Consider the following 57,671-nt stretch of genomic DNA (forward strand, 5'->3'; position numbering starts at 1 on the left):
ATTTGTAGCTATTTTAATAGAATTTTTTTCCAGGCAAATTAACGCGCCTCAGCTGAAAGCAGACGTAAGAATTTTAAAATCAAACGCCCAAAGCTACACGATACAAAATTTAAGAACGGATAATTAACTCGACGCAAAATTTAAAGCATTTCGTTAGGCTAGGCGGATAATTGAAAAGCCTAAGAGCCGATTTAGCGTAAATTTGCAGCATGACTCATCAGCGCCATAATCTCTGCTAAGTCGAATTTGCCGCCGAAAAAGAGATTGAAAGCAAGCGCGCCCTGATTTATCAGCATCTCTTTACCGTCTTTTGTAGGCAAATTTTTTGCGCGTGCGGCTTGCAAAAACGGAGTCTGCTTGCCATAGATCGCATCAAAAGCAAATTTTGCGCGGGATAAAATTTCATCTATTACCCCCTCGGGCGCAGGCAGCGCGTCATCTTTGAGTCCCGCGCCGGTGGCATTGACGATCAGATCGTAGTCTTTGGATCTAAAATTTTCATAAGTAAAAAATTCCTCGCAGCCGAAGTCAAAATCTTTTGCGCTGCGATTTAGGATGTCAAATTTCACGCCGTTTTTGCTTAGCGCGTAGCCGATTGCCCGCGTCGTGCCGCCCGCGCCTAAAATAAGCGCGTTGCGAATCTCGCCAAAGCCCAAGATCGCGCAGAAAAACCCCTGCGCATCGGTGTTAAAGCCGTGCAGCGCGCCGCCTTTTAGCACTAGAGTGTTAACCGAGCCGATCCTCTGCGCAGCCTCACTTAGGACATCGCATGCTTTAAATGCGTCAAGCTTAAAAGGCACGGTCACATTCGCGCCCGTAAGCTCTAAAGCTTCAAATTTAGCTCGCAGCTCCTCGCCGCGCTGCAGCAAAACTCGCCCATAGTAGGCGTCTAGGGCTAGAAATTTTATAGCGTAATTATGAAGTAGCGGCGAGAGAGAGTGGGCGATCGGGTTGCCGAAAACCGCAAATCTGTCCACTATTTCACTCGGTAGATATACGCTCCGCTATTGATGCTGCGCATATCGCTAAGCGCCTTTTGTAGCGCCTCGCCCTCAAAAGGCCCGACTAAAATTTTAGTCACGCTCTTGCTTCCGACATGAGTTTGCAAAGCGATCGGATTATAGCCTTTTTTGGTGATTTTTTTGGTATCAGACCCGTTTGGATCGTAGGCATTGGATGCGAAAACCTGCACATAACTGCCGTTTGCCACGCTGGTGCTGGTGCTCTTTGCTGCAACGCCAGCCTTTACGCTCTCACTTTTAGACTCTAGCTTACTAGCTTCTTTTTTAGGCTCAGGTTTTGCTGGCTCTTTCTTGGTCTCAGCTTTAGCATGTTCCTTTTTAGCTTCCGTTTTTGAAGGCTCTTTTTTAACTTCTGTTTTTGCTTGTTTTTCAGGTTCTTTTTTAGGCTCTACTTTCTGCTCAACTTTTCTAATTTCGGTTTTAGAAGGTTCTTTTTTTATCTCGTCTTTTGCAGACTCTTTTTTAGGCTCGGACTTTTTTACATCCGTTTTTTCAGGCTTTTTGGCTTCGTCTTTAGGCTCAATCTTTTTACTTTCTATTTTAACTTCGGATTTTTTTGGCTCTTCTTTGATTTCGGGCTTTTGGATTTCTACTTTCTGTGCTTCAGGCTGAGCGCTTGCGACGACCTTGCTTTCAGAATTAGGCTCTTGGGTTTTTATCTCTACTTTGGTTGGAGCTGCAGATGCTGTATTGGGTTCTGATTTCACTTCTACAGGCTCAGGCTGCGAAGGCTCGGGTTTTTGAACTTGTACGGCAGGCTTTTGCTCCGCTTTGGCAAGCTCTTCTTCACTAGGCATAGTAAGACCTGCGTTAGTATCAATATCGTCTTTATTAATAGCCTTCATTATGATTAAAATGATTAAGAATAAAACTACGACGCCGGCTGCGACGGTAAGACCTTTTTTTAAATTCGCGTTCTTATCGACATTGCCGCTATTGATCACTATGTCGTCTATGCTGCTCATATCGAAATTTTTGTCGTTCATACTCTCTCCTAAGATTATTATTTACTTTGTAAATTTTACCACGCAAAATTTACGAAATAAATAATTCGGGTAAGCTTACCCGAATTTATTAAATTTAATACATCGCGCGGTCGTAGATGATAAAGCGGTGCGCCAAATCCCGCACTTCCTCTTTAACCTGCGCCTGAAGCTTGGAATTTGAGATGTCGCTTAGCACGTCGGCGATTTTATTTCCGATAAACTCAAATTCTTTCTCTTTCATGCCGCGCGCGGTAAGTGCGGGGCTGCCGACGCGGATACCGCTGGTGACGAACGGACTGCGAGTCTCGCCCGGAACGGTATTTTTATTCGTCGTAATACCTGCGTTTTCAAGCGCGGCGCTAGCGTCCTTGCCGCTAAAATCTCTATTTAAAAAGCTCATTAAAATCAGATGGTTATCGGTGCCGCCGCTAACGAGATCAAAGCCGCGCGCAACCAGCGTCTCGCCCAAAACTCTAGCGTTTGCCTTGACCTGCTTGGCATAGACCTTCCACTCGGGGCTTAGATTGTGTTTAAAGCCCACCGCCTTAGCGGCAATGACGTGCATTAGCGGGCCGCCTTGGATACCCGGAAAGATCGCCGAGTTGATCTTTTTGGCGAATTCCTCGTCGTTGGTCATTATGATGCCGCCGCGCGGACCGCGAAGCGTCTTGTGCGTGGTCGAGCTTACGACGTGGCAGTGCGGAAACGGATTAGTATGTTCGCCCGCGACGACGAGCCCAGCGACATGCGCTACGTCGGCAAAAAGAAACGCGCCCACGCTATCTGCGATCTGTCTAAATTTAGCAAAATCTATCTCGCGCGTATAGGCGCTTGCGCCGCAAACGATCATCTTTGGCTTTACGATCTGAGCGATCTCAAGCACCTTGTCGTAGTTTATGCGACCGTCAAGCTCTACGCCGTATTCGAAGCTATCATACATCTTTCCGCTGCTTGAGACCTTCGCGCCGTGCGTCAAATGCCCGCCGTGGCTAAGCGACATGCCTAAAATTTTCTCGCCAGGTTTCAAAAACGCGGCATAGACGCCTTGATTGGCTTGACTGCCGCTGTTTGGCTGGACGTTTGCAAACTCACAGCCGAAGAGCTTTTTGCAGCGATCAATCGCGATCTGCTCAATCTCATCTACGAACTCGCAGCCGCCGTAGTAGCGCTTGCCTGGATAGCCCTCGGCGTATTTGTTCGTTAGCACCGAGCCCATCGCCTCCATCACCTCGGGATAGGTAAAATTTTCGCTTGCGATCATCTCCAAATAATCGCACTGGCGGGCAAGCTCTTTGTTGGTTAGACTAAAAATTTCATTATCGAATTTTTCTAAATTTGACACGTTCACTCCTTCTCTAAATTTAGCGGCCTCATCGCAGGGAATAAAATCACGTCGCGGATCGATTTTTTATTCAGCAAAATCATCGCCAAACGATCGATCCCAAGCCCCCAGCCGGTAGTCGGCGGCATCGCGTAGCTAAGCGCGCGAACGTAATCCTCATCCATCTCGTGAGCCTCGTCGTCGCCCGCATTTTTGGCGTCGATTTGAGCCTTAAATCTGGCATATTGATCGAGCGGATCGTTCAGCTCGTTAAAAGCATTGGCTAGCTCCTTGCCTGCGATGTAAAGCTCAAATCTCTCGGCTATCTGCGGATTTTCGTCGCTTCTGCGCGAAAGCGGGCTGATCGAGATCGGAAAATCCACGATGAAGGTCGGATTTATGAGCTTAGCTTCTACATAATTATCAAAAAGTTCGCTCTGTAGGTGGCCTAGATCGAGCTTTTCATTGACTTCAAACCTATCCTCTTTGAGTTTAGCGATGATCTTTTCGCGATCATTTACGATCTGCGGCTCGATACCGCCTATCTGCGTAAGCGCGTCGAGATACTTTATGCGCGCAAAAGGTTTTGAAAAATCGATCTCGCGCTCATCGTAGATTAAAATTTCGCCCAGCCCGAGCCTCTTAAATAGCGCTTTAAATAGCTCCTCGGTTAGGTTCATCGCGTCGTTATAATCATGCCACGCCCAGTAGAATTCTATGCTGGTAAACTCTGGATTGTGTGTCAGATCCATACCCTCGTTGCGGAAATTTCGATTGATCTCAAAGACCGCCTCCATTCCGCCTACGACGAGGCGCTTAAGATACAGCTCCGGCGCGATACGCAGATAGCGATCGACGTCGAGGGCGTTGTGGTGCGTGATAAATGGCTTAGCGTTCGCGCCGCCTGCGATTGGGTGCATCATCGGCGTTTCGACCTCTAAAAATCCGTGTTTTTCAAAAAAGCTGCGGATCTCGCTAACGATGATCGAGCGCTTGATAAAATCCTCGCGGATCTCCGGGTTCATTATCATATCGAGATATCTTTGGCGGTAGCGCATCTCGATATCGACAAGGCCGTGAAATTTCTCCGGAAGCGGGCAGATCGCTTTGGACGCGAGCGTTATTTTGCTAGCATGGATCGAAAACTCGCCCGTTTGGGTGACGAAAGCGTATCCGCGCACCAAAATTATATCGCCTACTTCGAGATTTTTCTTAAATTTAGCGTAATCCTCCTCGCCGATACTGTCGCGAGAGTAATAAATTTGAATATTACCGCTTTGATCTTCTATGTTTGCGAAGGTGGATTTACCCGCGACGCGCTTTAGTTTTAACCTTCCGGCAAGGCTTACCTCCTCGCTCGCTTTTTTATCCTCGGTATCTTTGATGTAGCCGAATTTCTCTTTAAACTCGGCTATGCTCATATCTTTTTTTAGAAAGTGTGGATAGGGATTAGCCCCTAAATTCCGAAGTTCCGACGCCTTGTCTATCCTTTGGATTTCTAACTGGCTATCAAACAATCTACTTCCTTTTTGCCGCGCATTCAGGGCAAATTCCATACAGCTGCATCATGTGCCCCGTAAGCGTAAATCCATGCTCTTTGGCGACGGCAAGCTGTTTTCGCTCAATAGTGGCATCTTGAAATTCTATGATCTTGTTGCAACTTTTGCAGATGAGATGGTCGTGGTGAGGCTTGTTGGCAAGCTCGAATTTCTTGCCCTGTGCGCCAAATGAGATCGACGTCGCCATGCCTGAATCTTCAAGCAAATTTAAGGTACGATACACGGTCGCTATGCCTACGTTTAGCTCCGGAAATTTCGCTTTGATCTCGTTGTGAAGCGCCTCAGGCGTGAAATGTTTGTTATTGTTATAAAGCGTGCGGAGTAAAACCTCGCGCTGCTTGGTATATTTTAGACCGCTAGCGGCAAGCGCCTTTTTAAACTCAACAATTAGAGCGTCAAACTCTAAATTTTCGATTTTTGCATTCATAATTTTGTCCTTTCTGTAGAATTTACTTCTGAACTGGCGTTAAAATCGCTAGATTCAGTGCTTTGATTTTGATCCGAGTTCATACGGGTGGTAGAATTTTGATCTTTTAAGAGCTTATCATCCATCTTAGAACCGATAAAATCCAAGCTTTGTTTGATCTTCGGATCGTCTTTGAGATTTAAAATCCAATTTCCGATTTTTAAGAAAATCGGCGCAGTTTTGCTGCTTTCAAAATACTTTTTGGTCTGTTCATTCATCGACATAGGACCGCTTGCAAGCGTAACAATAACGGCAAAAATTAAGAAAATTTTACTTACGCTAAAAACGAAACCGCCGATCTTATCGACAAATCCGAGTCCGCTCCATTTAAAGAATTTTGAAATGATTTCGCCTATAATCAGACACGAGATCCATACGCCAAAAAGCACAGCGATAAAGCCGATGAGAACCTGCGTCGTATCGCCCGAAAGCACGCCGTTTGCATTCTGTAAAGCTGGAATTTTTGCTGCAATCCACTCGCCCGCCATAGTTTTATAGCGCATCGCGGCAAAAAGACCGCCGATGAGACCCAAAATTCCAAAAATTTCTTTTACGATGCCGTTGGTGATACCACGTAATCCGAAGAGCACTACGAGTACCAAACAGCCGACGTCGAACCAATTAATACCTTCCATCAAGCACCCACCACGCCTATTAGCTCTTGCAGGTTAGTCGAGTACCTAAACGCCGTGTCTTTTGAAATTTGATTTGCACGGATCGCTTTAACCATCGCTTGAGTTTGAGTTATCATACCGGTAGATTGCTGATTTAGCTGCATTTGAGAGTAAATTTGATGCACCTTGTTTTCGCGGATTAGATTCGCTACGGCATTGTTATTGAGCAAAATTTCATGGATCGCGATACGTCCGCCGCCAAGCTTTGGCAAAAGTGATTGCGAAATGACTGCGGTAAGCGATACAGAGAGCATATTTCGCACTTGGAGCTGCTCGCCGCCATCAAAGCTATCTATAATACGGTTGATCGTTTGCATCGCGGAGTTGGTGTGTAGTGTACCAAATACCAAGTGACCGGTCTCTGCAGCGGTAATGGCGATCGAGATAGTCTCTCTATCGCGCATCTCACCAACTAGGATAATATCCGGGTCCTCACGCAAGGCAAATTTTAACGCATTAGCGTAGGAATGGGTATCAGTGCCAATATTTCTGTGAGAGAAAAGCGCTTTTTTATTGGTATGGACGAACTCGACCGGATCTTCGACGGTAATGATGTGTTTGCGCTCTTTTTCGTTGATCTCGTTTAGCATCGCGGCAAGAGTAGTTGATTTACCGCTACCAGTAGGCCCGGTAACCAAAATCATACCTTTTTCGTGCTTGACCACCTCTTTAAAAATCGTAGGGGCTTTTAAATCGTCCAGACTAGGAATATCGATAGGAATAATACGAAATGCAGCAGCCAAATCGCCGTTCATAGTGTAATAGTAATTTCCACGGAAGCGTCCGATATTAGGAAGCTCGATCGCAAAGTCGAGCTCTTTATTTTCCTCGAGTGCACTTTTTTGAGCATCGGTAATGAGCGCGTAGCAGATATACTCTATATCCGTGCCCTTAAGCGGATCCATGGCAAGCGGGCGCAATGTTCCGTCGATACGTATTTGAGGCGCCGAGCGCGAAACTAAGTGAAGGTCGCTCGCTTTGTTAAAAACGACGGTTTTTAGTAGGGTTTCGATATCTACTAAATTTCTTTGAACTTCTTCCATAAAATTCCTTTCAATCTATGATTTTCGGTACTACGAAGTAGCCGCCTTCGGACTGTGGAGCATGCTTTAAGACGCTTTCTGCGACGTCGCTTTTGCGTGGAATATCTTTGTGAAACGGAGTACCGCCTTTCAGCGTAGTGATAGCCGCCTCGCCGCTTTGCAAATCCAGCTCATTTAGAATTTCTACAAAATCTACGATATTATTTAATTGCCCTTTAAATTCTTCTCGCTTAGCATCTGGAATTTTAAGAGCAGATAGCCTTTCCAGCTTGCTTAGCAAGGTATCGTCTATTATCATAACTTTCCTTTTTCTGATAAATGCGACATTATATCATAAAAATTCTTTATCTTAGGCGGTATTTAAAATTTTTTATGCTACAATTACGCCGATTTTCTCAAATAAAGGACTAAATTTTGGCTTTAAAAGACGACATCGAAGGCGTGAAAAAAGAGATTGGCACAGAAGAGCAGTTTCTAGAAAGCGTCATAAAAAGTGAAATTTTCGTAAAAAAATACAAAAAGCCGCTGATATTTTTGGCTGCGGTTTTGATCGTAGCTTTTATCGGATATTACGCAAATGAATTTCTAAGCGATCGCCGCATAGCAAGTGCTAATGCGATCTATGACGAGCTGCTTAACAAGCGCGACGACACTAAGCTAGCCGAGCTTAAGCAAAAAGATATAAATCTATACGCTCTTTATATTTTGCAAAACGGCTCTGCAGACGAGCGAGCGGCGCTAGAAAATACCCAAGGCATCGATGTTATGCTAAAAGAGATAATAAATCTGCAAAACGGCAAGCAAGGCGGGGTGCTACTCGCCGATTACGATTCTTTGCTCAAAGGCTACGACCTGCTAAAAGAAGGCAAAATCGAGCAAGCTCACGCAGAGCTAGATAAAATTCCGCTCAACTCGCCAGTTCGTCAAATCGCACTTGCTTTGAAACACTATGGAGGCAATAAATAATGAAAAAAACGCTGATATTTACGCTTTTACTATCGTTTTTATTTTTAGGCTGCTCGACGAAGCGCCAGTATTTCGAACCTAGCGACGAAAACATCACAGGTGATATGAAATTTAACGGCTCACTGCCATCGGAAATCGTAGCGGTTAGTAAAGATGGCGCGACGCTAAAAGACGGCGAAGTCATCTCTAAAAACGGGTTGGTGAAAAATTTCAAAGTCTTAAAAAGTGAGAAATTTTTAGGCGAATATGACGGAAATTTCGTCGTAACCGATATCAATGGCACGCTTAAAGTAGTTAGTGGCACAGGCGCCGTAAAATTTGAAAAAGCCCTCGGCAGACAAGCGCTCAGTGCAAATATACACGGCGATGATTTGGCTTTAGTGATGAGTGATGATTCGATCATGCTTATCAAGCTAAGCTCGGGCGCAGTGGTACTCGATCATAAAGTCGGCGATGCATTCGCAATCGATTCGCGCGTAGCGTCACCGCTATTTATCAACCAACTTATCGCTTATCCTGCGCTAGATGGACTAGTCAGCATCGCAGAAAACGTAGGTGGGCGCTCGGCACGCGATTTCGTCGTGAGTAACCAGCCATTTTTTAACAACATTATCGCCTTAGAAAACAAGGGCGATAACCTTTATGCCGTAACTGCCACTAGGCTAATGCTAGTAAGTCCTGCGGGCAATAAAAATCATAACGTAGACATCAAAGACGTGATTTTTAGTGGCGATAGAATTTATCTTTTCTTAAAAGACGGCAGAGTCGAGCTACTCGATCGCGGACTAAATTTGATCAAATCGCGCAAATTCACCTTCGCGCAGTTTAGCGGCGCACTGCTTAGCGGCGGCTATTTGTATATCATCGAGCGCAACGGCTACGTCATCCGTGTAAATGAAAATTTAGAGGGACAAGCGATCTACGAGCTAAATGGCGAGTTCGATGATAAGTCCTTTATAGCAGGCAACTCGTTTTACTACGACGATAAAATTTTAAATTTTGATGCTAGATAAAATTTCAAAACTCTGCGTTCGCGAAGACCTTTTGCTTCAAAAATTCCAAACGCTAGATATCGCTAGCTTCACACGCTCGCGCTCATACGGCGCGTATTTCGGCGTGGATCTGAAAAGCTACAACGTCCTTTTATTTATGCGCGACGCAAAATCTCGCTTTGTAATGCGCGACGCGGAATTTCTGCTCTCGCTCGCAAACGACATTAGCGCAAGCCTAGGCAAGGTCGTGAAAAAGCGCGTGCTGTTTTACAACTCGCAAATGTGCTCTAAAAGCGCGAAATTTTTAAAAGAAAACGGATTTAGCCTCTATGCTTTTGTGTGACATAGGAAATTCCAGGGTTAAATTTTATAAAGGCGGCGTAACGCAAAGTATGCCCGTAGCGGAGTTTATGCGGTATGAGCCTAAGGAGCGAATTTTTTTCATTAACGTCAATGATAGCGTGAAAAAAAAGCTGAAAAACCCTCTGTTTGTCGATCTGGCGCCGCACTTTGAGCTAAAAACCGCCTACCGCGGGCTTGGGATCGACCGCATAGCGGCGTGCTCGGCCATAAACACCGGCGTCGTCGTCGATGCGGGCAGCGCGATCACCGTGGATTTGATGTTTAAAAGCTCGCACCTAGGCGGATTTATAATGCCGGGCATTAGCACGCTTTTAAAGTCGTTCGCGAGCATTGCACCCGTGCTGGACGTAACGCTTTCAACCAATATCGATCTGGACCCGCTACCGCAAAAGACCGTAAACGCCGTAAACTACGGGATTTTAAAGCCGATCGTGCTTGCGATCGAAAACATCGCGGGCAATAATAAAATTTACTTCACTGGCGGTGACGGAGCCTATCTGATGCGGTATTTTCGCAACTCGATCTATGAAAAGGATCTGATCTTTAAATCGATGGTGAGCTTGATCGCAAAAAAGGGGCTCGCATGATAGCCATAGCGCTTCCCAAAGGCCGTATAGCCGACGATACGCTTAAAATTTTCAAAACCATTTTCGGGCTTGATTTTGCTTTCGAGGATCGCAAACTCATAATGCAAGAGGGCGATTTTAAATTCCTCTACGTCCGCAACCAAGATATCCCTACTTACGTTATGGGAGGCGCGGCGGATATCGGCGTAGTGGGGCTTGACGTGCTTGAGGAGCATCGCCCGGACGTACTTACGCTGCTTGATCTTAAAATCGGAAAATGTCGCGTCTGCGTGGGCGTGCATGCGGGCACCCAGCTAAACTACGGCGCTCCGAGCCTAAAAATCGCTACAAAAATGCCTAACATTACTCGCGAGTACTTCGCCTCCAAGGCAGTCGCCGTAAATATCATCAAACTCTATGGCTCGATCGAGCTAGCCCCGCTCATAGGGCTTGCCGATGCTATCGTCGATGTCGTGGAGACCGGCGCTACGATGAAGCAAAACGGGCTGCAACCCGCAGAAACCATAATGCAAAGCTCCGCGCACCTCATCGCCAACAAAAACAGCTTCGTACTAAAACGCGATGAAATTTTAAACCTGCGAGATAAACTAGCCCGCACGATCGCGTAAATGCTCGCTTGCCCGCCGCACGGTGCCTGCGGCCGGCGCGGCGTATTTTACGCGAGTAATCATCGTCGCCTTGGCGCGCTGTCGTTTAAAAAACCACTGCTGCGTATAAAATTACGGCGCTAACCGCACCGCTTAAATTTAGAAATCCTGCGAATTTGATTTATAAAGAGGCGGAGATGCTTTGCCGAGCCGTGTAGCGCGAAATTTAAAATTCTATCGCTATAAATTTTAAAATTTAGCCCTAAATTTGCAGCTCGCGAAATTCTAAACCTCCACGGCGCAGAATTTCAGAATTCTAAAATCCCGCTTCACAATTTCACGCCGTAAAATTTAAAATTCTCGCGAACTCTAAATTTGAGCTCAAATTCCCGCAGTTTGGAAATGGCAAAATTTCGGAATTTCAACTCGCAAAATTTCGCCGCTAAAAATCGTGCAAAATTTAATCGGCACTACCCTTTAAGCATAGGAAGCAGCTTAGCACCAAAATTAAGATGCTAGCCGCCCACATCGCAGCTAAGTAAAGCTCCGCAAATCCTGCGCATAAGCCAATCTCTGCCATGGCGACATTTGAAAAACTGCTTCATAAGGCTTACAAAGCCCGCACAAGCAGCATTATCACCTATATTTTCGAGCAGGATAAATACACTTGGCGCGAGCAATATATACAGCGCAAAAAATTTCAAATACAGCCGTTTAACAATTTTGATAAATTTTGGATTTAAGGCAGGTTGCATCCCGGCGCCCGGCTCGAGCCCAGTCCGCGCTAGCTTGATTTTTTCGGGCATCGTTTGCTCGCTAGCTTTGTTTCAGATTTTTTCTGCGTATCTTGGGTTTATTTTTACATGCTTTACTAAATTTGCTCGGCGAAATTTTACCGCGATAAAATTTTACGTAGTAAAGCTATACCTAAAATTTCAAATCCACTAAAGTTTAAAATTTTAAAGCTGCGTGGAGATTCGCCAAAGTAAAACTTCGCAAAAATTTAGCTAGAAATTTCAAAGTGTCCGCGCCATTTATTGTACCGAAGGTAGGCTAGCGCGACAATATAATTCAACTCTGTCGAGGTATGGCGAGCTGTTATTGCGGCAACTCAAGCGGCGAGCCATGAACTTTTATCGCTACAATGAAGCAGAGGCAGTCTATATTTTTGTAAATTGAGAGCACAATAAAATTCCGCCACAATAAACGCAATAAATTTAGATATCACAGACGATCTGCATGATTACGATCCTTATGCGTAACGCTGTAAATTTTACGCACGGCAAGCTTTGAGTCGAAAATATTTGTCGTCTCTTATCACAGCCGCGCCAAAGCCTAGGCTCTCTGCGCGCTTAGATCGCTTGCGTGCGGCGCAACAAGCAAGAATAAAATTTTAACCTACCTAGCGCGCGATGAAAGAGCTTTGCGGTGCCTACGCCGCGATGATTTCGCGTACCTTTTCGGTGAAATTATCGCTCACGATGTATTCGGTCGGATAAACGAGCACTTCGCTGCCGTTGCGGATTCTAAGGATCAGCCGCTTAGTGTTTTTCAGCGCCGTGTCGCAAAATGCGAGATGGTAAATTTTATAAATTTTCTCGCGGCTAAGCTCGCCTAAGCTTAGCTCAAACTCGAAATCCCGCGCGTTTTTGCGCTGTACCTCGCGCTCTTTGCGCGCCTTAAGGGCGGGATCCTCCGCAGTAAACCCGCCCCTTCGCTCCGCGAAATTTCCTCCGCCAAAGCTGCCACCTCGTTCGCCACCAAAGTTTCTGCTGGAGCCGAAATTGCTGCCGCTAAAGCCCTCACGCTCCTTACCACCGAAGCCTCGCACCTTGCTAGGTACGTAGCCGTCGATATTCTGCGCGGCATCTAGGGTTAAAATTTCATCCAGATAAATTTGAAATTTCCCGCCGTAAGGACTCGTATTTTTGCTAAGTCGTGCCAAAAACGCCATCGGGCGCTCCAGCTGCGCATCCGTTAGCGCAGTGACCGCATCGCAAATATCACCGAACGCGCTCATCTCGAAGCTGCCCGCAAGATCAAGCACCGTAAGATTTGCCATCTGCTTGCCCGATTTAGTCGTGCGGGTGTGGACGTTTTCGATCTTACCGACGCACAAAATTTTAACGCTTGCGTCCTCGTCGCCCACCAGTTCGTCGAATTCGTTCGATTTAGTATGTGTAATCGCTCCAAGCTGCGCGGCGTAGGCTTTGAGTGGATTCTCGCTCAAAAATACTCCCGCGCGCGGACGGAAGCTCGCATCTCGAGCGTTTTGCAGGCTCATCATCGAAAGAAACGACAGCTGATACGCCGCGCCGCCGACCGCGCTTTTTGAAATTTTGATCATAAAGGCGTACGGGCGCTCCCGCTCCTGCGGGCTTAAGTTTTCGATCACCTTTAGTGCGTTATCGAACACCGCTAGCTCGAAGCTGCCGTGCAGATCAAGCACGTTTAAAATCCCCATTTTTTTGCCCGTCTTCGTCATGCGCGTGGACAGATCCTCGATCCGCCCCACGCTAAGCACCTCGGCGCTATCGCCGTCGATCTCGCTAAACGCCGAGGATAGCGTATAGTCGATGCCTTCCATCTCCTCTTTATAATCATCCAGCGGATGCCCCGAGAGATACACGCCCACGGTCTGCTGCTCAAATTTTAAAATTTCGCCCTGCGGAAATTCCTTGTCGGTATCGACGAAGCTTACGCTCATGCCGCTCGTCATATCCTCATCCTCGCCAAAAAGCGAGCTAGCGGCGTCCTTTTTAATCTCGGTGATCTTTTTCATCACGTCTAGGATATTTTCCATATTTTGAATCATCGCTAGGCGGCTCTTGCCCAGACAATCCATCGCGCCTGCGTAGATCAGCGACTCGATGACCTTTTTATTGACGCGGAAATTATCCACGCGCGAAGCAAAATCGTCGATGCTTTGAAATTTAGCCTCGCTTTGAAGCTCTAAGATATTCTCGATCGCGGCACCGCCCACGCCCTTGATCGCGCCGAGACCGTAGATGATCGAGGTGCCCGATTTGGAATTTTCGTCGTCCACGACGCTAAAGCCTCTTAAGCTTTGATTGATCGACGGCGGCAAAAGCCCGATACCTAGGCGGCTAGCCTCGTCGATATATTTTGAAATTTTATCGGTATTGCCCTCCTCCGAAGTAAGCAGCGCCGCCATAAACTCCGCTGGATAGTAGGTCTTAAGATAGGCCGTTTGAAAGGTGATCATCGAATACGCCGCGGCGTGGGATTTGTTAAAGCCGTAGGAGGCAAATTTCATAATCAGATCAAATAACTCATCCGCCTTAGCTACGTCAAAGCCCAGCTCTTTGGCGCCGCTTAGATACTGCTCGCGCATGTGAGCAAGCTTCTTCTCATCCTTTTTACCCATCGCGCGGCGCACCAGATCGGCATCGCCCAAGCTAAAGCCGCCCACCTTCTGCACGATCTGCATAACCTGCTCTTGATAGACGATGATGCCGTATGTTGGCTCTAAAATTTCTTTTATCTGCGGAAAAATATAACTAGCTTTTAGCTCGCCATGTTTGATCCTGATAAAATCAGGTATTAGATCCATCGGTCCCGGGCGGTAGAGCGAGATCATCGCGATGATATCCTCGAAGCGGTCCGGGCGCAGGTTCATCGCCAGATCCTGCATGCCCGCGCCCTCGATTTGAAAAATCCCCAGCGTGTTGCCGCTTTGAATGGTTTTGTAAGTGCGTGGATCGTTAAAGTCTATCTCCTCCCAAACTATGTCGCGATTATAGCGGCGCTTGACGAGCTTGATGGCGTTATCGATCACATCGAGGTTTTTTAGACCGAGGAAGTCAAATTTTATCAGATCGACGTCCTCAAGATAGTTTTTGGTGTATTGCGTTACTAGGCGCGCATCCTCGCCCTTATCCTGCTTAAATAGCGGCGCTTTGTTCCACAGCGGCTCGTTTGAGATCACCACTCCCGCGGCATGCATACCTGCGTTGCGATTTAGCCCTTCAAGGCCCAGCGCAAACTCCCAAACCTGCTGTGCGATCGGATCTGCGTCGATAAATTCTTTCAGCTTCGGCTCGGTGTCGTAAGCCTGCGTAAGCGTGATGCCGAGTTTATCGGGGATCAGCTTCGCCATCTTATCGGCCTGCGAAAGCGGCATATCGCAGACGCGAGCCACATCGCGGATGACGCCGCGCGCGAGTAGCTTACCGAATGTCGCAACCTGCGCGACGTTAAATTTGCCGTACTGATCGATGACGTAGTCGATCACCTCGCCTCTGCGTGCCTGGCAAAAATCCACGTCGATGTCGGGCATCGAGATACGCGATGGATTTAAAAATCGCTCGAAAAGCAGATTATACGGGATCGGATCGAGGTCGGTAATGCGAAGCGCATACGCACAGATGCTGCCCGCCGCAGAGCCGCGACCTGGGCCAACCGGGATGTCGTGATCCTTCGCCCAGTTGATGAAATCCTGCACGATGACCATATAGCCCGAAAAATGCATGTTTTTGATGATGGCAAGCTCCTTTTCCAGGCGCTCGCGATAAATTTCGTGTTTCTGTGGATCGATAAATTTAAGGCGCTCTTTAAGCCCCTCGCGGCACAGATGATCGAATAAAAAATCATCGTTTGCAAAGCTATAGCGCTCATCGGGCTGGGGCAGCGAAAGCCCGAGCCTAGCGGCGTATTCGATCGTAAATTTAAAATTCGGCGGCGTCGGCGCATAGTCCTTCTCGTCGAAGGCAAATTTCAGATTGCACTTTTGCACGATCTCGGCGGTATTTTCGATCACTTCGGGGATATCCGCAAAAAGCCGCCTCATCTCCTCATCGCTTTTTACGTAAAATTCCGAAACGACGTGTTTTAGGCGGTCGCCGTCGTTGATCGTCTTGCCCATCGAGATGCACTGATAGACGTCATGAGCCTTGGCGCGATCCTTGCGCGAGTAGTGAGCGTCGTTGGTGGCGATGATCTTGACGCCGATTTCGCGCGAGAGGCGGATGAGGTCCTTATCGACGTTTAATTGCTCGCCGATGCCGTGGCGCATGATCTCGAGATAAAAATCCTCGCCGAAAATTTCCTTATACTCAAGCGCCGCTTTTTTCGCCGCTTCGTAGCCGCCCGCGCCGCGCTTTAAATTTCGCTCGCTTCTATTTAGATGAAATTCCACCTCGCCCGCCAGGCATGCCGAGGAGCAGATGAGCCCCTCGCTGTGCTCTTTTAAAATTTTTTTGTTAATCCTCGGATAGTAGTAGAAACCGTCCAGAAATGCGCGCGAGCTAAGATACATTAAATTTTTATAGCCCGTCTCGTTTTTGGCAAGCAGTATCAAGTGGTAGCGCTGACGGTCGCTTTTATCGCCGATATCCTCGTGGTTGTGCAGATAGGTCTCGATGCCGATGATCGGCTTGATGCCGTGCTTTTTCATCGTCTGATAAAAGTCTATCGCGCCGAACATATTGCCGTGGTCGGTGATCGCGCACGCCTTGGTGCCGCGGCTCTGCAAAAGCTCGGCGAGCTCGCTTATTTTATTCGCGCCGTCTAGCAACGAATACTCGGTGTGAAGGTGCAGGTGGGTGTAGTCGCTCATTTTGATCCTTTTTTGATTTGGAGATTATAGTAAATTCGGGCTTTAGAAACGGTCAAATTTAATGGAATTTTAGCTTAAATTTCAGCGTGAAATTTTACGAGTAAATTTTGTTACGGAATTTTACTTCGGAGGTTTTACATTCTGGGTTTTGCGGATTAAATTTTAGCAAAATTTTAAGCTGAGAATGCTGTGATGAAATTTTGCTATCATATAAATTCCGCTTACATAAAATTTTGAGCCAACGCAATTCCGCAAAATTCTACGACTTAAATCATCGTAAAATTTTGCGGTTTAAAATTCTGCTTGCAAAGCCTTACAGCTCTACGATCTTGAGAATTCCACGATCGCTTTGGCAAGCTCTCTAGTAGGATCAACGAAAATTTTATCGCTTTTGATTAATGGCAAAAATAGCGGCAGCTCGGTGCAGGCAACGACATAAATATCAGCATCGATTTTGCCTAGCAAATTCTCAAAAGCCCCCACGTATTCGGCAGTCTTGCCCGCCTTAACACCTTTGTAGATGCAATCCATCAAAACCGCTTGATTTTCTTCGCCGAGATCCACGCTGATTAGCCCCGCTTCTTTGAGCGGATCGTCGTAAATTTTAGCTTTTTTTGTACCGATAGTGGCTAGCACGGCGATTTTATGAGCGTTTGGATAATTTTTACGGATCGCTTTTACAGTAACCTCGGCGATATGAATTAGCGGGATTTCCGCCGCAGATTCTACATCGTCTGCAAAAAAATGCGCCGTGTTACACGCCATCGCAAATGCCTTGCAGCCTGCATTTTTGAGCCTAACGGCACTCTCGCTTAGGCGCGGAAGCGGATTTTCACCTTTGCCTAAGATAAATGCCGTGCGATCTTCAATCTGCGGATAGCTATCAATTACAAGCGGAATATTTTCTTGATCGCTGCCCGCAGCAGTCTCTTCTATAATCTTCATATACAGATCCGCACTTGCCAAAGGTCCCATTCCGCCGATAATCCCAACTCTTTTCATAGCTCGTCCTTTCTAAATTTTATTTTGGGTTAATCCTCCCACTTACTCATATCCATTTCGTTTTCGCTCTTTGCGACGTAGATCGACGCCACAACATCGCCCGTTACGTTCATCGAGGTTCTCCCCATATCCAAAATCGCATCAATGCCTAAAATCATTCCGTAAGCGATCGCTACGTTACCGCTTACCTTGACGCCGATAGACTCGAGCACCAAAAGCAGCATCAGCGCACCAGCTCCCGGAACTCCGGCAGTTCCGATCGCCGCAAGCATCGAAGTGATAATGATCGTGAGGTAGTGGCTGCTATTTAGATCGATACCGCAAGCATTAGCGATAAAGAGTGTGCACACGCCCAAATACACGGTCGTGCCGTTCATATTCACCGTAGCGCCCACGGGTAAAACAAAGCCGTAGATTGCCTTTGGAATTCCCATATCTTCGGCGGTTTGCATCGTAATCGGAAGCGTGCCGTTGGAGCTACGGGTAACAAAAGCCGTAAGCATCGGCGGGCGCACTTTTTTAAGGAATTTAATCGGGCTAACTCCGATAAGCATACAAATAACGCAATAAACTGCAAATACTTGGATCGCAAGTCCCACGTATAGGGTAATCGTGACGTTTAGTAGCGAGCTAAAAGCCTCGATGCCGCTTTTATTAAACACTACAAACATTAGCGCAAAAACACCGATTGGTGCGTATTGCATCACCCAGTGCACGACCTTAAACATAATCTCGCTCATTCCATCAAAAAAATTATAAACCGTATCGGCAGAGCTTTTGATACGCGCGTCGCTACTGTCGCGGCAAAACGCAAGCCCCACGCCGAAAAATAAGCAAAACGCGATAATCGGCAAAATTTCGCCCTTGGCTATGGAATCAAAAGGATTCGTAGGAATTATATTAAGCAAAATTTTACTCATACTAGGCGCGTTTGCTGCCTTCTCGACGGCCTTGGACGCATCGCTTAGATCAAGCCCGCTACCTGGAGAAAATATAAACGCACACGCTAGGCCGATGATGATCGCAAAAAGCGTCGTTATAGCGTAAAATATGATCGCCTTAACGCCTACTTTGCCAAGGTGCGCGGGCGAGATGCTGCTCGTGCCTACGATGAGCGAACAGATAATGATCGGCACCATGATCATCTTTAAAAGTCTCACAAAAAGATCTCCCAAAGGCGTTAAAATCGCCACCCACGTGGTATCGCCCACCGGCATATTTTTAGGTAGCAACATACCGATCGCAGAGCCCAACACTAAAGCGATAATGATGCGCCAAAGCAAGCTTGAGTTAAAATAAAAAGCTAAAATTCCGCCTTTTTTCGTTTGTTTTTCTGACATGGACATCTCCCTGCACTAAGAATTTTAACGGAATTCTACCGCAACTTGCCATAAAATAAAATTTAATCAGTCGCCAAATGAAAGTTAAATTTGAAAATTCGATCACAAGCTTAACTGCATTTTAAAGCTGAAATTATGCGACAGGCTTTGTCTTTTGAAGTTATGAAGCAGAATTTCAAAGGAAAAACGACGCATGAAATTTATAGAATTTTGCGGATTTTGATGCTGTGAAAAGCTAAAAATTTTGTGGTGGTGGGCTCACTAGGACTTGAACCTAGGACCATCCGGTTATGAGCCGGATGCTCTAACCAACTGAGCTATGAGCCCGCCAGCGGTGAAAAAGAAATGTGATTTTACAAAAATAATCTTAAAACGGCGTTAAAATTCTAACCGCGTAATTTTATGGAACTTAGACTCACTCAAATCGTGGCTAAATTTCGGCGCCTTGCTATAAAACGCTTACCCATATAAATTTTTCCATGGTAATTCTACGTCCAGTTCCTTATTGCGACGAATGCAGATCTTATCCACAGGATTAAAGATTGTATGTAAAGATTTAGCAATCACGATAGCGCCTGGAATTCCGATGATAGTGACGAACTGGGCAATAACAGCAACAAGTCCTACGATATATAGCCAAATACCGAAAAGCAGGATATAAACGACCTTAACGATAGTCGCGTAAGCATGATAGCTCTTACGCAGAGTTCCGCCGGATGGATTATTCTTTTTACGCACCATATCGTGTGTAAAAGGCAAAAATAAGAATTTGCCGTATTCCATAAGACCTAACCCCACGGGAGCGGTCACGACTAAAACGGTCAGGATCAAACCCGACAAATAGGTCAAGATAGCAAGGATCCAACCAGCCATAAAAAACCAAATAATGTTACCTAAGATACGCATATTTTACCTCTTTATAAATTATGCAAATCAAGCGAACCACCTGCCTCGAGCGGCTCACACAGCCTCTCATCCGTTTTGCAAAGCATTTGGCGGCAACTCGCGCGAAAAGACGCGCCGAAGCGCTATGGCGCAGCAAGGCGCTAAAAACGTGTCGAAACACTAAGAGATACTAAGGCGCACCCCCCTTTAGCGCAACGCGCCCACGCCTGCGGCTATGGCGTGCAAAACGAGCCTTGTGCGTGCAAAACTCCCGTACGTAAAACGACTGCGGAACTATAGGGGGGAGTAACGATTGGCAACAAGCGCTTTTGCGCGATAAAATTTTACCCTGCAAATAGCTATGGCAAGGGGGTTTGCAAAATTTAAAATTTATTTTGACGATAGAATTTTGAAAAATTTTATAAATTTTATGAAATTTGCGAACCAAAATTTTAGAATTTTCACGGCGCGGTAAAGCGAAATTTTAAAATTCTGCCGCAGATTTTGATATGGATTTTGACGCGAGCTTTGATGCGAAGGCCTTGCCTTCAAATTTGGCGCGAAGTTTCGCAGCATAAATTTTAACGAAAACCCTACAACGAACTTTAGCGAAGGGCTTGTAGTAAATTCCAAAAAACCCTACGGCACAAAGTTTAACTAAAATCGGTGCGGCGACACCGTATTCAAAAACGGCAAAATTTCACGCTTGAAAAGCGGGATTGTATCGCTCGCTAAGTCTCAAAGCTTGGCAAATCCGTGCGCGCAAAATCTCGCAGCACATTACTAGCGGATTTTTATACTCGCGCTCTTAAAATTCTGCGATACGTTGCTTCGCAAAAATTATCACGCTGCAAAATTTCAAAAGCCTAGCGTCGCGCTACTTTGCAAACTTCTAATGCCACTCTACCGTAGACGGATACTACATTATTTTACAAAATTTTAATCTCATGCCGTCTCGAAGCCTGGCGTTATGCTACTATGCATTCTAGCTTCGTGGTGCGCAGAGCCAAGCCGATCTGAGCCGATGCTAGCCTAATCCTCCGCTTCGCCATCCGCCGCAATCGCTTCAAGGCTTAAAATTTCATCGACGTCCTCCAGCTGCGCTACGCCGCTTCCGGCGATGCTTCTGATGCTTGCGTGCATCGCGATCGCGCCGTCTCGCGCACGTGCGATCTGTTTTTCGCGCTGTTTCCAGATGCGCTCCATCGCGTTGCGCTCCTTATTTAGGCTCTCTTGCATGCCGACGAATGCCGAGACGATCGTCTTTATCTGGTTGGCAAACTCGGGCGAGGTCAGATAGTCGTAGAGCATCGCCGTTTTGCTATCTTGATTTTGACCCGATCTTTTGGCAAACGCAAGCGCCACTACATGTTCGCGCAAGACGGCGCAAAGCCCCTTAAATTCCTCAAACGAACAGATCCAGATGCTAGCATCGCTCGGCGCTTGGTGCAGCCTAGGGCTGTGAGGCGGCATCTGCTCGGTGACGATAACGCCGATCTGCGCGCCCTCGCCTATCATATCGTCTTTGAGTTTGTCGATCCATTTGGGCTCGAAGCTTTTCGTGCGCTTGCTCTCGTATAAAATTTTACCGCAGCCAGCAAACTCCCTCGTATGCACCATCTGCACGCAGTCTGCGCCGCGCGCGCCCTTTTTGACCTCATCTATCTCGTCCAAAGGAAAATTTAGCCGCAGATACTCCTGTAGCGCGAGTTCCTGCACCTCGCCCTGAAGCTGCTGCGAGCCCACCTCCGAGCGGCGCTTAAGCTCGTTTATTTGGCCGATTAGGCTTTGGATCTGCTCATCTTTTTGGCGGAATTTCAGCTCGTTTTCCTGCGAAATTTGCTTCGAAAGCCGCTCGCGCTCCTGATTCACGCGGTTGGTTAGCTCGATCTCGGATTTAGCTTTATTCTCGGCTTCAAGCTCGCTAAATTTACGCTTTTGCGCCTCCATTTCGGCCTTTATTAAATTTAACTCGGAAATTCTTTGCGATTTTTCTTGCAGCTCCTTTTGTAAAATTTCAAATTTCGCCGCGTTTTCGCTCTCGATCTGAGATTTCGCAAGCGCTAAAATTTTCTCCCGCTCGCTATTTAGCGCAGAATCGGTCGCCGCTTTTACGCGCTGCTCGAAGGCGTTTTCCTTCGCTTGCAGCTGCGCCAGATGCTTCGCGTACTCCTCGCGCTTAGCGGCGATCTCGGCTTCAAATTTAAGCGTAGCTTCGTTTTGCTGCTGTTGCCACTTTCGCTTCTGCTGCAAAATTTCATCTTCAAATTTAGCCTTGATATCGCGTTGCAGCGCCTCGTCTATATCAATCTGAGAGCCGCAGTGCGGGCACTTTACGTTAGCCATCTTTGCCCCTTAAACTTTGCTCTTTCATCTTTTCAAATTCCTGCGAAATTTGCGCGGCATTGGGCTCATCCGCCATCTTATCGAGCACGGAGTTGTAGCGATTTACGAGCAGTATCGCAAGCGCCGAAAAGCAAAAGCCCGGCAGCAGCTCGTAAACGATCGCCGAAAGCCCCGATAAGATCCAGCAAATGACCGTGATACCGCCTACGAGCATACCCACTAAAGCCGCGAGCGCGCTCATTTTTTTAGAATACAGGCTGAAAAGAAGCACCGCTCCAAAGCTCGCGCCAAATCCCGCCCAAGCGTTTCCGACGACGTTTAGCACCGTATCGTTTGAGCCGAATGCCAAGATCGTGGCAACCGCGGCGATGATTACGACGGCGATGCGGCTGCTTAGCGTCTGCGTGCGCTCGCTCACCTCTTTTTTATAAAACGCGAAGATAAAATCCTTCGTAACCGCGCTCGCGCTTACCAAAAGCTGGCTTGAAATAGTGCTCATAATCGCCGCCAGCACCGCAGATATTATCACGCCCAGGATGAATGGATGAAAGAAAATTTTACCGAGCTCAAGGAAAATTTTTTCGGGATCGTCTATGCTAAGACCTTTTTGCGAAAAATAGACAAAGCCGATCAGACCGCTAAGCATCGCGCCTACTAGCCCTAGCACCATCCACGAAATTCCGATGCGGCGCGCGCTATCAAGCTCGCGCGAGCTTCTAATCGCCATAAAGCGCACGATGATATGCGGCTGCCCGAAGTATCCGAGCCCCCAAGCAAGCAGACCCAAAACGCCTAAGAAGCTTTGATTATAAAATAGATCGAGGTGGCTCGCGCCGTATAGCCGCACCTGCGCAAAAAAGGAGCTGTCCGCAGGGATCTGCAGCGCGCGGTAAGAAAACAGAGGGATCAAAATAAGCACCGCAAACATCAGCGCCCCTTGAAACGCATCGGTGATCGCGACGGCCTTAAATCCGCCGAAAAAGGTATAAAACACTACGATTAAGATCGTAGCGATCGCGCCGTAGGTAAAGCTTAGCCCGAAAAAGCTCTCAAATGTCTTGCCGCCCGCGATGATGCCGCTGCTAACATAGAGCGTAAAAAATATGATGATCAAAAGCCCCGAGATGATGCGAAGCGTCTTGGTGCGGTCTTTAAAGCGGTTTTCTAAAAAATCCGGGATCGTGACGCTGTCGCTTGCTACCTCGGTGTAAATTCTAAGCCTTTTTGCAAGAAATTTGTAGTTGCACCACGCGCCCACGCAAAGTCCTAGGGCGATCCAAATATTACAAATTCCCGTCGCGAACATCGCACCCGGCACTCCCAAAAGCATCCAGCCGCTCATATCGCTAGCGCCCGCGCTAAGTGCCGTCACGAATGGACCCAGGCGGCGATTATCGAGCAGATACTCGCTTAAGCTCGCATTCTTGTCATAATAATACCTACCTATAAAAATAAGCGCGCCGAAATATATCGCGATTGCGCAATAGGTCCAAAAGCTCATCGTTGCCTCCTTTTAAAAAAGTTAATTTTACTCTATTTCAAATAAAATTTTACTTTCGGAATTTAGCCAGATTTTAACGAAATTTTAGTATTCTTGCCGTTTAAATTTTAAGAAAAAGGCGCCTTGGTTGAACGAGAAAATTTTAAAGGTCGTATTTGTTTTGACTGTAATCGCCGTGGGGCTTTATTTCACCTATCCCGAACTGAGCGAAGCGCAAAAAATTTCATACGCCAAAAGCTACGGCATCACTCTTATTTTGACCTCCGGCGGCATTGTGATCGGTATCGCGTTAGGATTTATGCTGGCATTTTTAAAATTTCTAAACAATAAATTTCTAAGTTTCATTATCGACGAATACGTAGATATAATCCGCGGAACTCCGATCGTTATCCAGCTGATGGTGTTTGTGTTTATTATCTTTGCTACGTGGAGCAATAATATCGCAGCTGCGATCTTTGCGCTGGGGCTTAATAGCTCAGCTTACGTCGCGGAGATCGTGCGCGGCGGCATAAATAGCGTCGATCGCGGCCAGATGGAAGCTGCGCGCGCGATGGGTCTGGGATACGGTACGGCGATGAAAGAGATCATCTTTCCGCAGGCGATAAAAAATATCCTGCCTGCGCTTGCGAATGAGTTTATTAGCCTATTTAAAGAGACCTCGGTCGTGGGCCTCGTAGCAATTACTGATCTTACGTTTTTTTCAAAAAGCATGCAGGCTGCGCTTTATACCGTCCAGCCGATACTTTTTGCCGCAGTACTTTACTATGCAAGCGTGAAATTTTTCTCGTTTTTAGTAAAAATGCTAGAAAGTAGGTTAAACCGCAATGATTGAAATATCAAATTTAACCAAATCCTACGGCAATTTATCGGTGCTAAAAGGAATTTCAAAGACCATAAATAAAGGCGATATCGTAGCGATCATCGGTCCAAGCGGCGGCGGTAAATCAACCTTTTTGCGCTGCTTAAATCTGCTTGAAATTCCAAGCGGCGGCACTATTAAAATAGACGGCGAGGATATTACCGATAAGCACACCGATATTAATAAAATTCGCCGCAAAGTTAGTATGGTCTTTCAGCATTTCAACCTCTTTGCAAATAAAAACGTGTTGGAAAATTTAACTCTAGCACCCATAAAAGCGGGCATTTATACTAAAGAACAAGCCTGTGCAAAAGCAGAGGAGCTGCTGCAAAAGGTCGGTCTTAGCGATAAGGCCTATACTTATCCGCACAAGCTTAGCGGCGGGCAAAAGCAACGCATCGCAATCGCTAGAAGTTTGGCGGTAAATCCGGACGTGATTTTATTCGACGAGCCCACTTCGGCGTTAGATCCCGAGATGATCGGCGAGGTGTTAGGCATAATGAAAGAGGTCGCCAAAGAGGGCATTACGATGCTTGTGGTAACGCACGAGATGGGCTTTGCACGCAATGTCGCAAATAGGATTTTTTTTATGGAGGGCGGTAAGATCGCTGTGGATGATACGCCTAAAAACGTATTTGAAAATCCGCAAAATCCGAGATTGAAAGAATTTTTAAATAAAATTTTAAACCACTAAAGGAGAGGGAAATGAAAAAATTTATGAGATTTCTAGTTGCGGGCGCTTTGCTTTGCGGTTCGCTAGTCGCTAAAGACATCACCAAAGATACGCTCATCGTGGGCACGAACGCCGAGTATCCGCCGTTTGAGTTTGTGGATGAAAACTCCAAAGTCACCGGCTTTGATATGGATTTGGTAGCCGAGCTTGCCAAGCGCGCGGGGGTGAAATACGAAATTTTAAATATGAGCTTTGACGGGCTAATCCCTGCGATTAAAAGCGGTAAAATCGATATGATTGCTTCGGGAATGAGCGCGACACCGGCTCGTAAAAAGGCTATCGATTTCACAGCTCCTTACTATAAAGTCGAGAATTTATATGTCAAGCGCAAGGACGATAACTCGTTAAATTCTAAGGCAGATCTGCAGGGTAAGCGCCTTGCCGCGCAGCTAGGCACCATTCAAGAGCTTGCGATCAGAGATATCAAAGGCGCCGAAGTTAGCGCTACGGAGAACGTTTTTGTAGCCGTTATGTCGCTGAAGAACAAAAAGATCGATGCGCTTTGCGTGGATTCATCCGTAGGCTACGAATACCTCAAGAAAAACGACGATCTAACCGCATTTTTTAAAGAATCCGACGGCAGCGAGGGCTTTTCGATCGCATTTGATAAGGGCAAATATCCCGAGCTACTCGCTAAATTTAACGCGGCACTTGAGGAGATGAAAAAGGACGGCAGCTACGAAAAGCTTTTGGAAAAGTATAATTTAAAATAATCCGCAAAATTTAGGCGCAAATTCCTCTCATAGAATTTGCACCGCTTAAGAGGAATCCTATGAAAAAGATATTTTTAGCGTTTGTCGTCGCGTTTTGTATTCAAGCGGTTGCAAAAGATAATTACACCATAGCTGCATTCAGCGGCCTCTCTGAAGATCAAACCCTTATCTTCCAATTCTCCAAAGCTCGCAATGCTGCGGGCAAAATATATCGCAAGGTTTATAGCCTTCCTTGTAAGCTCAAGAACTTACGTATCATTGCTATAGGAGCTTCCGAATGTTTTAAAAGCAATAAAGATTTCAAAAAATTTCAAAAAGAGTACAAGCAATCGATTGAATCGGTGATAAAACCCGGCAAGCGCTACTACGTAAATTTAATCGATCGTGGCAATGACGCCTATGTTTGCGACGCAAGCGATCCTAAAAGCAATCTGCGATTGGACCTAGTGGCGGCGGGATTTGCCGTACCGACAACCGACGATAGCGAACTTCTTTTAAAAGCTGCTGAGGAAGCCAAAGAGGCTAAACGTGGAATGTATAGCGCAAAATTTTGGGATGTTACCAACTGCATCCTAAACGGCGTGCCGATGCCTAAAAAAGATAGATGAGCGAAATTTATGCGCTTAGCGACGATAGCTTAACGCCGCCGCAGACTATCTTTTCGCAGATAGATGAAATTTTACGCTGCGGCGTAAAGCTCGTGCAGTATCGCAGCAAGCTCGCCGCGCAGGATGAAGCTTTAATCCGCTCTCTCATCGGTCTTTGCGAGGATTACGGCGCCAAACTCATCATCAACGACGATGCGGTGCTTGCCAAAAAGCTTGGCGCGCACGGCGTGCATATCGGAAAGGACGATGGAGAGACGGCGCAGGTGCGCGAGTTTTTAGGCGCGGATAAGATCGTCGGCGTTAGCTGCTACGCTGATCTTGCTCACGCGCAAAAGGCCGAGGCGCAGGGCGCTAGCTACGTAGCCTTCGGCTCGCTAAGGCGCGGCAAGACAAAGCCTAATGCGCCGCTTTGCCCCGATGCGCTCGTGCAAGAGGCGCGAAAATCTTTAAACCTCCCAATCGCCGTAATCGGCGGGATAAGCTTAGAAAATTTAAATGAAATTTTAGCCCTCAAGCCCGATTATATCGCGATGGTAGAGGCGATCTACAGACCCGCTTCGATCACGCAAAATTTAGCAAATTTAAAGGAAAAAATGGATGAATATATTTGACGCCGTGATTTTAGGCATCGTTGAGGGGCTGACGGAGTTTTTGCCCGTAAGCTCGACCGGGCACATGATCCTAGCTGCGAAACTGATGGGCTTGCAGCAAACCGACACGCTTAAATGCTTCGAGGTCGTTATCCAGCTAGGCTCGATTTTAGCGGTCGTGGCGATGTTTTACAAGCGGCTTTTAGTCGATTTTAAGCTCTGGTGCAAGCTCGTCGTGGGCTTTATCCCTACCGCCGCGATCGGATTTTTGCTCTATAAAAGCATCAAATCGCTATTCGCACCGCAGACCGTCGCTTACGCGCTGATCGGCTGGGGCATTATTTTTATCGCAGTCGAGCTCTTTCGCAAGGCGCGCCCTAGGGAGAATGAACTAGAGCATCTGGATCAAATCTCATACGTTCAGGCCTTCATCATCGGGCTTTCGCAATGTTTTGCGATGGTGCCTGGCACTTCGCGCAGCGGCGCCACCATCATCGCAGGGCTTTTGTGCGGGCTAAGCAGAAACCTAGCCACACGCTTTAGCTTCCTACTCGCGATCCCTACGATGTTTGCGGCGACTTTCTACGACACCTATAAAAATTTAGACACCTTCGCGCAAAACTCCGACAATATCACGACCTTTCTCATAGGCGGGGTAGTGGCGTTCATCGTGGCGCTTGCGGCGATTAAGCTATTTCTAAGCTTCGTTTCGAAGTTTGATTTTATCCCGTTTGGAATTTATAGAATTCTAATCGGCGTCGTATTTTTCATCTTCGTTTTTTAAACGCAATCATCAAAGGAATTTCATGAGCCTAGCAAAAAATATCGGCGCATTTTTAAAAGACAGATTCAGCCTCCTATCGGTATTTGACGGCGCGGTGCTAAACGCATACACGCTAGTTTTGGTATTAAATTTAGCGCTCGGGTTGCTTCTTATCGCGCGCGGCGGCGAGCTACTCTCTGCGCAGGCGCTGTTTTTTGCGGCGTCCGCGATCTGCGGCGTGACGATACTTTTTTTCGCGCTTTACGCGCTTAGCTTTTACAGCGCTAGGCTATATAAAATTCTCGCCTTTGCACTTCTGGCGATAAACGTGGTCTTTGCGATCGCTCAGATTTTTTTGATCTTTAGCCTGGAGCTTACCTACTCGCACGGCACGCTGGACGCGCTAGTGCAAACTACGCCCAAGGAGGCCTTTGAGTTCGCGCATGCGTTTTTAAATTTCAAGCTGATCGCGGCTTTTTTGGCGCTTTTAATTTTCGTCTTCGCTGCCCTTAGGCTTAGAGTGAGCCAGCGAGCACGGATGAAGCTATGTCGCGCGATAAAGCTAGCCTTTTTGCTTAGCTTGCTCGTTTTTATCGCGCATGCGGCATTTAAAAGCTACGTAGCCAAAAGCTCGAAAATGCGCGCCAGCATCATAATCGCGCTAAATAAAATTCCGATTTATAACTTTGCTTTCGTTACGAAGGATTATTTCGGCGCCGATTTTAAAAGCGTGCGCGAGCTGCAAGCGGGATACCAAAGCATTTACGCCTTACATTCGCATAAAACCGCGCCAAACCGCATCTCAAACGTCGTTTTCATTATCGGAGAGAGCCTGCAGCGAAATTTCATGAGCCTATACGGCTACTATCTGCCCACCACGCCGAATCTGCAAGCGCTTGAGCAAAGCGGAAATTTAATCGCCTTTAGCGACGTCGTCTCGCCGGGCGCCAAGACCAACGACGTGTTAAAATACGTGCTAAATTTTGGAAATTACGAGAGCGAAAAGCAGCGCCCGTGGAGCGCCAACCTTGACATCGTAAATCTCGCGCGGCTGGCAAACTACGAAACCTTTTGGATCAGCAACCAGGAGCGCTACGGGCAGTGGGCGGTCGCAAGCGGCGCGAGCGCGCAGATGACGGATCACTCGGACTTTACGAACCAGATCCCGGTTTACAAATACGCCTATTCGCTCGACGAAGTTATGCTGCCTAGTATAAGAAATTTCAAATCCGGCGCGAAAAGATCGCCTCTTGCGCGCAAGGACGAAAGCTCCGCCGCAGAGGTAAATGGCACGCAGAAAAAGGATAAATTTTTCATCCTTCATCTGATGGGCTCGCACCCAAGCTACGAGTTTCGCTATCCAAAAAGCTTTGCCAAATTTAGTGCCGCAGATATCTCGCGCGAGCCGCTTGATGGGGGGCAGAAAAAAGAGCTCGCGCACTACCTAAACACCGTGGCTTACAACGATTTTATCGTGAGCGAAATTTATAAAATTTTTGCAAGCGACAACACGCTGATAGTCTATTTCAGCGATCACGCCCAGAGCCTTTATCAGTACCGTGGCAAGCTAATCCACGGCAGCATCAACCGCTTCACGCTCGAAATCCCGCTGATTTTCATGGCGTCGGATAAGTTTAAAGAGCAAAACGCTGATCTTTGGGCGCGCATCGCAGCGGCCAAAGACAGGCCGTTTTTAAACGACGATCTCATCCACGCGATTGCAGAAATTTTAGAGATGACCGACCTGCCCGAGTACGATCCCGCTCGCTCGGTGATAAACGCGGATTTCAACGCCTCGCGTCCGCGCATCATCGAGGGGGTCGATTACGATAAGGTTTATAGGCTGCAGAAGGAATTCGGCGAGTAAATTCGGTGAAATTTTGCGCCTTTTAGCAGCGCAGAATTTCACCTCTTAAAATTTGTGCTCTTATCGCAACTGCTCGCGCCTTAATTTAGCTTTCGCACGGGCGCGTCAATTTCCGCCGCCACGAGCTCTGCGATAAAATTTCTCGCCGCGGAAGTCTGCCGAGTAAAATTCAGCTTTGTAAAATTTTAAAATTTACGGCACAGAATTTTCCATGCGTTTACGAAATACAAAATTTGCGAAGCTAGTTCGAATAACAAAATTTTGAAATTTCGGAATTTTAAAATTTGGCGGTGTAAAATTTATCCGCGCGGCACGGAATTCTACCGCTCAAATTTCATGGCGCAAAACTTCTCGGCACAAAATTTACCGCTAGAATTCAGCCCGCAATTTAAAATTTCAAAATCCCGCGTCGCGAAATTTTATGCCAAAGAATTTCACACCCCAATCGGCACGGAGTATCTGCTACCCGAGCCGTGCATAAAATTCTACGCTTTGAAATTCCAAGTCATGAAATTTTACGCTACGAAATTTCACCGACAAAATTTTATGTCGCAAAATCCCGCGCCGTAAAATTTAAAAGCAGCTCTTGCTATAAAATTTCGCGAGCTCAATTTACGCTGCCGCAGCGGTATTTGCCTGCTACGAAGGTGATTTTATCGCGAATTTTAGCGATCTGCCTTAGCGCCTCCGCCAAGAAATCCACGTCGCTTTCGTCATGGATGAACGAGAAGCTAGCCCGCACCCAAGCGGGTTTGCGCGACATTTCGGTATCGGGCTGTAAGCCGAGCAGATCAAAGCCGTAAGGTGCTGCACAGTCGCAGCCTGCGCGGGTTTGGATCTCAAATTTCTGCCCGAGCACCCCGGCTAGCGCGTCCGCGCCAAGCCCTTGCATATTAAAAGCAAAGATCGGCACGCGCGGCGCGGTTAAATTGCCGTAAATTTCAATCTCGGGGATTTTTGAAATTTCGCTTATGAAGTGCTTGCAAATCGCCTCTTCGCGCGACTTGATCGCCTCTAGCCCCGCGCTTTTGCGAAGCTTTAGGGCAAGATAAGCTCGCACCAGCGCGATGATGCCCGGCGTGCCTGCTTCCTCCAAGCGCTCCTTGTCGATTATAAAGCGCTGCGTTTGGGCGTCTGCGTATTTGATCGTGCCGCCTCCCGCGAATATCGGCTCCTCACCGCGCAAAAGCTCCTTTCGCGCCGCCAAAATTCCGCTAGCGCCCACGCCGCCTAAGAGCTTGTGCGCGCCGAAAAACACTCCGTCGCAAAAGCCGAGATCTACGTTTTCGTGCGCGATGAGCGCGCTAGCGTCCACAAACAGCCGCCCGCCGTGCGCTTTTAACATCAAGTAGGCGCGCTTGTAATCTAGCTTAAGCCCCGTCACGTTCGATGCCGCGGTAAGTACGCCGTAAATTTCGCGCCCTTTGTTTGCGGATAAAATTTCGCCCAGCCGTGCAAAATCCATCAGCCCGCTTGGATCCAGCGGCACGCGCACGACCTCGCAAAGCCCCTGCCTTAGGCTGATCTCCACGGAATGATGCTCAAAAGGCGAGATGATGAAAAGCGGCAGCTCTTTTATGCTCTCGCGCCGCAAGCCGAGCCTGTCTCGCGTCGCTGGCGGCAGGTAGATGCCTAAAATTTCCCAGAGCTTCTTTATCGCCGCAGTCGCGCCAAATCCGCACGAGATCAAATAGTAGCGCTCTTCGCAGCCTAGAAGCTCTTTGATTTTGGCCCTTGCGTTTTCGTAGTAATCGCTCGTAATCTCGGCGCTCTCTCCGCCTGCGGAGTGGACGTTGGCGTATGTTACAAGCACGCGCTCGATCTCCGCTTCTATAGGGCGATATGCAAGCCCAGACGCGGCAAAATCGAAGTATTTAATCCCCTCTTTTAAGATGATGTTTTCTTTGATCGTTTGAAAATCCAAAGCGCGACTCCAAAATTTTTGCAAATTATATCTAAACTCGCTAAAATTACGCCCGCAAGGAGGGCGAAATTTACGAGTTAAAAGACACTGCGCGAAATTTAGGCGATGTTGGTATCGACGCGATTTTGCAGTTTCATTTCGTATTTGACGAGATAGGTTGCATAAGCGGCTACGCGGACGTTTTCGAAGCGATCGAAAATGAAATTTTGCTCTGCTTTGAACGTCTCGGCGAGCGTTTTAAATTCGGCGGCGAGTGCGAAGAGCAGATCAAAAAAGCGCTGATGAAATTCGCTAGAAGCGACCGCAAAAAAATAGGAATTTCAAAAATCTTGCCGCGATTTACAGCGCAAAAAATCACCGCAGATCTCATAAACGCGAAGTTTCTAATCACCGAAAAATCAAGCGAGCAAAGGGCGCAAAAAGCCCGTAAAAACGACCGCCTCCCGCGCGCGCTGCGCCGCTACCATATCACGGACAAGGTCCATTTCAGCAGCAACTTTGCGAGGTTTTGGTTTAGATTTATCGAGCCGAACCTGCCCGCGCTGCGACGTGGCGAAATAGGGCGCGTGCTAAGCCTGATCAAAGCGGATTTCAACGCCTACGCGGGGCTCGGGTTTGAAATTTTAAGCAAAGAGTTGCTCGCGAAGTATTTAAATTTAGAGATTTCGCAAATTTCGAGCTTTTGGAACAAAGAGGTCGAGATCGACATCTACGCGAAATTTGAGAGCTTTTGCATCGCGGGCGAGTGCAAATACAAGGAGCGAAAAATTTCAAAAAACGTGCTAAACGAGCTAATGTTAAAATGCGAAAAAGCGTGCCTCGCGCCCGATCTACTCGCGCTGTTTTCCAAAAGCGGCTTTAGCGGCGAACTACGAAACCTAAAAAGCGATAAAATTTTACTCTTTTCGCTCGAGGATTTTAAAATTTTACTTTGAACTGCGCGCCAAAAAAGCCTAGAATATGGCGCGAGCGAGCGGTGCCGTGCGCGTATGGTATGCCGCAAGAAATGAGTGGGGTGCTATCGACGGATACGCTATCTACAGGCGGCACGGGCAGAGCATAGGTGAGCATAAGGCATGGTAGACGCGCTATCGATAGGCGGTATGAAGGTGTGTTTGAGCGGACGGGGCGCTATGGATAGGCAGACAGCACGCCATCTGCACGCAAGCTTGCACCTCTCGCAAACAAATCGCGAAAAGTTTATCTTTGCATATCAGAGCGACCCTCGTCGCAAAGGCTGCAAATTTGTATCATTCGCGCACAAACCTCACGCCCTAAATTCCTCAAATTCAGACTATTTTTTCACCTTGATCACGTATGGGACTGATTTGATCACGCCTTTGGAAAACAGCGTCTTGGTGTCCGCATATACGGCGTCAAGCTCGGCTTTTGAGACATCCGCATCGCTTACCTGCACGTCCTTGTCGTAGTATTTCTCGATCACGTCGATCGCGCCTTTTTGATCGCTCGGCGAGAGGGCCTTCAGCTGCTTTAAAATCAGTGCTGATTTGATAAACGCGCTCTTGCCATGCACCGGCGCAAAGATCAATTTTACGTTGCTGTTGCGAAGATACTTCGTGATCCTCTTCATCTCCTCGGCGCAATACGGGCACTCCGGATCACCCACGATGTAGGTCATATAGGGGTTGTTTTTATCAAACGACTCGATATAGGCAAATCTCGCGGGATCTATGCTCTTTAGCAGCTCAAGCGCGGCGGCGTCCCTGGCGTCCTTTAAAATTTGAGTTCTCATCTTAAACAGCGCCGCATCCGCCGCGTCTGCAAGCTTAGGCTCCTCAGTCACCGCCACTAGGCTTTTGGCGTCGTCGCTAGCCAAAAACGCCTCTTTTTTATCGCCCGAGCGGACGATCAGTAAATTTAGCCCGTTTAGCGAGTTTAGCTTGTCGATCGAGATGAGCTGAGCGTTTTTATCATTTAGACTTTGCTTTAGGTTTTTTACGAACTCCGCTTCGTTCGCATTCGCGCTAAGCGCAAAAGCCGCACACGCAGCCAAAACGTAGATGAGTTTTTTCATAGCTTCCCTCCCCTTAAAATTTCGCCAATTATATCAATTTAAAATAAAATTTGTTATAATCGCGCCCTATCAATTTAAGGAGAAATTTATGGCTTATTCAATGGGCGATCTAAAAAAAGGTCTAAAAATCGAGGTGGACGGAATTCCGTTTAAAATCATAGAATACCAACACGTAAAACCGGGCAAAGGGCCTGCTTTCGTACGCGTTAAAATAAAATCTTTCATCGATGGCAAGGTGCTTGAAAAGACCTTCCACGCGGGCGATAAATGCGAAGCGCCGAATCTTGAGGAAAAAGAGATGCAGTATCTCTACGACGACGGCGAGGCATGTCAGTTCATGGATACCGATAGTTACGAACAGATCGCGATCAGCGACGAGGACGTGGGCGAGGCGAAAAAATGGATGCTAGATGGCATGATGGTAAATATAATGTTTTACAACGGCAAAGCGATCGGCGTGGATGTGCCGCAGGTAGTGGAGCTTAAGATCGTAGAGACCGCGCCGAATTTCCGCGGCGATACGCAGGGCAGCAACAAAAAGCCTGCCACGCTTGAGACCGGCGCCGTGGTACAGATCCCATTTCACGTGCTCGAAGGCGAGGTCATCCGCGTTGACACCGTCCGCGGCGAGTATATCGAGCGCGCGAATAAATAATCCCCCCTATTTTTGCGAAATTTTGATTTCGCAAAAATTCCTCTTTCTTTTGAAATTTATAAACTCCGAGCGATAAATTTAAACCGCAATCTTCGCATAAATTTTAATTAAAATGGCTTTTCAAATTTGCCGAAATGCGGGATAATTTAGTCTAAGCTTTACGCAGCGCTGATTTTTGCAAAATTTAGGATGGTTTTACGATTAAATTTAGGGATATGAAATTTGAGTATAAAAAACGCCTGAAAGCAAATCTTGCGACCCGCTTTCGGGCTTTGAGCTAGGCTGCAACTTTAATTAGATTTAAAATTTCACCTTCACTTGGGAAACGAGGCTTAGCAAAATCTTTATTGAAGAAAAGCTTTCTGCCGTCAACTTCTACTAGAAAGTCTCCGCTGCCACCAGGGACCAACTCGACAACTGCATCCTTATAGACGCCTGTTATTTCATCTCTCACACGGAGAGCTTGCGGTCTATAAGATCAAGAATTACAATAAGTAATTACGACCTTCATCTTTATTCCTTTCTAAAAAAGTGCCACATTGTAGCAGATCTAGCTTAAATTTTAATATAAAGGCTCAATTTCGCGCGCCTCAGCAGTTAAAATTTACGAGCGAAATTTCAACATTTGCAAAGCTCTAAATTTCACTGCTGCGAGCCCAAGGCTAGTCTTCAAATTTTAAAATTTCATCGTAGCAGAGATAAAAATCGCAGCCGTGCGCATGGAATTTCTTATCGCCGTGAAAGTGTCCGAAATACCACCGCGCAGGCTTTACGAGCTCAAAGATCTGCTCCAGATACTCAGACGTTTTATCAGGAGTGCTTTTACCGCACCAAAGGTATTCTTTTAAAAATTTCATCGCAAACCTCGGCGCCGTGTGGCTCAGCACCGCATCGATCCGTCCGCCCGCGGCGATGAAATCGCGCGCATTTTGCACCGCGCAAGCAAACTCTTCCTCGCTTGGAATCTCGCGCGCCCCCAGCTAAGCCCCGGTATCCGATGCGCCTTATCGACGCTAAGTGCGCCGCCGAAGCACAAAAATCGTCGCCCCGCAATCTCGTAAATTTCGCCACGCCGCAGCCAAAAAATATTCTCGCCGCCCACGCTCACGGTGCCGCCAAATTTCCGCTCGCGCGGCAGCTGATCCAACATATCGAAATTTTCATGGTTGCCGTCTATGAAAAGAAGCGTGGCGGGGAAATATCTTTCTATATTTTTACGCGCCATAAACTCATCTATCCGCTCGCTCCAAAACAGCCCGAAATCTCCGAGCACAATGACGAAATCATCAGCGCTAAGCCCGCCCGCAAAGGCCTTGTTCGTTATTTTGCCGATCTCGTTTATTCCGTGCGTATCGCCGCAAAGATATATCATCTGCCTCTCCTTTAAATTTAACTCGCCGCGCTTTGTCGCAACCCATGCGAATGAAATTTTAAGCGCTAAATTTTACGCAGCGCACGCCGCACGGCCCTCTGTGCTCCGAGCCGCAACTGCACAAATTTAATCCAAATTAGAAGCATAAATTTAGGCGACGTATTTTAAAAGCACAGGCATCAAGCCTATCGACGCGTAAATTTAAAACCGCGGCTTCTAGCTTTAAATTTCGCGCCGCAGATCTAAGCGGCGAAATCCGAGGAGGTGCAGCTTTGCTTACTGCCGCTAAATTTTAAATTTAACGACGAACTTTGTAAATTTATAGCGAACCACGTAAATTTAGCGGCGGATTGCGCAATTTCCACAAAGAGCTTTGTAAATTTCAACGAACTTTAAAATTCCACGGCGAGCCGCGTAAATTTAAAGATTAAATTTAAAGCCTGCCGCGCAATTTTGTCGCCAGCGCGGCGCCGATTTTTTCGTAGCCCTCTTTTTGCAAGTGGATTTCGTCAGGGCGAATAAGCCCGCGCTCGCGCCAGCCGCGCCAGCCGCCATCCTCATCCATAAGACCGGCTATGTCGTAAAACATTGACCCTTCGTCTCGCGCTAGATGCGCTAGCACCTCCGCAGCGCGTGAGGCGTTTGGCACTTTAGGGCTTCGCGGCGGCGCTACGAGCAGGATTTTTGCACCGGGAGCTGCGGAGCGGACGGAGCGAAGCAGCCCACGGACGCTTTGGTAGAATTTTTGCTCATCAAATTTCGGATCCATCGCATCGTTTGTGCCGTAAGCGATAACTACGAGATTGTATCTAAGTCCTGAAAAATCCCTACCAAAGGCATCTGCACCCCATTTTTCGTAGAGGTTGCTAAACGCGCCGTTGCTCGCGCAAGAGTCTGCGAAGCGTGCGTTTTTGCGGTAAATTTTATATCCTCCAAGCTCTGCTCCGTCACGTAGCGATCTAATTTCGATAGGGAATCTAAGTCGCAGCTTAGAATACTCCCATTTATGCGGCACTTCTTGTGAAATATACGCGCTTAACCCACTTGCATCGCGCACGCGAAAAATCTCGCCGCTCTGATCCGATTTATGTAAAATTTCGACGTAAAAATCGCCGCTAAGCTGCTTTAGCTCCAGTCGCACGTTAGCACCTTTTTTGCCGGTAGCGATCACTCCGCATAGCGGAAAATCTGGGTCTTGCTCGGTGCGAGATGAGATTACATTAAAGCCGCTTTGCTTAAATTCTATATTTTCGCTTTTGTGATATTTAGGCATCATTGCAGGCACGAAGCCGACGCTGTTTTGTACGAAAAAGCCGTGTCTGAAAGCATCTATCAGCGCGTCGCTTCCTAAGTGCGAATCACCAAAAAATTTCACTCCAAAGCCCGCAGAGCTTTTTGTATTTGCGGAATTTATGCCGCGAACGCCTGCGTTTGCCGCGCATCCGCCTAATAATGCGGCAAATAAAATCACTATAAACTTACTCAACTTCAATCCTTGATAAAATTTCTTTCGCTACCGCTTCGCAACCTTCTTTGCTCATATGAATGCCGTCGTCTTGGCGCACACGCACGAGCTTGGAGCCGCTTTGCAGATAGGTTTTATAGGCGCCTTTTTCGCACACCAGCGGGGTTGTTTGCATAAAATACCCGCCAAGCGCCATGCTGGCGTCGGCATATATTTGATTTAGCAGCTGCGTTTTCTCCTCAAAATCCGGCTTTTGCATACACGGCATCGCTAGCCATAGCACTCCCGCGCCGTGCGAGTGCGCCGTATCGTAGATTTCGCGCACCCTTGAGGCGTAAAACTCCCGCCAGCGCGGCGTTTTAATGCCATAGGTTTTACCTCCTGCACGGTACTCCCACACATCGTTAGCTCCTAGAAGCACGACTACGAGCTTAACGCCGCCGTTCTCTCTAAGCGCGGTATCGAGCGTCTTTTGCCAGTCGAAAGATTTCTTGCTCGCAAGCCCCGTCGATTGCTTGCTAAGATCGATCACTCTTAGGCTTCGCTTCGGGAAAAATTTCTTAGCGTTCATCCCCACGTATTGCATCAGACTATCGCCCATAAAAAGTACCTCATCGCCTGCATTTAGGCGGATTTTGCCATCGTCGCTAAGCGAAATTTTAGCATCAATCTCCATAGAGCCTTGCGTCGTTAAATTCTGCTCCAAAGCCTGCGGAGCAGGGAGTTGAGAATCGGAATTTTCGCCGCTTTGTAAGGTTGCGCTTGCCGTAACGGGATTTTGCGACGCAGAGGAGCTGCGCGGCATAGAGCTTGTTGTAGCCAGGCTTTGTGACACGGAATTTTGCGAAGTAGAATTGTGAGGGATAGAATTTTGTGGGTAAGGCTCCTGCGCCGAATCGCGCGTCTTTGAATGATGCGTAGAATTATTTAAGGCAGAATTCTTTGCAGCATGAGCTTGCGGCTTGCTATCTTGCGGTTTAACGCTTTGCGAAGCATCGTGATTTTGCACCCCTTTGCTTTGCAAAGCTTGATTTTCCGCCATGCGATCTTGCGCAGGTTTTTTAAAATTTTTGCTTCCGCTATGCGGACTTGCGTCCTCATCCTTGCTAATGTCCTCGCCTTTGATACGCTGCTCTAGCCTATCTGCGCCATTTGCAATCTTTTCGTAGATCTCTCCACCTACGCGAAACGGCGAGCGGCGCAGCCATTCTTCCAGCCCAAAATCATCGTGGAATCGCTGCTCCAAATAATAAAGCAACGAGCCTTGCATAAAAAATGCCGAGAAAAGCAGCGCAAAAAGCAGAGTCGAAACAAACCTAAGCATCTAAAATCCTGCGTAGATGAAATTTGGAATTCCGCTTGGCATCAGCGCAAAAATCAGCGTGAAGATCACGCCGAGCGCGAGAGCTTTAGGTAAAAACGGCAGCTGAGCAAAAAGCGCGATCAAAGTATCTTTAAGAGCTGAAATTTTAGGATAAACAAAAATCCCCGCTAAAATCACCGCAAGCACCGCTAGCTCGCTAATATCTCCGAAAGCTCGTGCGCGGGCAAAAGCACCCAAAATCGCCGCCGCATCCGGAAGGGAATTGGCGAAAAAAATCCAAGCGAAACTTACAAAAATATAGGTACAAAATAGTGCCAAATGCGGATTTAGCGGCTTTACGCCCACTTTGGCAAGACATTTTAAAAATACAAGCGCCACTCCGTGCAAAAGCCCCCAAATCAAAAAATTTAATCCCGCGCCGTGCCAAATGCCCGAGAGCGCAAATGCGACTAGCAAATTTACGCAGGTGCGCGCAAAGCCATTGCGCGAGCCGCCGAGCGGGATATAAATATAATCGCGTATAAACGTGGATAAGCTGATATGCCAGCGATCCCAAAACTCGCCTAAATTCTTAGCCGCATAGGGCATATTAAAATTCTGCGGCAGCTTAAAGCCCATAGCAAGCCCAAGCGCACGCGCCATATCGATAAAACCGCTAAAATTCGTATAAAGCACCACGCCGTAAAGCAGCAGTGCGGCTAGAATTTGCGCCGCGGAGGACTCAGGCTCGTCGCCGTAAACGCCCGAAATCACATCGCTATAATACGCGCCCAAATAGCCGCTAATAAGCAGCAGCTTAACTAAGGCAAAAATTATAAGCACATAAATTTCATCGGCATTACCAAAGTGCTTGAAGCGATCAAACTGTGGCAGTACTGGCTCTACGCCTTTAGCGGCGCTAGCGCGTCCGATAGGGCCCATCACAACGCTGGGGAAAAACGCTAAAAAGCACGCCAAGCTCAAAAAGCCCTGCTCGCCGCATTCGCGCCTATAAACTGAAACGAAATAGGTGATCGACATAAAAACATAATATGAAATTCCAAGCGGAAACGCCACGCTATCGACGGCACCTAGGTGCAGCGCGGCAAGCGCGGCATTGAAAAACTCCCTGACGTAGCCGTAATATTTAAAAAACGCAAGAAAAAATAAGCCGCCAGCAACCGCCGCAAGCATCACCGCACGCGCCTTCGCAGTTGGTAACGGAATCTGCTTCGCTAACCCCGCTTTTTGCACCTGCTTGGCTATGCCAGCTTGTTTTGTTGCGCTCATCTGCTTGGCTGCCGCTTTACGCGATAGCTTTTTCTTGTGCGAGGACTGCTTTGCGGGCGTTATGGCTTTTGCGACTACGCGATTAGCGCGCGCGATACACACCCCTGCAAAATATACGAAAGCACTATAGGCTGCAAGCACCAGCGCAAAGCGCGGATTTACGGAGCACATAAAGCCGTAGCTTGCCAGCAGGATCAGAATTTTTTGCGCGAAAATGTGATTTTTGAGCGTCCAATAAACGATTAAAAACGCTAAAAAAACAAGGACAAACTCAGGCGAAAAAAATGTCATTCAATCTTTCCAATTTAAATTTTTAAAGCTCTTGCGGCTTTTAAACGCTTGCGGTGCGAAATTTATACGAAGCAAAAAAGCCAAAAACTTTTTTAATCGCTTGCAGCGCGAAATTTTATACGCAGGCGCGGCATTACGCCATTAAATGCGCGAATAAATTTAACGTCCAAACCCTTAAATTTCACGGGCACCTTGCATGCGAGCCCTTGCCGCGTGAGCGAAATTCCGCCACAATGGTAAAATTTGAAACGCAAATGAGGGCTCGACGCATGAATAAAATTTTTAAATGCGCTGAGCGGTTTGCATCAAATTCTTACAAAACCTCGTAAACGCAGTCTCGCAGGTTCTACCCGCAGGATTTCAAAATAAGCGCCTTTTGAAATCATGTTATATAAATTAGACGCGCGCGATGCCGCTAAAATCCTACGAAATGAGATGAGCCACACTTCATCACAACCATGAGGGCTGAAATTCTACAAAGCAAAATTTTAAAAGCCAAAAATTTTGCAGCGATAATAGAATTCCGCCCGTTAAATCTGCCGCGTGAAATTACTAAGTAAAATCTCACTTTAAGGCGTGATAGAAACCATCTAAAAGCTGCGCCTTATGAGCCAAAATCATAGCTTTTAATTTTTACCGCAAATTGCAGACCTGCGCCGCCATAAAGCCCCTTTTAAAATTTTGTATCAACGCAAACGCACCTTACGCTAGCCTCGCTCTTTCTTGCAAAAAACACAAGTTAAAATCAATGAGCTTCGCGTCGTAAAATTTTGGATCTAGGCTTAGTTTTAGTGCGGCGTAAATTCGGGCTCGCTAGGCAAAATTAGTCGTAAATTTAATGCGGCTACATAGATTTCAGTTTGAGCTGAAATTAACCTAGCAGAGCCGAATCTCGCTTCGTAATCTAGCCATTCTAACGAGATAATGTAAATTTTAATTTGCGATTTAAAATTTTCTGGCATAACGATGCAAATTTAGCTCACGTTTTAAAATTCCAATTTTCGCGGCGCGAGCGGCTCATAAAACGCCGCGTAAAATTGCAAATTTCAGCGTTTTTTATTCGGCTGGCGAGGTTTGTGCGCACAAGAACTGATTTGCGAAAATTTTAAAATTTTATCGCTTGCCCCAGCCCGCCTTCAGGGCAATCGCGATAAAATTTACGCTCTGCGTCTCAAGCAAGCGAACAGTTGCGATGAAATTCTAAGCTATCAGTCGAGATGAAATTTTACGCCGCATTTTCAAGAAATCCCGCGCCCGCCTAACTGTAAAATCCGTAAACCTCGCGCAAAATTTCACATCGCCGTATTACTTAGCAGCTATCAAATATGCTTGCCAAGCGGACGCGGTGAAATTTCGCACTACCCTTTGATACTTGTTCGAAGTAAAATTTCGCCCAGATGTTTTAACGGTCCATGCTCGAAATAAACGTTCCACATAATTTTATCGTAAAACGGCTGCCGGGTGGAATTTTGCCCGACAGCAAAGTCCGTGCCATCTGGAATTTACGCCTCTGCGCGGATTATCCTTACCGCTTCGACCATATTTTTTAGGCTCGGCTCTACTTCTTCCCATTTGCGGGTTTTTAGGCCGCAGTCCGGGTTGATCCACAACTGCTCTTTCGGAAGCACCTCAAGCAGCGCACGAATCTGGCTTACGAGCTCCTGTACGCTAGGAATTCGCGGACTGTGGATATCGTAAACGCCGGGACCGACCTCCTGCTTGTAGCCGACCGATCTAAAAATTTTAAGCAGCTCGTTGCCGCTGCGAGCGGTCTCAATGCTGATGACATCGGCATCCATCGCCTCAATCGTTTTGATGATGTCGTTGAACTCCGAATAGCACATATGCGTGTGAATCTGCGTTTGCGCTTTGGCTGCACTAACGGCGAGCTTAAAGGCGTCTACGGCAAATTTTTCGTACGCAGGGATATTTTCGGATCTAAGCGGATAGCCCTCTTTAAACGCCGCCTCGTCCACCTGAATGATCTTGATGCCCGCGTCTTGCAGATCCGAAATTTCATCAAAAATCGCGAGCGCAAGCTGTTTTACGATCTGATCGCGAGGCTTATCGTCGCGCACGAAGCTCCAGTTCATCATCGTCACCGGACCCGTTAGCATGCCCTTCATAATCTTTTTAGTACGGCTTTGAGCGTATTTGATCCACTCCACGGTCATTGGTTTTGGGCGGCTAACGTCGCCGAAAAGTAGCGGCGGCTTCACGCAGCGGCTGCCGTAGCTCTGCACCCAGCCGTTGGCGCTAAACGCGTATCCGCTCATCTGCTCACCGAAATACTCGACCATATCGTTGCGCTCAGGCTCGCCGTGAACCAGCACGTCCAGACCAATCTCATCTTGAAATTTAACGCAGTCGTCGATGTAAGCTTTGATGTCACGCTCGTAGGCTTCGCGGTTGATTAAACCCTTTTTATAGGCGTTGCGAACCTGGCGAAGCTCGGCAGTCTGAGGGAAGGAGCCGATCGTAGTAGTAGGTAAAATTCCATAGCCTAGCTCCTTTTTCTGCACCTTGATGCGATCCTCGTAGCGATCGGCGCGCTCGAATTTATTTAAATTTGCGGCGCGGCTTTGCACTCGCTCGTCATGAATAAGTGGCGAGCTAGCACGGGTTTTAGCGGATTTTTGATTTTCTTCGTAAGCTTTCATGCCGTGTTCGCACATCGGAATTTCAAAGAAAAGATGGGTTAAAATCGAAATTTCGCTTAGCTTTTCGACCGCGAAACTTAGCCAGGATCTGATCTCGGCGCTTAGCTTGTCCTCGTACTTTAGCGTGAAAGGCACGTGCAAAAGAGAACAGGAGGTGCCCACATAGATGCGCTCCTTAGGCACGTAGGCCTCGATAGCCTTGAGCTGAGCGAGCTTTTTGTCGATGTCGCTCTTCCAGATATTGCGCCCGTCGATCACGCCTGCGAAAAGCACGGTCTTAGCGTCTTTTAAAGCTTGAAGCTCTTTTTTGATATTCTCTTCGCTTGCGTAAACGAAATCGAGTCCGATCGCCCAAACATCGGTCTTTACTATCTCGCGTACGGCCTCGGTCGCATGCTCGAAATAGGTCATAAAGATGATTTTTACGTTGCTTGCAGCCTTGCTTAGGCGCTGATAAATAGGCTCAATCTTTGGCGCTAGCTCAGTCGCGCGATCCGTTACGAAAATCGGCTCATCGATCTGAACTACGACTTCGTTATCAAGCTCGCTAAGAAGCTTTAGCAGTTCCTCGTATTTCGCGGCAAGGGCATCTAAATGCGCGAGCGGATCGCTTTTGTCGCTTGATTTGCTAAGCGCAAGATAGGTGATAGGTCCGATTAAATTTATCTTTAGCGCGCAGGAATCCTTAAAATCATTATTCTTCGCGGCCTTGTACTCGCTTAAAATTTTACTAGGATTTAGGCTAAATTCCGTATACGCAGAGATCTCGGGCACGATATAGTGGTAGTTTGTGTTAAACCACTTCGTCATCTCCATCGCGACTGCGTCTTTACTGCCGCGCGCCATCGCAAAATACTGCTCATGCGCCGAAAGAGCCGCAAAGCGCTGCGGGATCACGCCAAAAAGCACGCTGGTATCGAGCATCAGATCGTAGTATGAAAAGTCGTTTACGCTAATTAGGCCGCTCCAAGCATCCAGCTGATATTTGATGTGGCGATCTTTTAACTCTGCGGCGACCCGCTCTAGCGCGTCATAATCGCACTTACCCGCCCAATAGCTCTCCAAAGCCTTCTTTAACTCGCGCTGCTCTCCGATACGCGGAAAGCCCGTAACGTAACTCTTCATCTCTATCCTTTAAGTAAAATTTTGGTATGAAAGTGTTGATTTTATCTAAAATTTCTTTTGCCGTCATTAAAATTTTAACCTAATCTCGAAAATGAACGAAATTTTATCCAAAAGCGCAGGAGTGGAATTTCGCCGATAAAACTCGAGATGGAATTTTATCGACGAAATTCTGTAAGTTAAAATTTGATGATGGAACTTAAAGGCGTTAAATTCATCATAATTTAAACCTCATCGCAAGATTCTACTAAAACTTAGTAAAGCCTTGCGACGAAGCTAGCCTTATCCGACATACCGCAAAGCCACTGAGCATCAAGGCTCTATGAAAGCAACGCAATGCCTTAAATATGAAAATTCTTAAAATTTATAATTATATCCTGCGTAAACGCCGTATTTTTTACCGTCGTTATCTTCAATATAATCGCCGTCTTTGTACCACGCCTTGCTTGCTTTAAAGCCCATTTCAATCTCGCTATTGGAGCCAAACTCATACGCGGTACCTATCTTGCCGCCCAAAATGAAGCCACCCAGCGTATCGTCCGCTCTAACCCAGCCGCCATTACTATAGTCTATTTTAACTTCAGTATCTAGCACCGAAAGCCCAGCGTAAGCGCCTAGGACGAGCTTAAATCTACCGAAAAGCTCCGGCGTAAAATCCGCACCGGCTATAAAATCGTGCGTGCTCCATTTAACCTTTCTTTTCGAATTGGCATTCGAGCTGGAATCCTCGCCCTTAAATCCATAAAAATATCCGCCGTAAGCTCTAAACGTGCCGAAGTCATATCCGGCTTTAACGCCGATTTGCGGCTGTCCGTCATCAAAACCTGCGGCTTGGTTTTTGAAATTGTATCCGCCTTCGCCACCTATGAAAAGTCCCTCCGCCATCGCGCTTACTGCAGCTAAAGAGCCAAGAAGCGCCACTTTTGCAACTAAATTTCTCATTTTTACTCCTTTCGGTGAAATTTCATCTCAATGATAGCGGCACACTTCGAAACCTAGGCTAAATTTAAAGTAAATATATAACATTTACGATTTTTAGTGACAAAATTTTAAAGTATTTTTGTAATTTATTTATAGCCAGTATAAATTCTAAATCTCAGCATATAATTTACATTATAAATTTTATCGCTTAGTAACATACGCTTTGTAAAAGCACAATGCAATAAGAATTTACGCAATATTCCTCTAGATATAAATTTATCTTAATAACTTGTAAATCCGCGCAGAATTACTTAAATAAACGGGCTCAAATAGATCTTTATCATAGTTTTCCAGCACAAAAAGTTGGATAAAGGCTGATTCAAATACTTTTTTATCTAAGATTAAAATTCTTTGGTAATCCGGTAAAAATATCACGTAAAGATTAGAATTTTTATCTATCTGCTTAAATAATTTGACGAGTTTGCCGTTTACTTCGCCCACTTGATAATATGAATTAATAGGCATTCTTTTACCGTCATAGATTAGGTATTCAGGATCGACGCTAGGCAGCGTGCATTCATCATTTATTATGATGCTCTCTCCATCTTTACCCATTCTAATATCATAACCCACATGAATAAATGGTGTCCAAGACTCTTTACCTGTTTCTATATCTACAGTAGAAAATTTTAAAATATTAGGCAATATATCTATCATGTGCGGTACGAAATAATAATATATATCCCTAGTTTTCCGTGGAAGCTTGAAATTCTTATCGCTTAAATAACTTAGGAATTTATTGATATCGGCTTCACCATAATTTTTTTGAATTTGATATATATTTAGTTTAAATTTATCTTCCAGTTTAGGATCAAAGTTTTTACCTTGCGACTTTTGTATATATTCGACATTAAGCCTTGCCATATTAGCAGAGCTTACCTCATCTTTATTAAAGGAAAACGCACTCATAAAAGTGTATTCTCCCGCCTGTCTACCTCCGGGATCAGCTACTACTTTTACATCGGAGTAATATCTGATTAAATATCCATAATCCCACCACGATAGCACATAATCCTCCCTGCTAGCTTTATTTTTTAGCTCTGCAAGAGGATTTATAGAGTCTTTCGTAAGCGTAGGTGCAACTCGGAATTTATCAATAAATCCATGCTAGGCATTAGTGCTAAACAGGTTAAAATAGCCAACAAAGTACTTCTAAGCCAGGTGCGTATTTCAAAGTAATTCAGCGTAAAATATATAAAATAAGCAAATCCAAGCGCTATCATCGGTGTAGCGTACATTGTAAAGCGAGTTCCACCAAAAAGTGCTAAAACTCCAAGCGCTATCATCGGCAAGGTTAAGATAAACGAACGGAATTTTATCAGCAGTAGAGCCAGCCCTCCTACAGCGCATATAAATATAAATAGATGCCCACTAGATTCAAGCACAAATTTCATGAAATTAGCGTTTTCTACCTCATTAACCGTATTTCTAACGCCGTAGAAGTAGAAAATTTCCTCTTTGCTTACATCCTTTAAGATGTATGCTTTAAGCTGCACTGCTATAGGCACAAGTCCGCCGAATATGATAAATATAATTACGGCGATCGTACCCAAAATCCAAAGAGCTTTTTTGCTTTTATGGCTTGGAATTTTAATCATTAAAAAATATAAAAACGCAATTAGTGCAATCTTAAGCAATAAAATATAATTTACAATTATTGTCTCGCCTTCGTAATACGCGCCAAAATTTATAACTGCAACGACCATAAGAATCATCGCTTTGTAATTTGCCTCATTACGCCTATCAAAAATCAAAACGTATAGCAAAAACATCACTATAATTGCCATATTTAGAGAATACGAGCTAGAATACCACCAATCATAAATCACCGTAAAAACGGCAGGTAAAGCAAAGCTGCTCTGCTCGCCTCGTCCTACTAGCCTAATTAAAGTCCATATCGTTAGCAGTGGCAGAGTAACATTTAACATATCGCTATCAAAATATCCGCCCAAGGTCCTGACATAATATCCGGGCAGCACGCAAGCAAGTAGTGCCGCGATGATGCCGGCGCCCAGGATCTTATACTCTCTTGCTATCAAAATAATCGGCACGGCCACCAGCGGCGCGAAAAACACACTCATATAGATCGTAATGCTATTTAGGCTGACGGGTAAAATTTTACTAAGTAAAAATGCTAGAGTTGGGATCGACGCGCCGTACGGGCTAAGATCGCCCGGCTGGTGAAAGCCCGCTATCATATCGCGCGCACCCTCGGCGTTTGCAAAGGCGTCGTTCGTGGTCATGATGAGCTCGCCATCGAAAGAAAACTGCTCGATCCCGCTAGCCCAATATATCCAAAAAAACCTGCACGCCACGCCGAATATATAAACCAGCGTCATGATCAGAAAAATATCCATACGTGAGCATTCGCCGTTTGTAATTCTAAATTTTTGCATCTTTTTCCTTGATTTGCCGTTTGAAGTACCGAGCGGCAGGGTTAAAATTTGCCTCTACAAATTTTACTCGCTTTATCGCGTCCGCGCTAAATTTTAACGACATTGTTTAATTTGCGTTTATTATAGCAGAATTTATCGATATTAAAAGCAAAATTTTAAAAACAACCGAAGTCAAGCCGTTTAGAATTTAAATTTGTGATATACAATTTTGGCGACCATCAAAAAATACGATACGTAAAGATAAAGATTAGGATTTAAACTAAATATCCAATATAAGGCAGATACAAAACAATACCAAGCCAATAAATATGCGTATATCCAACATATTATAAATTCCATCTTCTGGGTGCGGAATGAACAAATATAGGACAATAAACATAACGAACGCTTTTAAAAAAATATATAATAACGTTTTATTCATAGACATATATTTAGCGATCTATGCTATGGCTAAATAGCAGAAACAACCGGTCGTTGCAAGAAACTTACGCCGAGCCGGTGGATTTTTGTGGTTTAGACGAAATTCTCGCCTAATACGCGTCGCACATAAATTTACAGACGGTTTTCGTGCGCAGATTGAGCATGATCGAGCTTAGGCATCTGCCGTCCTTGTTGCCGCTTAGCAGGCGCACGGCATCGCCCTCCTTCCACTGCGTGCTGTCGCCCTCGATCGTCCTGTAATGCGCGCCGTTAATGACAAGCGACTCGCCGCCTTTTAGAGTTTTATCGATCTTTAGGTCGCTTGCGATCTGGCTTAGATCGCCTTTTAGGGCATTTGCGATTAGTTTTTCTTCGGCCTGCTCATGCGTCTTCATCGAGCTTTTGGCAAAGTCCGGTACCTGCATAGTTTCGGTCTGAGCCGAAGCAAAAGCGGCTAGCACGCAAGCGGCGTAAATTAGTTTCATATTTTCTCCTCGGTTTTTTCAAAATTGCGGCGATTATAGCAAAGTTTACTTAAAAATTTCGGTCTAAATTTAGCTAAAGTTTAAATTTAAGAAACCGCCGTCTGTTTAAAACAGAGCCGAACGCGACGGCAAATTATAAAATTTCGCCGCAATTTAAAATTTACTTATTAAAATACGCCGCAAGCGCGCTTAGCCAAACAAACAGAGCTATGATCCAAGACATCGTCCACGGCGTACCCGCAGAAAACGCCGCAAGCATCGCCGATGAGACGATGCCGCTGCCGTATTGCAACGAGCCTATGAGCGCAGCGGCCGAGCCCTTCATCTCCTGCGGTACGCTATCAAGAGCGGCGGCATTGGAGCAAGAAGCGATGATGCCGTTCATGCTAAAAACGAAAAACATCGGGATTATCACGCCAAGAACGCCGCCTGTTTTGAAAAACGCAAACGCAAATAGCACGCTGGCAGCAAGCGCGGCAACGAGCGCGGAGACTATGAGCAGGCGGTTTAGCGCATAGCGCTTTACCAGCTTTTTATTTACGAAACTTAGCGCCATGACGCCCACGATGTTTATGCCGAATAAAAATCCGTAGTATTTGCTAGGAATGCCGAAATAATCGATATATACAAACGATGAGCCCGTGATAAAGGCATAGGCGGCTACGTAGAAAAACGTCACGCTAAGAGTGTAGCGCATAAATTTGGCGTCTTGTAATAATCTTAGATAGCTCCTAAAAGACGATACGATGGGCTTTGTGGAGCGCTTTTGCGGCGGCAAGGTCTCTGGCAGAGAAAAAATCATCGCAAACATAATCGCGCTAGCTAGCGCCATCAGCCAAAATATCCCGTGCCAAGAGCCAAACTCCAGTATCGCGCCACCCAATAACGGACCCACTATCGGCGCTATCGCCATGATAATAACTAGAGTAGAGAGCATCTGTGCGGCCTGCGAGCTACCGAAAAGATCGCTAATCATCGCCCTGCTTAGCATCGGTCCTACGCATGCGCCCAAAGCCTGAAACACGCGCCAGAACACGACGCTAGCCATAGTGTCTGACATCGCGCATCCTACTGATCCGATCGCAAAGAGCGCCATACCGATGAAAAGCGGGATTTTACGCCCGATCCTATCGCTGATAGGCCCCCATACGAGCTGCGCTATAGCAAAGCCGATCAAAAAGCCCGTTATCGTGAGCTCCGAGTCTCCGTGCAACTGCCGCTCCATCGTAGGCATAGCGGGCAGATATACGTCCGTAGATAGCGATGTACACGCCATGAGCGCGCTTAGCACGACTAAAAAAGATAGTGAAGTTTTTGAAGAGTTCAAATTTTTCCTTTTGTTGTTATTTGAGTGGGCGCAGAGTTTGCGCGACTGGAGATTGGAAGCTTTAAATTTACTCAAATTTGTTTTGATAAATTCTGCACGATTATAGCTAAATTTAAACGCTTTTCAGTGCGGAAGCTTAAATCAAATTTGATGTAAAATTTGAATGCAGGCGGCGCAAAATTTAAACTAGAAATTTAAATACGGTAGAGCAAGGCGCGGTATTTTTGCCTTAATCAAGGCGGATTTAAATTTTATGACGGAAGCGTATATGAAATACGTGACCGAGTAAAATTTAAATGCAAGATTATAAGGCAAAGTATCGTGAGATGATTTTAAATGTTTTCTACATCGCTATGCTCGTAGCTAAACAGAAGAAGTAAATTTCGTCCCAAGATTAAATTTAATAAAAATCAGGTGCAGTATTTTTCGCTTAGACGAGGCGGTTTTAAATTTTGTGACGGGAGTTACCGAGTGGGTAATGACCGAGCAAAATTTAAAACCAACGAAGTATAAGTAGAAAAAGACAAGCCTTAAATTTAGACTTCATACCTCTCGCCGGGTTTCATTTCGATAATCTCCCACGGTAAGCCCTGCTTATTTAGCTCGTCCATGAAAGGCTTGGCGTCGAAATTTTCCATATTAAAGACACCCTTGCCGCTCCAAATGCCCTTTGCGACCATCATCGAGCCGATCATCGCAGGCACGCCCGTCGTGTAGCTCACGGCCTGCGCGCCCGTCTCAGCGTAGCAAGCCTCGTGGTCGCAGACGTTGTAGATGTAGACTTGGCGCTCTTTACCGTTTTTTAAACCACGTATTACGCAGCCGATGTTGGTTTTGCCCTTCGTGCGAGGGCCGAGGCTTGCAGGGTCAGGCAGCAAGGTCTTTAGAAACTGGATCGGCACGATTTTTACGCCGTTATGCTCGACCTCGTCGATGCGCAGCATGCCGACGTTTTCTAGGCATTTCATATGAGTTAGGTAGCTCTGCCCGAAGGTCATAAAAAAGCGGATTCGCTTTAGCCCTTTGATGTTTTTTACTAAGCTTTCGAGCTCCTCGTGGTAGAGCAGGTAGCTATCTTTGACGCCCACTTTCGGATAGTCCCATTTGAACATTATTTCCATCGGCTTGGTCTCTTTCCACTCGCCGCGCTCCCAGTAGCGGCCCTTTGCGCTTACTTCGCGCAGGTTGATTTCGGGGTTGAAATTCGTCGCGAACGGGTAGCCGTGATCGCCTGCGTTGCAGTCTAGGATGTCGATCTCGCCGATCTCGTCAAAGAGATTTTGCTGCGCGTAGGCGCAAAATACGTTCGTCACTCCCGGGTCAAAGCCGCTTCCCAGTAGCGCCATCGTGTTTGCGGCTTTAAACTCGCCGTCCTTCGCCCACTGCAGCTTGTATTCAAATTTTGCGGTGTCCGGGTGTTCGTAGTTTGCGGTGTCGATGTATGGGATGCCGGCGCGAGAGCACGCGTCCATGAGAGTTAGGTCTTGATACGGCAGCGCGACGTTTAGCAGTAGCTCGGCACCCGTTTTTTTGATGAGCGCGACCACGGCATCGGTATCGTCCGCGTCGATCTGGGCGGTGTCAATTTGCACGCCTAGGCGGTCTTTTATAAATTTAGCGATCGCGTCGCACTTGCTTTTGGTGCGGCTCGCAAGGGTGATCTTGCTAAAAACGTCCGCGTTCATCGCGCATTTTACGGTCGCGACTTGGCTCACGCCGCCCGCGCCTATGATTAAGATATTTGACATTTAAGCTCCTTTAAATTTTAAATTTTGCTGCAATTTTAGCAAATTTAAGATGAATTTTAAGAGGCGGGTGCAATCAATCATAGAGTTTGGCTGTGGCTGGCGCGGAGCGCAAACTCGCTCTAACAAGAGCGCCGAAAGCGGCGTATGCTAAAATTTCACCCAGATAGCAACATGCCGATTGACGGCGGCACGAGATTAAATTTACCGCCTTGTATTGCGCGATAAAATTTTAAGCTTTAAAGGACTAGTTTAAATTTAACATTCCCCGGCGAAGCGCGGATAATTAAAATTTAAAGCTCGCTCGCTTCGCCGCTAAAATTTATCGCGCTTATTTTCTCGGCGCACAGCAAAACCACATACTGCGGCTAAATTTAACGCTTTAGCGAACAGCGGTTTAAAAAGTAGCAAGCGAGACAAAATCCCGTGACGCCCACGATAAAGGGCACGAGTCCGATCAGCCCCCCCACCAGCTGCCAAACACGGCTTTTGCGATCATTAGCGCTCTTATTATCCTAGTTTTCCTGCTTAGCATTGCGTTTTCACTTCTTTGTTTTTACATTTTGCACGTATTAATGCTTAAAATTTTAAAGTAAGCAATGGCAGCAAACCTCCACCTGCGTGTCTTTCAGCTAGTTCTCTGGCATATGCGCTCTTTGGTTAAATTTAGCTTCGTTTAATTATCTTTTCTTTTGCATAAAAGCTCGATTTTACAAAATTTATGTGCCTAAGAAATAAAATTTTATGCGAGCTTGATTTAAAATTTTGACGAATGTAAAGCAAGGCGAACTCGAATGCAGGCGGTAACGCGACGAAATTTACGCGCAGCTTTAAATTTGAAATCGCGATAAATTTTAACCGAGCGAAATTCTATCGTTGCAGAAAATTTGTCTAAATTTAGCTCACCGCGTGTTTTAGGGTTTAAATTTAGACGCTACAGCGAAAAGCGTAGTGCAACTTTACGATCGAGGCGGCACCGATCTTGCGCCGTAGCGTTAAAATCAGATTTCGTAGCGATAAATCTTGCCGAAATTTTCATCCAGATTGTAGCTAAACTCACCGCCTGCGTAATAGATTGTCTCGCCGCTCTCCAGCTCGAAGCGCTGATACACGCGCAGCACGACCTCGTTTTCGCTGATGCCTTGGACATGGATAAAGATATCGCTCTTTCTGCCCGCAGTCATCGCCATTTGGTAGAGCTGATTAAATAGCGCGTATTCCGGATCTTTCTCGGCATCCTCTTGGGATAAAAAGCCCTCCAGCACGCCCAGCATCTCGGCGCGAAATTCCGTCCTGGCGCGCGCATAGGAGTTTTGGATATTTTCGATCTGGTCGGTATCGAGTAAATTTAAAAGCGAATGTTTGCCCACGTAAAGCGTCGCGCTCGATGTGATTTTGCCGTCCTTGTCGGTCACTAGTCGCAGAGCTTTCTCTACGCGCCACAAGGCCTCTTTTAGCTCGAGCCCGCTTTCAATTTCAATTTTCATCATAGATCCTTTATCAAGAATGCGGAATTTTAGCGTGAAATTTTAAATTTTAAAGACAAACTTCGCGATCAGATACGCCATATACAGCATCAAAACTCCCACGAGCGCGTCGATTATGCGCCATGCTCTGCTGCTTGCAAAAAGCTTTGAAAGCGCCCCTGAACCGTATCCTAAGCCGAAAAACCACGCAAACGATACAAACATAACTCCCGCGTAAAACCACGGCTTTTGCGGATCCGCAATCGTAGCGCTGAGCGAGCCCACGACCACGACGGTGTCTAAATACACGTGCGGATTTAGAAGCGTCACAGCAAGAGCCTTGGCTACGACGGGCGCCAACGGGTTATTTGCAGAGTTTTGAATCTTGGCAAAATGCGAGCCCTTATAGGCGCTAAAAAACGAGCTTAGCGCGTAGCAGAGCAGAAATATGACCCCGCCTATGCCTAAAATTTGGGTAAAAAACGAGCCTTGCTTAAGAGCGCCGCCGATTAAAAATATCCCTACGGCCGTAAATACGGCATCGCTTAGCGCACAGACCGTGCAAACCGCCGCAACATGGTTTTTCGCAAGACCTTGGGAGATGACGAAGATATTTTGCGCGCCGATAGCGACGATGAGCGAGAGCATCAGCGCGGCTCCTTGCAAGAAAATTCCGATCGGCAAGGAGTTCAAGCCGCGCCTCTACTTGTTTTTACTTTCGCAGGCGGAGCTTTGCATCGCCGTATCGGTAGTATCGGAGCCGTCTACCGCCGCACTTTCGGACGTAGCGCCAGATCCATTATCGCCCGCAGAAAATTTAGGCGAGGAATTCTCGGCGCCTATGAAATTTTCACCCTCAGCGGCGTCGTTTGAGGAAGCGGCATTGTTCGGCGCGGCGGAGCTTTGTTCGTTTAAATTTGAAGCGCCCTTCAAATTCTGCGCGCCGTTTAAATCGGCGGCGCCATTATAATTTTGCATGGCGGAATCCTGCGTAGAGCGGGAATTCTGTGCGCCTGATTTTTCACATAAATTTTGTGCGGCGCTAGAATTTTGCGTATCGGAATTTTGCGAAGCGGAATTATCATCGCGAAAGTTTTTAGCGCTACTCGCGCTTTTTTTAGAGCCCTTAGCGAGCTTGCGAGCTTTTGGAGCAGCTTGCTCTTCCTCGGAGCTTTGCGAAAGACCCGCTTTTTCGCGCAAAATTTTACTCAGCTCGTAGATCGAAATTTCAAACGAGCCCGGTAGAGTGGCTTCCGTGTCGCTGTAAAATCGCAAAAAATTAAAGCGGTCCTGCGCCTGCGGCATTTTTTTGAATACAAAATTTAAAAGCTCCGTTTTGTTTCTGCCCGCGACGAAGGTTTTTGTGCCTAAATTTGCGATATCTTTGTATTCGAAGCTCTCGGAATTTGCCCCACGCACGATCGTAAAAGCATCCTCGCCGATCTGCAAATAATTTTTCGCGCCGAGTCTGAGCGCGCAAAAAAACGCGCAAAATGCCGCCACTACGGAAGCGAAAAGCGCCGCGCCGCCAAAGCCCGCGTAGTAGCAATATCCGCTAGCGAGCGCCAAAATCGCCGATCCCGCCAGCGTCATCGCTACGGGCTTTTTATTCTCTTTTATTATCATCTTCCCTGCTTAATCATCTCTCTTATATATTCATAAATTTTAAAATTTAGTGCATCCATTACCGAGTCTTTAGAGCCCGGATTTTTGATGCTTTGGTAGTTGAGATTAGTTACGTAATCCTTCCACGCACCTTTGTTTTTAACGCTTATGTAGAGGCTAATCTGCGAGTCGTAGAAGTAGTCTCTGTAATAATCGTCGTCGTCCCAAGGATCATAACCAAACGGCATCCCCCAACCTACGCCGACGCCCGTATATCTATAATACCTGCCAAAGCCCATTCCGAAGCTAAATCTCGGATTATCCCACGATCTACGCGAAAAATCCGCCTTGCGGAAATAGTTGAGATTGCCGCCGATTTGGACATTCGCCGCGCTTTTATTTACGACCTTAAATCCGTCCGCACGCAGATGCTGGATCACTACTTGGGTTAAATTTGAATCCGTCGTCGAGGTATTGGTGAAATTTACGCTTATGAGTTTATCTTGCGGAAATTCCATAATGTGAAGCGGCTCGGAAGTGCGCACGATACCGCTATTTACGGGCACATTTTTAGAACAACCCGTAAAAATCAAAAACGCCGAAATGACCAAAAAAAGTGAAATTTTATTTTTCAAGACGGATCCTTTCGCTTAAGATTTCAAATCCTAAATTTGAGTGATTGTAGCATAAATTTAAAATTTTAATGTCGGCAAGGGGCGATTTTTTGAAATAATCTAACGATTGATACGCGGAAGCGGAGAATTTCAAATAAAATTTCACGCCGAGCGACCGCTAAATTTAAAGCCGTCGCTCGGTTGAAATTTCTGCGAAAAGAGACGGAATTTTAAAACCGGAGGAGTTTAAAATTCCACAATCTTATAGGCTCACGCCGCGCGTAAGTACGCGCTTGCGATAAACCTCCGAAACTCTGCTCGCGTCGCCCACGATTAGAGCGTTCGTGCAGCAGATCGCCGCACATATCGGAACCTTGCCCTCTGCGATGCGGTTTTGACCGTATTTATGTAGTTCCTCGTGCGAAAACGTAGGCTCCGGTCCACCCGCGCACATAGTGCACTTATCCATCGCACCTTTGATACCGAAAGCTCCGTCTCTAGGAAATTGCGGAGCACCGAACGGACACGCGTAGAGGCAGTATCCACAGCCGATACATTTATCTTTGTCGTGTAAAACGACGCCGTCGGTTCTGATATAGAAGCATTGAACCGGACAAACCTGCGCGCAAGGCGCATCGGTGCAGTGTTGGCAAGCAATAGAGCTTGAAACCTCCTGCCCCTCTATGCCCTCGTTTAAAGTGATAACCTTGCGCCTATTGATCTGCACGGGAACCTCGTGCGCCGAGCTGCAGGCTACCTGGCAACCATAGCAAGCGATGCAACGCTCGACATCGACGTAAAATTTTAATCTTGCCGGCATTTTATCTCCTTATGCTCTTTCTAGTCTGCAAAGACCGGCGTTAAATTCCGAAATTTGCGTATTTATGTCAAAGCCGTAGTTGGTAATCGTATTTGAGCTCTCGCCTCTGATATATGGCTTAGTACCCTCAGGATAGCGCTCGCTTAGATCCTCACCCTGAAAAATTCCCGCGAAGTTATACGGCATAACAATACGATCAGGCGTAACAGCGTGCGAATAGATACACTTGACTTTGATCTTCGTGCCTTGCGGCGAATGAATCCACATCATCTCGCCATCTTTGATACCTTTGTCAGCGGCAAGCTTAGGATTTACATGCGCAAACATCTCCGGAGTAATCGCCGAAAGATACTTGCTCGTGCGCTCAATCATGCCCGCACCGCTTAAATTTACGAGCCTTAGCGAGCTGACGATTGTAGGGAAGTCTTTGCTCCAATCCTGCTTTTTCTGCTCGGAGATAAATCTAGTAAATACGCGAAAATTTCGTTTTTGATCCGCAAAGGTCGGATATTTCTCCACCAAATCCCATCTCGGCGAGTGGATCGGTTCGCGATGCTTTGGAATTTGATCCGCAAACTGCCAAACCTTAGCTCTGGCTCTTGCATTTCCGCAAGGACAAATTCCAAACTCACGGCATTTTTTGGCGATAATGCCGCTATAATCTGTGCTCCACGTAGGCCCCATCTTGGCTTTTTCATCCTCGCTTAGCGTAATGCCTAGAACCTGCTCGATATTTGCTTTCGTAATCTCTGCGTGTCCGCCTTGAATTTTTGATCCCGGAAGTGTAATGCTCTCATCGGCTAGCTGCGAAACGCCGTCATGCTCTAAGCCAAAGCGGTTTCTAAATCCCATACCGCCGTCGGCATAAGGCTTAGTTACGTCGTAAAGAATCGGAGTGCCCGGATGTTGCGTATCCCAGCAAGGCCATGGAAGCCCGTAGTATTCGCCCTCGACCTCGCCGCCTATGCCGCGCAAAGTATCGGGATCAAATAGATGCCAGTTTTTCTGCTGTCTACGAAATCTAGCTGCGGTACGACCGTTATTACCAATACTTTGAGTATTGCGTGCAATCTCATCGGTAGCGTCGTCAGGCCAAACAAAATCGTCTTTAACCTGCTTAAGCTCGCCATCAACGATGCCCATCTTCATGCCGCGAACGTATTCGTCATAAAAGCCGAATTTTTTCGCGAATAAAAACATTACCTCTTGATCCTCTTTGCTCTCAAATAGCGGCTTAACGATCTGAGTTCGCCACTGACCGCTACGGTTTGTAGCGCTTAGATGACCTTCGCTTTCAAACTGCGTAGCTACCGGCAAAACATAAATTCCGTCCAGTCTGTCGTTTAGGATCGCTACTTCGTTTAAAAATGGCTCGGCGACTACCAGCATATCGATCTTACCTAATGCTTCTTGAGTCTCGCGAACGTGAGCCATAGAAGTAATTCCTGTGCCTTGCACCCAAAGAACGCGGACATTGCCACTACTTAAAACGGGCTCGTTTTTCAAAACGCCCTGCCACCATTTAGATAGCGAAAAGCCCTTTTCGTTGCGCCAATTTATCGTATCTTGCTCGATGCTCGGATCATAGTGGAAATACTCAGTAAAATTCGTACCAGGCACTTTTTCGCCCTGCTTTTCATGCGGCTGCTTAGTAGAAACGGCAAATCTTTTAATAAACTGCTCATAATCTACGCCCCAGCCCTTGCAGAAGTGCTTCCAAGCGTTATCGGCTAGCCCGTAATACGCAGGTAGGCTATCGGAGAGATTGCACATATCGGTAGCGCCCTGAACATTATCATGGCCTCTAAGGATGTTGCAGCCGCCGCCTGGCTTACCCATATTACCTAGTATGAGCTGCAAAAGAGCCAAAATTCTAGTATTTGAACTTCCGATCGAGTGCTGCGTGATACCTAGCGCCCAGCATAAAGTAGCGGGCTTTGTGGTAGCGAACATCCTCGTAAATTCTATCAGTTCCTCTTCCTTGCAGCCGGTGACATTGGCTACCTCTTTCGGATCCCACTTCTCAGCCTCCGCCTTGATCTCCTCTACAGCGTAGGTTCTGGTTTTTATTAGCTCTTTGTCCTCCCAGCCGTTTTTAAAGATTAGATGCAGCATTCCGTACACAAACGCTATATCGGTTCCCGGACGAATTCTAATATACATATCGGCCTTAGCTGCAGTTCTAGTAAAATTTGGATCGACGACGACGATTTTTGCGCCATTTCTATCGCGAGCTTGAAGAGCATGCTTCATAGCTCCCACTGGATTTGCAACCGCGGAATTCGCACCTATGAAAAGGATCATTTTAGAATTTTTCGCCATATCACCTACGTGATTAGTCATA

The 57,671-nt window shown here is 46.6% G+C and carries 52 protein-coding genes, 1 tRNA gene and 1 pseudogene (1 of these 54 only partly in view); 16 read left to right on the plus strand and 38 right to left on the minus strand.

Going from position 1 to position 57,671, the window contains the following annotated elements:
- Positions 1-191 precede the first annotated feature (191 nt).
- From KH703_RS02170 to gatC, 8 genes are all read right to left on the minus strand, one after another.
- Complete coding sequence (locus tag KH703_RS02170; RefSeq protein ID WP_304293731.1) at positions 192-977, minus strand: shikimate dehydrogenase; 786 nt, start codon at positions 975-977, stop codon at positions 192-194.
- Positions 977-2,008, minus strand: a complete 1,032-nt coding sequence (locus KH703_RS02175) for a hypothetical protein (RefSeq protein ID WP_304293733.1) — start codon at positions 2,006-2,008, stop codon at positions 977-979. Before KH703_RS02175 ends, KH703_RS02170 begins: the two co-directional genes overlap by 1 nt.
- Positions 2,009-2,102: 94 nt before the next feature.
- Positions 2,103-3,350, minus strand: a complete 1,248-nt coding sequence (locus tag KH703_RS02180) for a serine hydroxymethyltransferase (protein WP_304293735.1) — start codon at positions 3,348-3,350, stop codon at positions 2,103-2,105.
- A 2-nt stretch (positions 3,351-3,352) separates the two neighbouring features.
- Positions 3,353-4,846 carry a lysine--tRNA ligase gene (gene lysS, locus KH703_RS02185; protein WP_304293737.1) on the minus strand — a complete coding sequence of 498 codons (1,494 nt, stop codon included), beginning with the start codon at positions 4,844-4,846 and terminating at the stop codon, positions 3,353-3,355.
- Between the two features lies 1 nt (position 4,847).
- Positions 4,848-5,315 (minus strand): Fur family transcriptional regulator, encoded by a 468-nt coding sequence (locus KH703_RS02190; protein ID WP_005871221.1) that lies wholly within the window; start codon positions 5,313-5,315, stop codon positions 4,848-4,850.
- Complete coding sequence (locus KH703_RS02195; RefSeq protein ID WP_304293739.1) at positions 5,312-5,989, minus strand: CvpA family protein; 678 nt, start codon at positions 5,987-5,989, stop codon at positions 5,312-5,314. Before KH703_RS02195 ends, KH703_RS02190 begins: the two co-directional genes overlap by 4 nt.
- Positions 5,989-7,071, minus strand: coding sequence for a type IV pilus twitching motility protein PilT (locus KH703_RS02200; RefSeq protein WP_005871218.1), 1,083 nt, complete (start codon positions 7,069-7,071; stop codon positions 5,989-5,991). Before KH703_RS02200 ends, KH703_RS02195 begins: the two co-directional genes overlap by 1 nt.
- Positions 7,072-7,081: 10 nt before the next feature.
- On the minus strand, positions 7,082-7,369 hold the full coding sequence (gene gatC, locus KH703_RS02205) for an Asp-tRNA(Asn)/Glu-tRNA(Gln) amidotransferase subunit GatC (RefSeq protein ID WP_304293741.1): 288 nt from the start codon (positions 7,367-7,369) through the stop codon (positions 7,082-7,084).
- 116 nt (positions 7,370-7,485) lie between these two features.
- Here gatC and KH703_RS02210 point away from each other — a divergent pair, with 116 nt between their 5' ends.
- The 5 genes from KH703_RS02210 to hisG are packed head-to-tail and all read left to right on the plus strand — an operon-like array spanning position 7,486 to position 10,587.
- Entirely contained in the window at positions 7,486-8,037 is a 552-nt protein-coding gene (locus KH703_RS02210) for a hypothetical protein (RefSeq protein ID WP_297963491.1), read from the plus strand.
- Positions 8,037-9,050: an L-seryl-tRNA selenium transferase gene (locus KH703_RS02215; protein ID WP_304293744.1), complete on the plus strand. Its 1,014-nt coding sequence runs from the start codon at positions 8,037-8,039 to the stop codon at positions 9,048-9,050. The genes KH703_RS02210 and KH703_RS02215 overlap by 1 nt, the downstream gene beginning before the upstream one ends.
- Entirely contained in the window at positions 9,040-9,372 is a 333-nt protein-coding gene (locus tag KH703_RS02220; protein ID WP_304293746.1) for a hypothetical protein, read from the plus strand. The genes KH703_RS02215 and KH703_RS02220 overlap by 11 nt, the downstream gene beginning before the upstream one ends.
- Positions 9,359-9,979, plus strand: coding sequence for a type III pantothenate kinase (locus tag KH703_RS02225; RefSeq protein ID WP_304293748.1), 621 nt, complete (start codon positions 9,359-9,361; stop codon positions 9,977-9,979). The genes KH703_RS02220 and KH703_RS02225 overlap by 14 nt, the downstream gene beginning before the upstream one ends.
- Positions 9,976-10,587, plus strand: coding sequence for an ATP phosphoribosyltransferase (gene hisG / locus KH703_RS02230; RefSeq protein ID WP_304293749.1), 612 nt, complete (start codon positions 9,976-9,978; stop codon positions 10,585-10,587). Before KH703_RS02225 ends, hisG begins: the two co-directional genes overlap by 4 nt.
- A gap of 494 nt (positions 10,588-11,081) precedes the next feature.
- Here the strand turns inward: hisG and KH703_RS02235 are convergent, their stop codons facing one another.
- From KH703_RS02235 to putP, 8 genes are all read right to left on the minus strand, one after another.
- Entirely contained in the window at positions 11,082-11,270 is a 189-nt protein-coding gene (locus tag KH703_RS02235; RefSeq protein WP_304293750.1) for a hypothetical protein, read from the minus strand.
- Between the two features lie 728 nt (positions 11,271-11,998).
- Complete coding sequence (gene dnaE, locus KH703_RS02240; protein ID WP_304293751.1) at positions 11,999-16,144, minus strand: DNA polymerase III subunit alpha; 4,146 nt, start codon at positions 16,142-16,144, stop codon at positions 11,999-12,001.
- A 321-nt stretch (positions 16,145-16,465) separates the two neighbouring features.
- Positions 16,466-17,146, minus strand: a complete 681-nt coding sequence (locus KH703_RS02245; protein WP_304293753.1) for an aspartate/glutamate racemase family protein — start codon at positions 17,144-17,146, stop codon at positions 16,466-16,468.
- Between the two features lie 29 nt (positions 17,147-17,175).
- On the minus strand, positions 17,176-18,486 hold the full coding sequence (locus tag KH703_RS02250) for a dicarboxylate/amino acid:cation symporter (RefSeq protein ID WP_304293755.1): 1,311 nt from the start codon (positions 18,484-18,486) through the stop codon (positions 17,176-17,178).
- Positions 18,487-18,736: 250 nt separating this feature from the next.
- Positions 18,737-18,813: transfer RNA gene (locus KH703_RS02255), tRNA-Ile, on the minus strand.
- A 132-nt stretch (positions 18,814-18,945) separates the two neighbouring features.
- Positions 18,946-19,392 carry a YccF domain-containing protein gene (locus KH703_RS02260; RefSeq protein WP_304293756.1) on the minus strand — a complete coding sequence of 149 codons (447 nt, stop codon included), beginning with the start codon at positions 19,390-19,392 and terminating at the stop codon, positions 18,946-18,948.
- A 1,011-nt stretch (positions 19,393-20,403) separates the two neighbouring features.
- Positions 20,404-21,717 carry a DUF2130 domain-containing protein gene (locus tag KH703_RS02265; RefSeq protein ID WP_304293758.1) on the minus strand — a complete coding sequence of 438 codons (1,314 nt, stop codon included), beginning with the start codon at positions 21,715-21,717 and terminating at the stop codon, positions 20,404-20,406.
- A complete protein-coding gene (gene putP / locus KH703_RS02270) occupies positions 21,710-23,218 on the minus strand; it encodes a sodium/proline symporter PutP (RefSeq protein ID WP_304293759.1) in 1,509 nt (502 codons plus the stop codon). The genes KH703_RS02265 and putP overlap by 8 nt, the downstream gene beginning before the upstream one ends.
- Before the next feature lie 169 nt (positions 23,219-23,387).
- Between putP and KH703_RS02275 the strand changes: the two genes are divergently transcribed.
- The 8 genes from KH703_RS02275 (at position 23,388) to KH703_RS02310 (ending at position 29,921) form a co-directional block, all read left to right on the plus strand.
- The gene (locus tag KH703_RS02275) at positions 23,388-24,050 is read left to right on the plus strand and encodes an amino acid ABC transporter permease (protein WP_304293864.1); all 663 of its coding nucleotides are present in this window, start codon (positions 23,388-23,390) and stop codon (positions 24,048-24,050) included.
- Positions 24,043-24,771 (plus strand): amino acid ABC transporter ATP-binding protein, encoded by a 729-nt coding sequence (locus tag KH703_RS02280; protein ID WP_304293761.1) that lies wholly within the window; start codon positions 24,043-24,045, stop codon positions 24,769-24,771. Before KH703_RS02275 ends, KH703_RS02280 begins: the two co-directional genes overlap by 8 nt.
- Before the next feature lie 11 nt (positions 24,772-24,782).
- Entirely contained in the window at positions 24,783-25,523 is a 741-nt protein-coding gene (locus KH703_RS02285; RefSeq protein ID WP_297949778.1) for a basic amino acid ABC transporter substrate-binding protein, read from the plus strand.
- A 59-nt stretch (positions 25,524-25,582) separates the two neighbouring features.
- Positions 25,583-26,131 carry a hypothetical protein gene (locus tag KH703_RS02290; RefSeq protein ID WP_304293764.1) on the plus strand — a complete coding sequence of 183 codons (549 nt, stop codon included), beginning with the start codon at positions 25,583-25,585 and terminating at the stop codon, positions 26,129-26,131.
- Entirely contained in the window at positions 26,128-26,742 is a 615-nt protein-coding gene (thiE, locus tag KH703_RS02295; RefSeq protein ID WP_304293765.1) for a thiamine phosphate synthase, read from the plus strand. Before KH703_RS02290 ends, thiE begins: the two co-directional genes overlap by 4 nt.
- The gene (locus tag KH703_RS02300; protein WP_304293767.1) at positions 26,729-27,505 is read left to right on the plus strand and encodes an undecaprenyl-diphosphate phosphatase; all 777 of its coding nucleotides are present in this window, start codon (positions 26,729-26,731) and stop codon (positions 27,503-27,505) included. Before thiE ends, KH703_RS02300 begins: the two co-directional genes overlap by 14 nt.
- 22 nt (positions 27,506-27,527) lie before the next feature.
- Positions 27,528-29,351 carry a phosphoethanolamine transferase gene (locus KH703_RS02305; RefSeq protein WP_304293769.1) on the plus strand — a complete coding sequence of 608 codons (1,824 nt, stop codon included), beginning with the start codon at positions 27,528-27,530 and terminating at the stop codon, positions 29,349-29,351.
- Positions 29,352-29,612: 261 nt separating this feature from the next.
- Positions 29,613-29,921 (plus strand): hypothetical protein, encoded by a 309-nt coding sequence (locus KH703_RS02310; RefSeq protein ID WP_304293771.1) that lies wholly within the window; start codon positions 29,613-29,615, stop codon positions 29,919-29,921.
- 37 nt (positions 29,922-29,958) lie between these two features.
- Here the strand turns inward: KH703_RS02310 and KH703_RS02315 are convergent, their stop codons facing one another.
- Positions 29,959-31,275 (minus strand): aminotransferase class V-fold PLP-dependent enzyme, encoded by a 1,317-nt coding sequence (locus tag KH703_RS02315; protein ID WP_304293773.1) that lies wholly within the window; start codon positions 31,273-31,275, stop codon positions 29,959-29,961.
- 125 nt (positions 31,276-31,400) lie between these two features.
- On the opposite strand from KH703_RS02315, the gene KH703_RS02320 reads away from it, so the two are divergent.
- Both KH703_RS02320 and KH703_RS02325 read left to right on the plus strand, forming a co-directional pair.
- Complete coding sequence (locus KH703_RS02320; RefSeq protein WP_304293775.1) at positions 31,401-32,210, plus strand: DUF234 domain-containing protein; 810 nt, start codon at positions 31,401-31,403, stop codon at positions 32,208-32,210.
- A 25-nt stretch (positions 32,211-32,235) separates the two neighbouring features.
- Positions 32,236-32,358 carry a hypothetical protein gene (locus KH703_RS02325; protein ID WP_304293777.1) on the plus strand — a complete coding sequence of 41 codons (123 nt, stop codon included), beginning with the start codon at positions 32,236-32,238 and terminating at the stop codon, positions 32,356-32,358.
- Positions 32,359-32,569: 211 nt separating this feature from the next.
- Here the strand turns inward: KH703_RS02325 and KH703_RS02330 are convergent, their stop codons facing one another.
- Complete coding sequence (locus KH703_RS02330) at positions 32,570-33,310, minus strand: hypothetical protein (protein ID WP_304293779.1); 741 nt, start codon at positions 33,308-33,310, stop codon at positions 32,570-32,572.
- Between the two features lie 88 nt (positions 33,311-33,398).
- Between KH703_RS02330 and efp the strand changes: the two genes are divergently transcribed.
- On the plus strand, positions 33,399-33,965 hold the full coding sequence (efp, locus tag KH703_RS02335) for an elongation factor P (protein ID WP_005871146.1): 567 nt from the start codon (positions 33,399-33,401) through the stop codon (positions 33,963-33,965).
- Positions 33,966-34,242: 277 nt separating this feature from the next.
- Here efp and KH703_RS02340 read toward each other — a convergent pair whose 3' ends face one another.
- The 20 genes and pseudogenes from KH703_RS02340 to KH703_RS02430 form a co-directional block, all read right to left on the minus strand.
- The gene (locus KH703_RS02340) at positions 34,243-34,476 is read right to left on the minus strand and encodes a SelT/SelW/SelH family (seleno)protein (protein WP_255349569.1); all 234 of its coding nucleotides are present in this window, start codon (positions 34,474-34,476) and stop codon (positions 34,243-34,245) included.
- A 151-nt stretch (positions 34,477-34,627) separates the two neighbouring features.
- On the minus strand, positions 34,628-34,822 hold the full coding sequence (locus KH703_RS02345) for a hypothetical protein (protein WP_304293784.1): 195 nt from the start codon (positions 34,820-34,822) through the stop codon (positions 34,628-34,630).
- A 23-nt stretch (positions 34,823-34,845) separates the two neighbouring features.
- Positions 34,846-35,337 (minus strand): metallophosphoesterase, encoded by a 492-nt coding sequence (locus KH703_RS02350; RefSeq protein WP_304293785.1) that lies wholly within the window; start codon positions 35,335-35,337, stop codon positions 34,846-34,848.
- A 433-nt stretch (positions 35,338-35,770) separates the two neighbouring features.
- Positions 35,771-36,823, minus strand: coding sequence for a GDSL-type esterase/lipase family protein (locus KH703_RS02355; RefSeq protein WP_304293787.1), 1,053 nt, complete (start codon positions 36,821-36,823; stop codon positions 35,771-35,773).
- Complete coding sequence (locus tag KH703_RS02360; RefSeq protein ID WP_304293789.1) at positions 36,816-38,126, minus strand: DUF459 domain-containing protein; 1,311 nt, start codon at positions 38,124-38,126, stop codon at positions 36,816-36,818. Before KH703_RS02360 ends, KH703_RS02355 begins: the two co-directional genes overlap by 8 nt.
- Positions 38,127-39,686: an MBOAT family protein gene (locus KH703_RS02365; protein ID WP_304293791.1), complete on the minus strand. Its 1,560-nt coding sequence runs from the start codon at positions 39,684-39,686 to the stop codon at positions 38,127-38,129. It lies immediately after the preceding gene.
- A 1,502-nt stretch (positions 39,687-41,188) separates the two neighbouring features.
- The gene (metE, locus tag KH703_RS02370) at positions 41,189-43,471 is read right to left on the minus strand and encodes a 5-methyltetrahydropteroyltriglutamate--homocysteine S-methyltransferase (RefSeq protein WP_304293793.1); all 2,283 of its coding nucleotides are present in this window, start codon (positions 43,469-43,471) and stop codon (positions 41,189-41,191) included.
- 354 nt (positions 43,472-43,825) lie between these two features.
- Positions 43,826-44,410, minus strand: coding sequence for a hypothetical protein (locus KH703_RS02375; RefSeq protein WP_304293794.1), 585 nt, complete (start codon positions 44,408-44,410; stop codon positions 43,826-43,828).
- Between the two features lie 255 nt (positions 44,411-44,665).
- On the minus strand, positions 44,666-45,457 hold the full coding sequence (locus tag KH703_RS02380) for a hypothetical protein (protein ID WP_304293796.1): 792 nt from the start codon (positions 45,455-45,457) through the stop codon (positions 44,666-44,668).
- A gap of 44 nt (positions 45,458-45,501) precedes the next feature.
- Positions 45,502-46,845, minus strand: a complete 1,344-nt coding sequence (locus KH703_RS02385; RefSeq protein WP_304293798.1) for an STT3 domain-containing protein — start codon at positions 46,843-46,845, stop codon at positions 45,502-45,504.
- A 530-nt stretch (positions 46,846-47,375) separates the two neighbouring features.
- Positions 47,376-47,750, minus strand: coding sequence for a hypothetical protein (locus KH703_RS02390; protein ID WP_298833958.1), 375 nt, complete (start codon positions 47,748-47,750; stop codon positions 47,376-47,378).
- A gap of 160 nt (positions 47,751-47,910) precedes the next feature.
- Positions 47,911-49,077 (minus strand): multidrug effflux MFS transporter, encoded by a 1,167-nt coding sequence (locus tag KH703_RS02395; RefSeq protein ID WP_304293801.1) that lies wholly within the window; start codon positions 49,075-49,077, stop codon positions 47,911-47,913.
- A 536-nt stretch (positions 49,078-49,613) separates the two neighbouring features.
- Complete coding sequence (locus KH703_RS02400; protein WP_304293803.1) at positions 49,614-50,825, minus strand: saccharopine dehydrogenase family protein; 1,212 nt, start codon at positions 50,823-50,825, stop codon at positions 49,614-49,616.
- Between the two features lie 371 nt (positions 50,826-51,196).
- Positions 51,197-51,298 (minus strand): annotated as a pseudogene (locus KH703_RS10015) (hypothetical protein); the annotation flags it as partial.
- A gap of 525 nt (positions 51,299-51,823) precedes the next feature.
- A complete protein-coding gene (locus KH703_RS02405; RefSeq protein ID WP_304293805.1) occupies positions 51,824-52,309 on the minus strand; it encodes a hypothetical protein in 486 nt (161 codons plus the stop codon).
- A 42-nt stretch (positions 52,310-52,351) separates the two neighbouring features.
- On the minus strand, positions 52,352-52,981 hold the full coding sequence (locus KH703_RS02410) for a LysE/ArgO family amino acid transporter (protein ID WP_304293807.1): 630 nt from the start codon (positions 52,979-52,981) through the stop codon (positions 52,352-52,354).
- 9 nt (positions 52,982-52,990) lie between these two features.
- Positions 52,991-53,914 carry a hypothetical protein gene (locus tag KH703_RS02415; RefSeq protein ID WP_304293808.1) on the minus strand — a complete coding sequence of 308 codons (924 nt, stop codon included), beginning with the start codon at positions 53,912-53,914 and terminating at the stop codon, positions 52,991-52,993.
- Positions 53,911-54,528, minus strand: a complete 618-nt coding sequence (locus KH703_RS02420) for a hypothetical protein (protein ID WP_304293809.1) — start codon at positions 54,526-54,528, stop codon at positions 53,911-53,913. The genes KH703_RS02415 and KH703_RS02420 overlap by 4 nt, the downstream gene beginning before the upstream one ends.
- A 241-nt stretch (positions 54,529-54,769) precedes the next feature.
- Positions 54,770-55,327 carry a formate dehydrogenase FDH3 subunit beta gene (gene fdh3B, locus KH703_RS02425; RefSeq protein ID WP_297924332.1) on the minus strand — a complete coding sequence of 186 codons (558 nt, stop codon included), beginning with the start codon at positions 55,325-55,327 and terminating at the stop codon, positions 54,770-54,772.
- 9 nt (positions 55,328-55,336) lie between these two features.
- Positions 55,337-57,671, minus strand: the 3' portion of a protein-coding gene (locus KH703_RS02430; protein WP_304293812.1) for a formate dehydrogenase subunit alpha. The gene runs 587 nt beyond the window's last position; the window shows 2,335 of its 2,922 coding nt (coding positions 588-2,922); its start codon lies off the right edge, out of view; the stop codon is at positions 55,337-55,339.

Origin of the sequence: Campylobacter gracilis (assembly GCF_018374135.1) — a bacterium.
GTDB classification, from domain to species: domain Bacteria; phylum Campylobacterota; class Campylobacteria; order Campylobacterales; family Campylobacteraceae; genus Campylobacter_B; species Campylobacter_B gracilis_A.

What these genes read in the sequence shown, in the direction of transcription:
- KH703_RS02345 (WP_304293784.1), bottom strand. Translation starts at nt 34,822, where the DNA reads ATGAAATTTTTAAAAGAATACCTTTGGTGCGGTAAAAGCACTCCTGAT.
- KH703_RS02260 (WP_304293756.1), bottom strand. Translation starts at nt 19,392, where the DNA reads ATGCGTATCTTAGGTAACATTATTTGGTTTTTTATGGCTGGTTGGATC.
- KH703_RS02190 (WP_005871221.1), bottom strand. Translation starts at nt 5,315, where the DNA reads ATGAATGCAAAAATCGAAAATTTAGAGTTTGACGCTCTAATTGTTGAG.
- fdh3B (WP_297924332.1), bottom strand. Translation starts at nt 55,327, where the DNA reads ATGCCGGCAAGATTAAAATTTTACGTCGATGTCGAGCGTTGCATCGCT.
- KH703_RS02250 (WP_304293755.1), bottom strand. Translation starts at nt 18,486, where the DNA reads ATGTCAGAAAAACAAACGAAAAAAGGCGGAATTTTAGCTTTTTATTTT.
- efp (WP_005871146.1), top strand. Translation starts at nt 33,399, where the DNA reads ATGGCTTATTCAATGGGCGATCTAAAAAAAGGTCTAAAAATCGAGGTG.
- KH703_RS02415 (WP_304293808.1), bottom strand. Translation starts at nt 53,914, where the DNA reads ATGATAATAAAAGAGAATAAAAAGCCCGTAGCGATGACGCTGGCGGGA.
- KH703_RS02220 (WP_304293746.1), top strand. Translation starts at nt 9,040, where the DNA reads ATGCTAGATAAAATTTCAAAACTCTGCGTTCGCGAAGACCTTTTGCTT.
- KH703_RS02330 (WP_304293779.1), bottom strand. Translation starts at nt 33,310, where the DNA reads ATGAAAAAACTCATCTACGTTTTGGCTGCGTGTGCGGCTTTTGCGCTT.
- dnaE (WP_304293751.1), bottom strand. Translation starts at nt 16,144, where the DNA reads ATGAGCGACTACACCCACCTGCACCTTCACACCGAGTATTCGTTGCTA.
- hisG (WP_304293749.1), top strand. Translation starts at nt 9,976, where the DNA reads ATGATAGCCATAGCGCTTCCCAAAGGCCGTATAGCCGACGATACGCTT.
- metE (WP_304293793.1), bottom strand. Translation starts at nt 43,471, where the DNA reads ATGAAGAGTTACGTTACGGGCTTTCCGCGTATCGGAGAGCAGCGCGAG.
- KH703_RS02305 (WP_304293769.1), top strand. Translation starts at nt 27,528, where the DNA reads ATGAGCCTAGCAAAAAATATCGGCGCATTTTTAAAAGACAGATTCAGC.
- KH703_RS02285 (WP_297949778.1), top strand. Translation starts at nt 24,783, where the DNA reads ATGAAAAAATTTATGAGATTTCTAGTTGCGGGCGCTTTGCTTTGCGGT.
- KH703_RS02365 (WP_304293791.1), bottom strand. Translation starts at nt 39,686, where the DNA reads ATGACATTTTTTTCGCCTGAGTTTGTCCTTGTTTTTTTAGCGTTTTTA.
- gatC (WP_304293741.1), bottom strand. Translation starts at nt 7,369, where the DNA reads ATGATAATAGACGATACCTTGCTAAGCAAGCTGGAAAGGCTATCTGCT.
- KH703_RS02390 (WP_298833958.1), bottom strand. Translation starts at nt 47,750, where the DNA reads ATGAAACTAATTTACGCCGCTTGCGTGCTAGCCGCTTTTGCTTCGGCT.
- KH703_RS02195 (WP_304293739.1), bottom strand. Translation starts at nt 5,989, where the DNA reads ATGGAAGGTATTAATTGGTTCGACGTCGGCTGTTTGGTACTCGTAGTG.
- KH703_RS02215 (WP_304293744.1), top strand. Translation starts at nt 8,037, where the DNA reads ATGAAAAAAACGCTGATATTTACGCTTTTACTATCGTTTTTATTTTTA.
- KH703_RS02400 (WP_304293803.1), bottom strand. Translation starts at nt 50,825, where the DNA reads ATGTCAAATATCTTAATCATAGGCGCGGGCGGCGTGAGCCAAGTCGCG.
- KH703_RS02300 (WP_304293767.1), top strand. Translation starts at nt 26,729, where the DNA reads ATGAATATATTTGACGCCGTGATTTTAGGCATCGTTGAGGGGCTGACG.
- KH703_RS02290 (WP_304293764.1), top strand. Translation starts at nt 25,583, where the DNA reads ATGAAAAAGATATTTTTAGCGTTTGTCGTCGCGTTTTGTATTCAAGCG.
- KH703_RS02280 (WP_304293761.1), top strand. Translation starts at nt 24,043, where the DNA reads ATGATTGAAATATCAAATTTAACCAAATCCTACGGCAATTTATCGGTG.
- KH703_RS02245 (WP_304293753.1), bottom strand. Translation starts at nt 17,146, where the DNA reads ATGAAAAGAGTTGGGATTATCGGCGGAATGGGACCTTTGGCAAGTGCG.
- KH703_RS02265 (WP_304293758.1), bottom strand. Translation starts at nt 21,717, where the DNA reads ATGGCTAACGTAAAGTGCCCGCACTGCGGCTCTCAGATTGATATAGAC.
- KH703_RS02375 (WP_304293794.1), bottom strand. Translation starts at nt 44,410, where the DNA reads ATGAGAAATTTAGTTGCAAAAGTGGCGCTTCTTGGCTCTTTAGCTGCA.
- KH703_RS02325 (WP_304293777.1), top strand. Translation starts at nt 32,236, where the DNA reads ATGGCGCGAGCGAGCGGTGCCGTGCGCGTATGGTATGCCGCAAGAAAT.
- KH703_RS02360 (WP_304293789.1), bottom strand. Translation starts at nt 38,126, where the DNA reads ATGCTTAGGTTTGTTTCGACTCTGCTTTTTGCGCTGCTTTTCTCGGCA.
- KH703_RS02225 (WP_304293748.1), top strand. Translation starts at nt 9,359, where the DNA reads ATGCTTTTGTGTGACATAGGAAATTCCAGGGTTAAATTTTATAAAGGC.
- thiE (WP_304293765.1), top strand. Translation starts at nt 26,128, where the DNA reads ATGAGCGAAATTTATGCGCTTAGCGACGATAGCTTAACGCCGCCGCAG.
- KH703_RS02175 (WP_304293733.1), bottom strand. Translation starts at nt 2,008, where the DNA reads ATGAACGACAAAAATTTCGATATGAGCAGCATAGACGACATAGTGATC.
- KH703_RS02405 (WP_304293805.1), bottom strand. Translation starts at nt 52,309, where the DNA reads ATGAAAATTGAAATTGAAAGCGGGCTCGAGCTAAAAGAGGCCTTGTGG.
- putP (WP_304293759.1), bottom strand. Translation starts at nt 23,218, where the DNA reads ATGAGCTTTTGGACCTATTGCGCAATCGCGATATATTTCGGCGCGCTT.
- KH703_RS02385 (WP_304293798.1), bottom strand. Translation starts at nt 46,845, where the DNA reads ATGCAAAAATTTAGAATTACAAACGGCGAATGCTCACGTATGGATATT.
- KH703_RS02350 (WP_304293785.1), bottom strand. Translation starts at nt 35,337, where the DNA reads ATGATATATCTTTGCGGCGATACGCACGGAATAAACGAGATCGGCAAA.
- KH703_RS02200 (WP_005871218.1), bottom strand. Translation starts at nt 7,071, where the DNA reads ATGGAAGAAGTTCAAAGAAATTTAGTAGATATCGAAACCCTACTAAAA.